This window comes from Thermonema lapsum, from assembly GCF_011761635.1.
Lineage (GTDB): Bacteria > Bacteroidota > Bacteroidia > Cytophagales > Thermonemataceae > Thermonema > Thermonema lapsum.
Genome location: NZ_JAASRN010000003.1, coordinates 1 through 57,050, shown reverse-complemented (window position 1 = coordinate 57,050; position 57,050 = coordinate 1). Strand labels below are relative to the sequence as shown.

Below are 57,050 nucleotides of genomic sequence, written 5' to 3'. Positions count from 1 at the left end.
CATCGGTCCATATGTGTGGGCACAAGGTCAAGAACAAAAAGCCAGCTACCCTACAGACATACCTTTGCCACAAGCGGTTGATACGGCGGATGCTCGCTTTCGTGATTATGTGCCCCAACTGCATGAAGCGCTCATCAAAGAGCGCTTGGCATGTGCACAACAAACCATACCGCTTACCTACCACCCGGTAGTACTTCGTTTCATCAAAAAATACCTCATTGACGACCGCCAGCAAACCATTCGTTTTCTACAGCGTGCGCCCCGCTATTTTCCCATTTTCGAAGAAGCCCTGCGCCGTCATAAGCTGCCCGAAGAACTGAAATATTTAGCCATCATAGAATCAGCACTGCTGCCTAAGGCACGCTCTTGGGCATCGGCAGTAGGCTTATGGCAGTTTATGTCCTTTACTGGACGAGAATATGGACTGCGCATCGACCGCTACATAGATGAGCGCATGGACCCCTACAAGTCCACCGAAGCTGCTTGTCTGTTTTTGAAAGACCTTTACAATATGTTTGAAGACTGGCATTTGGCACTGGCAGCTTACAACTGCGGTGCTGGCAATGTGCGCAGAGCCATACGGCGTTCCGGCGATAAAACCTCTTTTTGGGAAATATACCCTTATTTGCCGAGCGAAACCCGTGCCTATGTCCCTTTTTACATAGCCATGGTTTATGTAATGCGCTATCATGAGGCGCACAATATACCCTACCCCCAAGAAGTAGAGCCATTTTTAAAAAGCGACACCATTCATGTACCCCCCAAAGTAAGCCTGCAACAGCTGGCACAAGGCTTGGAGGTACCGCTCGATACCTTGAAAGCACTCAACCCTCAACTGAAATACTACGCTACCCCCCCCTATGGTTCTCAATTTGTCTTGCGTATTCCGGCACATAAGAAAGAATGGTACGCCTTACACCAAGAAGAAATTTTAGACATCAAGGAAGAAGATATTGTACTGAGTAGTAATACACAAGTGCCAGTACAAAAGGTGGCATATACTCCGGGTGCGCATCAAAAAGCTATCTACCACCGGGTGCAAAAGGGAGAAAGCTTAAACATAATAGCGCAGAAATACGGAGTAAGCACTGCCGCTTTGAAACAATGGAACCACTTGCGAAGCAATAATATCTATCCCAACCAGCGCCTCATTGTTTGGGTTTACCAGCCGCAGGCAAGCGACACCTCTTACTACATCGTGCGCCCCGGCGATACGCTTTGGTCCATAGCTCAGCGCCATAATCTCAGCATAGAGCAACTACGTGAGCTGAATCCCTCGCTCAAAGGGAACAATATAGTAAAAGGGCAACGCCTGCGCATACGCTAAGAAACTTCTTTTTTTATGTCTTCTGCCTTCTTTGCCTTATGAAGAAGCAAAAGCAGAAGACATACATTTTTTGCAAAAGTTTTGTTTTTTTGAAAAAACAGTTCCATACGTCATGAAGAAGACTCAATACCGCTTTTTGTTGGGGGGCATACTTTTGTTGGTTGCCCTCTCTGTTGCTTTTATCTTTTGGCAAGGCAGAAAAAAAGAGACAGCAGGCACACGTCCCACCTACCAACCGGCAGCCAGCGGCACTGTAGGTAAAATACTTGTAAGTATGGACCCCACCGCATGGAAAGCAGGCATTGGCGAACAAGTACGCCATTGCCTACAACTGCCTGTGCCAGGACTACCGCAACCAGAGCCTTTTTTTACATACATGTTCATATCGCCGCCCGATTTCGATGGTTTTAAGATATTCCGTCAGGTGTTGTTTGTAGCCGACCTAAGTGATTCTTCGGCTGCCACTCGCCGCATTTTGCGCCTACTCAATCCCGAAGAGTTGCAGCAGTTCAGCGCCAGCAAGCAAACTGCCACCCTGTTTTTGCAATACGACCGCTACGCCAAAGGACAGTTACTCGTTTTTCTTGTAGGCAAAAACTCCCAAGCCCTACAACGCTATTTACAAGACGAAGCCAGCCAAGAGCAGCTGCTCTTTGTCTTTGAAGACCACTTGACTACTTACATGTCAGAAAGCATTCAAAGAGCCAAAGTGCATGCCGTCAGCCTCATGAATACCCTCAAACGAAAGTTCGGACTTAGCTTCTCACTTCCCCCCAACTACAAAGAAGTGCTGAGCGACAAGGACTTTATATGGATAGGCACAGTTTCTGACAATGCCTATCAAAACATATGGATAAGCCGTCTGCCTCTTCGAGCCAAAGAAATGTATGATACTACTTTTATCATTCAGCACCGCGACCGTATAGGCAAGCACTTTTTGCGCTACAATCCCAAGCGCGAAGGCTCTTTTGTGCAAACCGAAACGCGCGTGCCCCTGCATGTCAGAGATACCCACCTCAACGACATCCCCGTGCGGGAGTATGCAGGCTTATGGGTGCTCGAAAGCCGACGACGTGGCGGCGGATTTGTAGGCTATGCCTTTGAGCATAAAGGCTACTTCTACTACATAGAAGCCTACATTTATGCCCCGAGCAGAGAAAAACTACCCATACTTCGCCGCTTAAAGGGTATTTTAAACACCGTGCAACTGTTTGATAACAGAGAAGAAAGCCCCGTAGCGCTCAGATAAACCTTAATTTAGCAGAACTTTATTCGTTAGTCTCTGCCGCTTGCCGTTGCGGTTTTTGCTTGCTTTCGTCCCTAATAGAGCAAAACTAAACTTTTGGTTCAATTTTTTAGCAAAAAAATTGGACTATAAGTTTAGTTTTTATATTATTGTGTAAGCAAAACTACGAGCAAAACCATGAAAGTGAGCAAAATACTCATAAGAAAAATAGGCTTTTTAAGCGCCTTCATTCTACCGGTGCTTTTAATTGCTGGCTACTATCAAGGGGGCATTGGCTACTTCTACCCTCTCATCTTCGCCTTTGTGTGCATTCCGCTCATGGATTACTATGTGGGTGAAGACCGCTACAACGTTCCCCAATCGCTTGAACGTATCCTAAGCACGGAGCGATATTACCGTTTCATCACGCACAGCTGGGCTTACTTGCAAGTACTATTGGTTATGTGGGCTTGCTGGGCAGCGGCTCAGAACCCGTCCCGTCCTTGGTACGAATGGTTGGGTTTCACACTGAGCACTGGCGTAGTAACTGGCGGCATTGGCATCACCGTAGCGCATGAGTTGGGACACAAAAATAACCGGTACGACCAATGGATGGCACAACTCATCTTGATGACGGTTTGTTATATGCATTTCTTCATTGAGCACAACTATGGACATCATGTGCATGTAGCCACTCCACAAGACCCGGCTACTGCCCGACGCGGTGAATCTTTTTACCGCTTCTGGTGGCGCACGGTGGCGGGCAGCTTCCGCAGTGCATGGAATATAGAAAAAAACAGATTGAATAAAGAAAGAAAAGCCTTTTGGAGCATACACAATCGTATGCTTTGGTATGTAGTGCTGCCCTTGCTTTACGTGGGGTTTGTCTTTGTGTTGGTAAGTGCTTCGGTCAATCGTCTTGCCTGGGAGGTCATTCCTTTCTTCTTTGCACAAAGCATAGTGGCTTTCAGCTTACTGGAAGTGGTCAACTATATAGAACATTACGGCTTGGAACGTCGTCAGCTGCCCAATGGGCGCTACGAACGCGTGCGCCCTATCCACTCGTGGAATGCCAGCCACATGATAAGCAACTTCTTCCTTTTCCAATTGCAGCGCCACTCCGACCACCACGCCTATGCCAGCCGCCCCTATCAAATACTGCGACACTTCGACGAAAGCCCCCAACTGCCGGCTGGCTATCCTAGTATGATTCTACTGGCACTGGTGCCGCCTCTCTGGTTTCGCATCATGGACAAAAAACTCGACGAATGGCAAAGCACCTACGGAGCACCCCCAGCTGCCGCTTAACCCATGCCCTTGTTTGTATTTTTGCCCTGCAATACTTACCTTAGGCAAGAGAAAAAAGAAGCAGTAGCGTAAGAAAAGTGAAGCATGTTGCAATGCTATGCCTTGGGCTGCTTTTAAGTACCAGCAGTCAAGCACAACACAAACAAGTGCACCAGTTCTGGAACGATTTTTATACGGCGGCGCTGGCACAAGATACAGCCCACCTGCAGCGCCTGTGTGCCACCGCCCCCCATGCCGAAGACCTCATTCGTAGCATATTGACCCAACGCTACGAAGGCAAGGAGCATACTCACACCGGGCGCTATGCATATTCGTGCAGCACTACTTGTCTGTATTGCACTCCCCTGCCCCAAACGAACAAGGGCGACTGCAACGCTATTGTGCCCTTTATAATGCAGACAACAAACGACACGAGCATCTGGTCGCCGACTGGGCAGGATGCTTTATCCTGCTGTCGCGCAGTGGCAAACAGTAGACACTTACCCACTGGGAAAATCTCAATGAATGGTTATTCTATGACCCGTAAATACTCAAGCATCTACAAATCCAATTTGTCGTGCAATATTTTGAGCGGAACAAGAAACTTATAGAAGAGCGCTTCCAGCTGCAACAAGACACGCTCTATTACGTAAAATCCATCACCATCGACCAGAAAACACATGTGCAAACCTTCAGTAAGGCATTGAGCATACATCAAAAAGCCCACATCTACAAAACGCTTTATACCCCGAAAGCCTTAGAAAACATAAAAATAAAAAAGCAACTCGGCTCCCGTGCATCATACACCTTGGCACAGGCTTCCATACAAACCAATCGCCGCTTTGAGTATGATATACAGATGGCACAAGCGCCTGAGAATATCCAAAGTATTCGCCCCTTACGCGAAAGCCTGCTTCACATTGTGCAGCAGTAATTTCTATGCTTGCTGTTGCCCCCTTCAATATATCTCAATATCTCAAATCTTGTATATTTGCAGCTGTTTTTCAACAAAAAACAATCATGATACCAAAGGAAATTCAGGTGAAAAACAAAGCCGTAGAAAAGTTATTCACTACCGGCTACGATGTCAGTCCGAAGATGATTGAGGACTTGCTGAACATGGAAGGCATTGAAGAGGACTTGCTGCGTATCTTGCAAGATGCGGCTTCACGCCCTCGTTTTTACGCCGACCTCCCTTTAGATGGTGGGCGACTGGCACCCGTGCATGCCATATTACTGCTGCGCCAGATGCATAGCGACCATGCCACTCAATTGATCATGGAGCTACTACGCGGTGATGCATACACCATGGAGCTTCTCTTTGGCGACACCTTTATGCTCGAAGAGATGTGGCCCTTTATCACTTTCTCTGCCAAAAAGCATTTTCAGACTTATGTAGATATGCTGTATCAGGGCGATATAGACCCCTTCTCTAAATTAGCAGTCAGCAGTGGTTTGGCACAAGCGGTTTTCTATGAGCCAAGTGTAGCAAAACAGGTGGAAAATGCCTTTCGTGAGCTGCTCGAACTGTTTATTGAAAATGCAGATGCACTCAAAAACGAAGAAGCTGTATTTGAAGGCTCAGATGCCGACAGCGACATTGAATTTATATCCAATTTCGCATTGGACGTATCGGATACTGGTTTCGAATCGTTGCGCCCTTTGGTCGAGGAGCTTTTAGACCTGCAAATCATCGATACCGACATTGTGGACGAAGTGGACTTGGACTTCAAAGCACGTAAAAAAGAAATACACCCAATACTGAAAGTGTATGAGACCTTCCGCCTTGAAAACGAGAGCGAGATAGAAAAAGCAACTGACAGCAACGAAAAAATTAAGAAAGGTAAACCAACAGACGAAGCATAAAAGCCCAACAAACAAGAGGGGGACGGCAAATGCCTCCCCCTTTTGCTATTCTTTTTTGTCTCCGGAATGAGGAAGCGGAGAGTTGGCAAGCACACTAATCGGTCGGCGCTCTTTATCGATAGCAACAAAGGTAAATGTGCCCGAAATAGCTTTTTCTCTTTCTTCAGCATACATGCTTTCCACGTAAATATCCACACGCACATCCAGGCTGGTATTGCCTATTTTGACCACTTTGCCCACCAATTCCACGATAGTTCCCGCCGGTATGGGCTTCTTGAATTCAATGCGGTCGCTGGCTATGGTTACCACCGGCAGGCGAGTAAAGCGGGTAGCGGTGATGAATGCCACTTCATCCATCATCTGCATGGCGGTTCCTCCAAAAAGTGTGTCATAGTGGTTAGTAAGGTCCGGAAATACAGCTTTAAAAATACGGGTCTCCGAACGCCTTACCTTTTCTTCGATGTAGTTGCTAAAAACGTGTTGCGGCTGCTGAGATTGTGGTAATTTTTCCATGTCGTGTTTTTTTGAATGTACAAAGATATGAGGAGACGCCTTATATCATTGTTCTACCGACGAAAATGTTTGCAATTCCGGATACAATTTGCAAACAAAGCCCTCATTGCACATCTTTTCTTTATTGTAAACCAGCATGTTACCATCTAAGTCCAACACCACGCCTCCGACCTCTTCCACGATAACCTGCCCAGCTGCCGTATCCCACTCCATCGTGGGTCCGGTGCGCACGTAAATATGGGCTTTCCCTTCGGCTACCCTCGCAAACTTCAAGGCACTGCTCATGGGCACAAAGTGCTTTACTGGCAAGCCGAGTAGCAGCTCTTTGTCTTTGGTGCCCTGGTGCGATTTGCTAATGAGCGCTGTCAAATAAGCCGGCATGGGTGGGCGCTTCAATGCTTGCGGGCGCCCATGGTGTTCGATATAGAAAGCTCCTTGCCCCCGGATGGCATAATAAAGTGTGTCGTAAGCCGGCGCATATAGAATACCAACTACCGGTAATTGCCCTTCGACAAGTGCCACATTGACGGTAAAGGTTTCTTCGCCACGAATGAATGATTTGGTGCCGTCGAGGGGGTCTATAAGCCAGAACTTACCCCAACGCCGGCGCTCTTCATAAGGAAGCATGGGGTTTTCTTCCGACACTACCGGATGCCCACTGTAGCGTTGCAACATATGCGTCAAGACAGTATTCGACTCACGGTCGGCTACGGTCAAGGGCGAATCATCTTTTTTTTGTTCTACTTGTAAATGTGCCGAACGAAAATAGTGCATAATCACCGCACCGGCTTCATATACCGTTTCTATGATTTGTTGTAGTTCTATGTCCATAGGTTAAAACTTGGGGGCTTTACTTTCCGTAAAGTTAAAAATACATAAATGGTTCGAGGTATGAAGTGTCAACGTTTTTTAGTAGCCCTCTTGTTCAGCGGTATTTCTCTTTCGCTCTTTGCTCAAAAAGACCAGCCGTTCCCTGCTTTGGAAGGACGCACAGCAGCAGGTGAAGTCGTGCGTATTCCAGAAGATACACGCGGCAAGGTGAGCCTGCTTTGTCTTGCCTATTCACAAGCGTCAGAAGCTGAACTAGAAACATGGCTTTTGCCTGCTTACAAGTTTTTCTTGGAAGAAAACCACACCGTGTTTGAATCATTATATGACGAAACGCCTCTGAACCTCTATTTCATACCGATGGTACGTGCCATCGTACCCGATAACCAGTTTGAAAAGTTTGAACAGCAGTTCAGGAATATAGACCAAAGCCTGCGGGCGCACGTGCTGCTTTATCATGGCAATATTACGCCCTACAAGCGCTTTTTGAATATGACAGACAAATCAAAACCTTATTTTTTTGTACTGGACAAAAACGGGCGTATAGTACACATCACTTCGGGCGCATATAGCCAAAGTAAAATGGACGAACTGCGTCAAATCATTGAACGATACAGCAACTAAACTCCTACTTGCTTTGCTTTGTCAGTTGCTGTGGGTGGCAGACAGCGCTACCACCCACAGCGACAAAAAAGCTTTGACTACTCTTCATGCACTTCATATTCTATGATTCGATGCCTTTCGAAGTCGTAGAGCGTGAGCATACGCAAAACGAAATAGGCACTCCACAGATTCTGCAAACTGCTCAAGTATTGACGCTGCGCCTCGTTTTGTTCCTGCTTGGCAATATTCAGGTCCGTAAGTTGTATTTGCCCACTGCGAAAACGCTGCCATGCTATCTCGTAGCGCTTGCGTGCCACCTCCCATGCCCGTTGGGCATAGCGTATTTGCTCGCTGTAGATGTTCCATCGCTGCACTTGCAAAATCACTTCCTGCTCAAACTCATTCTGCTCTATTTCAGCTTCGGTCTTGGTGAGGTGATAGTTGGCAAGAGCCGTTTTGATGCGGGCACGCCCCCGCCCCCAGTCAAGGATAGGAATTTCCAAACTTAAACGGAAGCGTTCTTGGTCTTGCACTTTGCGGTAGCTCTCATACAAGGTGGGGGCACTCTTCGACAAACCAAACGAAAGGTAGAGGTCTGCCCGGAAGCCTCTTTCGGCACGTGCTCTGGCTATTTCCCGCTCGGCTTCCAGCAAACGGCGCTGTATATTCAAGGCTTTGGCTCTGTTTTGGCGTGCCTGTTCCAAAGCCATTTGAGCATCGACACGCAACGAAGGCAGCCAGTCGGGCACTTCTAATTGCAGGTCGGTGTCCTCTTCCAAGCGCAAATAGTTTTTCAACTGCAGCAAATGGTAGTTGTACTCATACTGTGCCAAGTCTCGTGCATTGCGGCTGTTCAGATAATACAATTCTATTTCGAGCAACTCCACTTCCGATATTTTACCTAAATCAAAACGTGCGCGCGCAATGCTGTAGAGCGTGTCGGCATTTTTGTAATTGAGCGTGGCTATTTCGAGGCTTTTTTGTGCCAACAGCGTATTGAAAAAAAGTTCGGTGGTCTTGACAGCTATCATCTCCATTGATTCATCGAAACGGCGCCTACTTTCTTCGTAGCGTAGGGGCTCAATGCGCTGCTGCCACAACAGGTGGTTATACCCCCAAAGAGGCTGGCGAATACCCACCACCACCGGATAAGCAAGGTAAGAAGTGGTATTGATGGGCGAGAGCACGTCGATACGGCTCAGCTGTGAACTGACGAAGAAGGTACCCCCCGTAGGCACTAACGGCTGCTCGAGTGCCATCTCGGCAAAAGAACTTGCCAAGCTGCGGGCGCGGAAAGTCTCAGTACCGTCGTTTTGAATCACTGGCACGATGGTGCGACTCAAGTCGGGCAAGTCGCCCCGAAAAGTCAGACGAGGGCGCAAGCTTGCCTGATGCATACGGAATGCCCAATAGTTGTTAATCCATTCGTTGCGATTCTTTTCGTAGTCGAGCGAGGTTTTTTGAGCCCGCTCAATGGCATCCGGCAGACTCATCACCCATGGTTGAGCTTGCACTGTACACAATGGTAGCAGCAGCGAAGAAATGATAGCGAGTAGTCTCATAAGCTTGAATCAGAAATCCAAGATAGTAAATTCTACACGCCGGTTCAGGGCACGCCCTTCTTCGGTATCGTTCGGGGCAATGGGGCGCTCCATACCCCAACCTTTCACCTCTATGCGCCGTGGGGCGATTCCTTTCGACAGCAGGTAGCTGCGTACTGCCTCTGCACGTGCCAGCGACAGGCGCTGGTTGTAGTCGCTCCTCCCCACATTGTCGGTATGCCCGCTGATGAGAATACGCATGGAAGGATTTCGGCGCATGATGTCTGCCAGCAGGTCCAGCTCCTCATAGGAAGCTTTCTTCAAAGTAGCCTTGTCGAAGTCAAAGTAGATATGGCGCAACACGATGGTTTCGCCCTTCTTCAAAGGTTGTGGTTGCGCTTTGATAGTCAATGCTGTGCTGTCGGGCACAATGTCTTCTATAACCGGATAGTTGCCAGGCGTGTGTATTTCCACACGATAGCGTCGTTTGGGCAAATGGAGGAGGGTGTCGCCGGTGAATGTACCTTGTTGTTCTTGCTCCCCTTCGGCTTTCAGGTGCAGTTCTGCCTCGATGGTTGCAGGCACTTCTATGCTTACTACTATTTCGTTGCTGTCGGGTAGCTCTTCCACAAAAACATCATCAATGTAGTAATAAGCCGAAGAAGCCGCTGCAAAAGGGCGTTCTTTCAGCTTAGAACGCTCTTTGGTGTAGAAATTCCCAATCAAAAGATATTGATAATCTTGGTCAGCACGAAAGACCCCTTCGAAGAGCGTCCAACCTCCTGTATAGTCTAAGATGTTTTCCATGCGCAAGTGCGCTTCGGTAGCCAGTGTGTCGGCATAGGGGGCATTGCTAAAACGCAAGCCCATATTGTTGGAGGCATAGCCCGAATAACTATAAGCCAGCGAAAGCCAATAGCCTGCCCGGTAGCGCTTGCCTTTGCGCAGGGGACGGCTCAACTTCACAGCTATCATCTCATTGGGCACCGTAGGATGATAAGAAGCCAAGCCGGCGTAATTACCCCCACTATGTGCCACCATACTGCCGAAATAGTTGCCCGGTGTCTTAATGGCAGAATTGGAAGTGCAAGCAGCCAGAAAGTCGGGAGTACCACGTACACCAAACCAAGGCACTGCCCGTGCAATCTCGCCATACTTTGTGGGGCAGCGGTCATACTGCTCAAAGCCGGGGTTGGGCACCAGATTTTGCGCCCCAGCAACACATACGCACAAATACGAATACAAAAAGCAAAAAAGTGTCCTCATAGCTCAATCACAAGGTAGCATTTATAAAGAGTTAACGCAAAAAAGAATACGAGCGTTGCCGGCATGGATTCAACGCACTCCAACGATGGTGCCTTTTTATTATATTTGCCTTGAATTTAAAGAAGAAGCAGGGAATGTTGTACGTATCCAGAAGAGAACACTTCAACGCAGCGCACAAGCTTTACAACCCCAAGTGGAGCAAAGAAGAAAACGAAGCGGTTTTTGGTCCTTGCGCCAACGAAAATTGGCACGGTCATAACTTCGAGCTCATCGTAACGGTCAAAGGATATCCCAATCCCGATACTGGCTTTGTGGTAGACCTCAAGAAGCTCAGCCGTCTCATTCGTGAAGAAGTCATCGAAAAGCTCGACCACAAAAACCTCAATCTCGACGTGGACTTTCTGCGCGACAAGTTGCCCAGCTGCGAAAACATTATCAAAGAGATTTGGCATATCCTCGAACCCAAAATACCCACATTGGCACCGAACAATTACGCCCGCCTTCATGCCTTGCGCCTCTATGAAACCCCTAACAATTATGTAGAATATTTTGGCGAGAAATAAAAAATATCAGCCTGCCATGCGCATATTAAAAGAAATACCCCACGAACACTGCAAAATCACCTTGCTTACATGGAATCAGAAGTACATTGTAAAAATAGAACAAGGACTTTTGGAACAAATCTATAAAATCAGCGAGGTGGAAGTGATGAGCCCCGAAGAAGTAGAGCAAGCCGTCTTGCGCGAAGACTTCATGGCGAAGGTATTACACCGATTTGAAGAAATGCATCAGGACTGGTATCAAACCTTGGACATATAAACAAACGAACTACAGCTATGACTTCAAAAAAACAACTGAGCAAAGAAGAATTTCTTGACCTCTACAAAGCCACTTTTCGCCTACCTACCCAATGGGGCGAACTCGACCTTGGCGGTCATATAAACAATGTGGTGTATATGCGCTACTTTGAGTCGGGGCGCGTGGCTTATCTGCAAAAAATAGTTGAAAACAAACGCTTTGACTTCACCCCGGTAGGTCCCGTGCTGGCAAGCATCGAAGTGCACTACAAAGTGCCTTTGTTCTTCCCCGACACCATTACCATAGGTACCCGCGTCATCAACATGGACGAATACAGCCTCATCATGGAAGCCGCCATTTGGAGCGAACAGCACCGCCGCATCACCACCGAAGCCAAGGCTCGCTTGGTGTTTTATGACTTTCGCACACAACAAAAAGCACCCATCCCACAAGAAGTGGTCGAAGGGATTACCGCCCTGGATGGCATAGAACAGCAGCTGCAAGGCTAAACCTTCTGCCTCATCGGCTTGTTTCTCTTAAAACGAAAGCAATGAAAAGTATTTCCTCGATTCAAGCCCTCATAGAAGCACAAGAATACATACAGGCAGAACAGGCGCTCTCGAAGCTGATAGCTCAAAACCCCAACACCCAGCTTTTTTATTTACGTGCCAAGTGCTACTACCGCCTCGAACGCTTCGAAGACGCCATCGCCGACTACGACCGCCTTTTATCGCAACAGCCCTCTGCCGACGGCTTTTATGAACGGGGCTTAGCAAAATACATGGCAGGGCGCTCTATCGAAAGCCTCGAAGACTTCGACCGAGCAGTAGAGCTTGACCCTGACTATGCTTTCCGTTATGCCAGCCGTGGCTTTATCAAGGCAGCCTTGGGCATGGTAGAAGCTGCCATCGAAGACTATCAGAAAGCTATAGAGCTGGACCCCGACGACGCCATCAACCACAACAACTTGGGTTTGCTCTACGAGCAGTTGGGCATGCCAGAAGCCGCCATCAAACATTTCCGTAAAGCCGACGCCATCGCCGGGCTGCCCGAAGGAAAGTACATCTCTCAACAACGCCCCCATACTCCCCAATTTATCAACATACCCAACGAGGCAACGCCCACCGCTACCAATCGCTGGCAAATCATCAAAGAAGTATTCTGCTCTGCTGCGCGCCGCAAGGAGTTCTTCCGCTTTGTGGCGCAGAAGTTGGGTTTAGGCAAAAAAGAAACAAAGGCATGAAGCTTTCGGCTCAAAAAGTATTTATCACAGGTGCCACCGGTTTAGTAGGGCAGTATTTCGTACGTCGCCTGCTACACGAAGGCAGCGAGGTGTGGGCACTGCATCGCCCACAAAGCAAGCTACCCTTTTCAGAAAGCGAGCAGAAGCAAATACGCTGGATAGAAGGCGACCTGAACGACCCCATCGCGTTGGCAGAGCAATTGCCCGAAGGGGCAGTGGTGATTCATGCAGCAGCAAAAGTATCATTCAATCCCAAAGACAAAAAAGAACTCTACCGCACCAACATACAAGGGACTGCCACCCTGATAAATGCCTGTCTGGAAAAAAAATGCCTTTACTTTCTGCATATTAGCTCGGTGGCTGCCTTGGGGCGTACCCCCGGACAAGAGCACATCGACGAGCAAAACCAATGGGAAGAAAACAAGCTAACCACCCATTATGCCCGTTCGAAGTTTCATGCCGAGATGGAAGTGTGGCGTGGCTACGCCGAAGGGCTGCCCGTGGGCGTGCTCAATCCCTCGCTTATCTTAGGATGCGGCGACTTGCATCGCAGCAGCACCCAACTGTTTCGTTATGTAATGGAAGGAAGAAAGTTTTACCCACTCGGTAGCCTCAATTATGTGGATGTGCGCGATGTGTTGGAAGCAGGTATACGCCTCATTGAAAACGAGATTACAGGCGAGCGCTTCATACTCAATGCGGGCACTATTGCCTATCGCGACTTTTTCGGTATGGTAGCCCAAGCCCTTGGTAAAGAAGCTCCCCGCTACGCTGTACGCCCATGGATGAGCGAAATAGCGTGGCGTCTGTCTGCTCTCTACAGCTTCATTAGCGGGCGTGCGCCGCTCATTACCCGCGAAACAGCTCGCATCTCACAAGAGCATTTCAGTTACGACGGCAGCAAAATACAAAGTTTCTTGCCAAACTTTCGTTATACTCCCCTTGCAGACACCATCCGTTGGGTAGTCTGCCATCTGACAGCCACGCCCTTTGCCCCTCACAATACCTCTATGGTTTTGAGCAAATGACGCTTATTGATTTTGTATTTTTTCTTCCGAAAAACGCGGCATAAAATGCCTGCTCCTACCAGCGAAGAAGAAATGGTGATGTTTTCCGCCGTGATTCGGTCGTTTCCGTTTTCATAGTTGCGAGGATTGAGCGTGTCCATCAGGAAGTAACCTACCCCTGCCACAGGAAAAACAAAAGCCCCCTGATGCAAAAACCATGAACGCGAAGGCACCACCACCGCCTCTATTTGTTTAATGGGTACCTTACCCGCCTCCGTTACAATAATGGTATCGTTCTTGATACCCAAAATCTCTGCATTCCAGCGGTCGCCGCCCATGTAAAAAGCGATTTCATCACCTACATAGTAGCGTATCCGTTTCACCATGCCGGGCTTGTCGAGCGCCAAAAAGAATTTTTCCTTTTCCAGCCTCTCCACCGGCGTTTGGGCATGCACAATTTCCCCCACAAAAAACAACAGTAGCCAACAGGTAAGCAATCGCATAAAAGACATAGTGCTTAGCGTTTGATTTCATATAAGATAACAATTTTTTCTTCGGGCAAGGTCAGCAGCTCTATAAATTCCTCGCTTAAAATCAACTGGTTTGCCTGTGCCCATTCTTGCGCCGCCCGGTGCAGCTCATAAGGACGGGGTGCCCAAAGCGGATGGGCAAGCACGCGTAACTCTATTCGGTCGCCTTCGATAGCTTCAACATCATAACCAACAGGCAACTTAGGGGGTAGGCTGTCGGTCAATATCCCTATACGCACAGGCAAAGGCTTGCCCGGCTCGGGTTCGTAGGGATATGCCGCTGCCCATGCCGATATATGGTACCCCTGCCAGTCGGCTTGCACCTGCCGGCGAAGCGCTTTCAGACTGTCGGAAGGCACTCTTCCTTCATACAGACGATACAAAAAGTAATGTTTCGGCAGGGATACCCGGCGGATTTCCGGCGGCAAATGTCCGCCCATGCCCAAGTAAGCGGCAGTTACCACTCCGGCTATAAGCAACACCACTATCAGTAGTTTTCGTAACATATTCATAAAAAATAAATTGGCTTCAAAGATAGCAATATTCAAAATTTGTTTATATTTGCAGTCCGTTAAAGGAGAAAGCAATCATCAATCACCTTAGAACATAAGTGAGTCATGGAAGATTTGATAAAATTCGTAGAATCGGAATACGCTCAGCGCCGTGCCGAAATGCCCGACTTCAAAGCCGGTGACACCGTACGCGTACATGTGAAAATTGTAGAAGGTAACAAAGAGCGCATTCAGGTATATGAGGGCGTAGTCATTCAGCGCCGCCACCCCAACACCAACGGTGAAACCTTTACTGTAAGAAAAATATCTGGGGGCATTGCCGTAGAGCGTATTTTTCCCCTTTTGTCGCCTTCTATTGAAAAGATAGAGCTGGTACGCCGCGGACGCGTACGCCGTGCTCGCATCTACTACATGCGCAACAGAAAAGGCAAAGCTGCCCGTATCAAAGAATTGCGCGACTAACATTGGCGTTGCCTTCAATAACAAGAGGTGCTTTCTGGTAAAGAGAGCACCTCTTGTTCTCTTTTTAGCAACGACAGCCGTTTCTTAATGCTTTGTCTTCTCACTTTCATTTACTCTTCTTCAACACCGCCCCTCTGCCCTTTCTCTTTATCAGCATTTCCCTTTTGAGCCTATTTGTGCCCCTTCAAGGCTTTCTACGATTTCTACAGGCTTGTCATTTTTTATTTCTTAAAAATACTACGCATCAAACAATAAATAGAAATAAAGCAAAAAACATTGGTAGCTGCTTAAAAGGCGAGGCTTCGTATTTCAAAGATGGTTTTGCGGTAGCAGAAAGTGCGGTTCTTTGAATCAAGTTTTGTAGTAAAAGTTCCGCTCTTCTTGGGAGCTAAATTTAATTTTTTTAATTTTTGCCTATGCTGAAGCACATCCGGAATATGCCACACTTTTTATGTAGCACCCCACCGAGCCTTTTTTGTCATGGCATACTCGCAGGCTAAATTGGTAAAGATTATTCTGTATTTTTAGTTAATTTCTGCGTATTTTATATGGGGCAAAAAATTTTTTTGGTTTCACTCAAAAAATCCAATGCAATGAAAACGTTTATTTTAAGTCTTTTTCTGCTTGTGCTTGTACACGCTGTGAATGCTCAATTTGGACGTCCCCCATTTTACTCCCCAGGTGCTAGTTACATGCTTATTGCCAATAAAAACAAAAAAATAAACAAAGTATATGATGGTGTAGTTTTTTTAGAAGATGGTGGTGAAATTAAAGGTGCCGTAAAATTTAGTCAAAATGGCAAAGTTACGGTCAAGACGGAAAACGACTGCACTTTTACAGCTGTTGAAAACGCAATCAAAGTTCGCCTATTTGAAGCCGATACAAATTTAATTCCTCAAAATTATACAGATTATTTTTACTTGAAAATTGAGAAAACACCCAAGTGGTATAGACAACTTGTTGATGGAAAAGTGAGCTTATATGACCAGACTACTTATTGCAATGAGGTACCCAATTATTTTAACATAAAGCAGGCAAGGAGATGCTTATGAAAGCACTTTTAATTTTTGGTCAACGAGCTACGAGGCAGACTTAGTGAAAGCTATGAACCGAGTTTTCAACACAAACTAAAGAGCTCATTGATACGTTTAGAGCGTTGGCTTCCAATTGACGGCAATTCACTTGTTTGAGAAACTGCTGTGCAAAAAACGTCGAATGCACACTAAAGAAGACAACACAAGCTTTTTCAAAAAAAAAGCGACACTTGGTCAAGTGTCGCTTCACGATGGTGGGTTCTGCAGGATTCGAACCTGCGACCCCCTGCTTGTAAGGCAGGTGCTCTGAACCAACTGAGCTAAGAACCCGCTTTCCTTAACGTGGAAGCAAAACTAAGGCAAGCTTTTGTTTTGTGCAAATTATTGCCAAATTTTTTCTTCATAAGAAACACAATCGGCTCAAAAGCAAAGTTTTGAGCCGGTGCTTACACAAAGCATTGCAAGCATTTATTACAGCTTCGACAAGATAGAACGCAACGAGACCGCCTCGCCTATGATGCGGGGCAGCTCAGCAATAGGCACGCGCTCTTGTTCTGTAGTGTCGCGATGGCGCAGTGTTACGGTGTTGTCTTCCATGGTTTGGTAATCTATGGTAATGCAGAAGGGCGTACCTATCATGTCTTGACGGGTGTAGTTTTTGCCTATAGCCCCCCGCTCTTCATAGATGGTATTGAAATCGTAGCGCAGCAGGTTGAACACCTCGCGTGCTTTTTCGGGCAAGCCGTCTTTGCGCACCAAGGGAAATACGGCTGCCTTGATTGGGGCAATGGCAGGGTGGAACTTCAGGTACACACGTTTCTTCTCGTTGCCTTTGGCGTCTATCCCCACATCTTCGGTATAGGCATTGCATAAAACAGCCAAGAAAAAGCGGTCTGCACCAATAGAGGTCTCAATCACATAGGGGATATAGCTTTCCTTTATTTCATCATCAAAATAGCGCAGTTTTTTCTTTGAGTATTGTTCGTGGTTGCGCAAGTCGAAATCCGTGCGCGAATGGATGCCCTCCAGTTCTTTAAAGCCAAAGGGAAACTCGTATTCAATATCGAGAGCGGCATTGGCATAGTGTGCCAGCTTTTCGTGTTCGTGAAAACGCAGCTTGTTTTCTGGCAAGCCAACGGCACGCAAAAAGTCATAGCGTTTTTGTTTCCAGTATTCGTACCACTGCATTTCTTCACCGGGACGCACAAAAAACTGCATTTCCATCTGCTCGAACTCGCGCATGCGGAAAATAAACTGACGTGCCACGATTTCGTTGCGGAAAGCTTTGCCTATTTGCGCAATGCCGAAAGGTATTTTCATGCTGGTGCCTCGCCCTGTTTTTTGCACATTCAAAAAGTTGACGAAGATACCCTGGGCGGTTTCGGGGCGCAAGTAGATGGTCATGCTGTCGTCGGCTACGGCGCCGGCTTTGGTAGAAAACATAAGGTTGAACTGCCGCACTTCGGTCCAGTTGGCAGTGCCCGACACAGGACAGACGATGTTTTCATCAATGATGAGCTGCCGCAGCCCCTCGAAATCTTCGCGGTTAAGCAGTTCGTTCATCTTGTCGAGCAGGGCTTGTGCCCGGGCGTCATCGCCTGCTTGGCGATATTCTTCAGCTTTGGCTTCTATGAGGTGGTCCACACGGTAGCGCTTCTTGGAGTCTTTGTTATCTATGAGGGGGTCGTTGAAGCTGTCCACGTGCCCGGAAGCTTTCCAAGTGGTAGGGTGCATGAAAATAGCAGCATCCAAGCCCACTACGTTTTCGTGCAGTTGGGTCATGGCTTTCCACCACAGCAGCTTGAGATTGTTTTTGAGTTCTACGCCGTTGGGTCCGTAGTCATAAACTGCCTGCAAGCCGTCGTAAATTTCGCTGGAAGGAAAAACGAAACCGTACTCCTTGGCATGCGATACAATTTTCTGCAAGTTGGCTTCTTCCAAAGTCAATGGTTGCTGCTTCTTCGACATATGGTTTTGCTTTTTGTATTCTGCATCTTTTTAAAAAACAAAAATAAGCGAATTTTAAGAAAGCAACGCTGCCTATCCCTAAAAAAGGCAACACCGCTTGGCTGTTTCAACGTATTACCTTGTACAATACGAAGCGGATATACAAGCGATGGAATTCAATATGCAGTCTTTTGTTTCTTTATTTCGTTTAAGGCATTGCCTTCTTTTTTGTGCTATAGGGCTATGGACAAGCGTATGGGAAAGCAAGTCGGCACAAGCCCAAAGCCCTTGTTTTTATGCCAAAGACTACCCGGCAGGTGCTACACGCATACGGGCATGCGCGCCTTTCAGCATTGAGTTGATTGACTGCACCGGCGGTGGGCAAAACATAGCCTATCGATTTCAGGAAGGGGGTGTACGCACGCCATCCAATACGTTTACCTACACCACGCCGGGCATCTATAGCATCACGCAGTATGGTAATTTCCCCGACAGCAATGGAGGTTTTATCGGCGACAGCCTCACCAAAAGCAATTACGTGGAAGTACTGGCAGTACCCGTGCCGCCAATACGCATGGAGCGTTGCAACGGCAGGCGCCTGCGCATAACGGCAGCCGCTACCCCCTATGAGCAGTATGTGGTGAATTGGGGCGACGGCAGCCCCCTGCAAATGCTGCTGCCCGGTAGTAGCCTTACTCATGTCTATGCCACAGCCGGCAACTACACGCCCATTGTGCGTGGCGAGTACATCCTCAATCGCACCGACGGGCAGAACTGCGGCAAAGACACTACTTTTACGCTTAGCATCTACGAAGACATCAGCAATCTGAATTTCAACTTTCAGATGCAAGTACAAAGCCCCTTGTCCGTTTGTAAGGGGCAAGTGCTGCTTTCTTGGCAAGGTCTGCATGCCGATTGGCAATACGATTTGGAAGTATCGCGCAACAACGGCGCTTATGAGCCTGTCTTGCATATCGAAAACAGCACCGCCACTTCGGTAGAATACGTGTGGCAAGGCAATACGCTCACGCAAAGCCTGCGCTTCCGGCTTACAGTACGCAATGCCTGTGGAGAGTCGGTCTCTTTTGTCTCTGCCACTTACAGCCCGCCTCTTACCCAGCTACCTGTGAAAGTGCGCAATTTGCAGCTTTCGTTCACAAACGACAACCGCCTGCAGGCAAATTGGCGCAACGACGAAAGCGTTTACGCTGAACTGCAAGAATTGGAGTTGTGGCAAAATGGTCAAGCCACAAACAACCTGCCCAACAGTGGCACGTTCACGAGCCAAGCCCCCTTGACAGCAGCCGTATGTTGGCAACTAAGAAAAAACAGCGACTGCGGCACCATTGCGCTCAGCGATTACATCTGCCCCTTATGGCTTGAGGTGAACCCACAGGGGCAAAACGCCTACCGTTTGTCGTGGCGCCCCTACCGCCGCAACGACACGGTCATAAGTCAGACTTACGAAATAGTAGTCAGCGATGAAGCGGGCAATGTATTGGAACGCTTCGCGGCAGGTAGTGTCTTACAAAGCGACTTCTCGCCCGCCGACACCCAACAGCAGTTGTTGTATGTGCATATAGAAAGCGTTCTGCCGAGCGGCTTTGTCAGCCGTTCAAACCGCCAGCGCATTGAACGCCCCCTGCAGCTGCATTTCCCTACTGCCTTCACGCCGAATGGAGACGGTTTAAACGACACATTCCATCCCAAAGGAGCATTTGTGCGCCGCTACCGCCTGCAAATCTACGACAGCAAGGGCAGCCTGCTTTTTGAAAGTAGCAACATAGAACAAGGATGGGACGGCGCCCAAGCCCCTCCGGGCAGTTATCTGTACCATGCCACAGCCGAAGACTATTTGGGCAGAACCTACCATTTTCAAGGAGTGCTTACACTCATACGGTAGCAGATTGGGGTTTTCTTATCCCAAAACTCAAACGAAAACAGATACATCAAAGGTAGCTTGTCATCTACAAGCGAAGCGAGTGGGAGCGCTCAATCAAACCATATTACAAGAAGCAAAGAAGTCTTCCATTGACGCTTGCAATCACTCGAAATGATACAGAGAAACGCTTTACAGAATAGCAACAGGCGCTTTTTGTGAAGAAAGCGCCTGTTGAAGCTTTCCCAAAGAAACAGAAAAAGCGTTTGGCAAGCTGTTTTAGGGCTTCGCTGCCGGGGCATCGTCTTCATAGCGACGCAACTTTACGCCGAAACTAAGCACTTCAGGCAAAGGGTCTTCGCGCATGTATTGCTGTATGAGATAGACATACTTGCCGGGCGCAGGGAATTCGTATGCTGGCAAGGCAATGAGCTCATGCTCGAAGATGTCGCCCAGATTGGTACCATAAGGCTCGCCCGTTTTGGGGTCCATCAATACAATATGCTGCAAGTTTTTGGCAAGTACCTTACCGGCACTGTCCACAATGCTGTATTGCACATACATGTTGTAATAGGGGTAGTCCAGAGTATTGCGTATGTGGTAGTACAAGTCGTATTTGCCGGCTTGTGCTACGGGCAATTCAAAGCGCAGCACGGAATCGGCATACCACTTACCGCCGGGCAGAGAGTAGATTTTTTCATAAACGAGGCGGTCGTCGCTGCAAGCAGAGAACAGAAAAAAGCCCAACAAGCAAAAGAGCAAAGATTTAGCAATCTTCATAGGCAAAGATTTATGATTTATCATGCCGACGGTTGTTGTTCCGTCGTTGGTGGTTACGTTTTTTTCTGCCGGATGAAGCGTTTTCATCATTGCTTGCTTCGCTTTTTTGAGCTTGGTCATGAGCAGTATTTTTGCCATTTCCTTCTTGTTGTTTCTTGCGGTTCTTGCTCTTTTTGCGGCGTTTCTTTTTAGGCTTGGCATCTTCGCTCTCTTTCATGTGCTCTTCTATGCGCTCAAGGTCTGTGCTGATGTCGTTTTCTATAGCCTCGTCGTCGTCGAGCAAAGTTGTTTCCTGCAGGAGTTCAGGCATCTGCCCTACCTCGTTCATTTTCATGATTTCACGCACACGCTCTACGCTCAGAGGATACCAAGTGCTCTCGTTCTCGTAGGAAAACCAAAGTATTTTCTTGAAGATATCGGTTTTACGCAGGTAAGCATCGCCTTTGGCTGTTTTGAGCACTTCCACCTCAGGGATGTCTTTGAGGGCTTCTACGTAGGTGTCTAACTCATAGTTGAGACAGCACTTCAGGCGCCCGCATTGCCCCGACAACTTGGCGGGATTGAGCGACAGGTTCTGATAGCGCGCCGCCGAAGTGGCTACGCTCTTGAAGTCGGAGAGCCAAGTAGAGCAACAGAGCTCGCGCCCACAGACTCCAATCCCCCCCAAACGGGCAGCTTCCTGACGCAAGCTTATTTGCCGCATCTCTACACGTATTTTGAACTCCGAAGCCAAGATTTTAATCAGCTCGCGAAAGTCCACACGCCCGTCAGCGGTATAGTAGAAAGTAGCTTTGGTTTGGTCTGCCTGATACTCTACGTCGTTGAGTTTCATTTGCATGCCCAATTCGCGTATAATCTCACGAGTGCGAAAGAGCGTGGGCATTTCCCTGTTTTTGGCTTCTTGGAATTTCTGCATATCTGCCTCAGTAGGCAGGCGCAGGATGCGGGGCAGTTCGGCATCTTCTGCCAGTCGTTGTTTGCGCATCTGCAGACGCACCAATTCGCCCCGCAACGATACGTAACCGATATGGTAGCCAGTGGGCATCTCTACGACCACCGGGTCGCCGGTTTCCAAAGCAAAGCCTTCGGAATTACGGAAAAACTCTTTTTTTCCGTTTTTGAAGCGTACTTCCACGACGTCGAATGGTTCGTCGGGGGGAATATCCAGATGGCTGAGCCAATCAAATACATTCATTTTATTGCATCCGCCGGTGGCGCAGCCGCCATTGCTCCGGCAGCCTGCGGGTTTGGCGGTACCACAGTTCGTACAAGCCATAGTCATTCTACGGTTTTTAAAGGGTTAAGTACTTACCTCCAACAAGGTAAATACGGTTTTAGTTTTGCCGCGAAGCCTCTGCTTCTTGCTCGTAGCGCTCCAAGTCCAAGCCTATGTCGCGACGATAATACTTGTTACTGAAGCGGATGGTTGCGGCTGCTTTCATCGCCAACTGACGTGCCTGCGGCAGGGTCTCTGCCAGAGAGGTTACTGCCAACACACGCCCGCCTGCAGTCAGTATTTGTCCTTTGCCGTCTTGGCGGGTGCCTGCATGAAAAATGATAGCTTCTTCCACTTCGTCGAAGCCTTCGATGACTTTGTCTTTTTCATAGGTTTGAGGATAGCCCTGCGATGCAAGCACCACAGTTACCGCGGTGTAAGGGCTGATTTGCAGGCTTTGATGCTTGAGGGTGCCAGCAGCCGTGGCGTCAAGCAGCTCCAGTAGGTCCGACTCGATGCGCGCAAAAACGGCTTGCGTTTCGGGGTCGCCCATGCGCACATTGTACTCAATCACATAAGGGTCGCCATTGACGTTCATTAAACCAAGAAAAATGAAGCCGCAGTAAGGGGCTTGCTCTTGTTGTAAACCTTGCAGGGTAGGGCGTATGATACGCTCTTCTACCTTGCCGATGAAGTCTTTATTAACAAAAGGTACCGGCGACACTGCCCCCATCCCTCCGGTATTCAAGCCGGTATCGCCCTCGCCTATGCGCTTATAGTCTTTAGCTTCGGGCAACACGAGATAGTCTTTGCCGTCGGTAAGCACAAACACCGACACTTCTATGCCTTGCAAAAACTCTTCTACGACTACCTTGCGACTTGCTTCGCCAAATTTGCCCGAAAGCATGGCTTTCATCTCTTCAACTGCCTGTTCGTGGCTTTCGCATATAAGCACCCCTTTGCCTGCTGCCAGCCCGTCGGCTTTCAAGACCACAGGCAAAGGATGTTGCTGCAAATAGTCGAGCGCTTGCTGCAGCTGCCCTGCTTCGAAGGTGCGATAGCGGGCGGTGGGAATGCCATAGCGCTGCATAAACTGCTTGGCGAAGTCTTTGCTACCTTCCAAACGGGCAGCTTTCTGTGAAGGTCCCACTATTTTCAGTCCTTTGAGTTGCGGTTGGGCTTCCAGCACATCGCGGATGCCTGCCACCAAAGGAGCTTCTGGACCGGGCACCAGCAAATCAATGCTTTTTTCTTGGCAAAAGCGGGCAACCGCCTCAAAGTCCATGGGGTCTATGTTCACATTTTGAGCATGCCGGGCAGTGCCAGCATTGCCCGGCGCAACAAACAAAGCCTCGCAAAGCGGGCTTTGTGCTATTTTATATACGAAGGCGTGCTCTCTGCCGCCACTTCCTAAAACAAGAACTCGTGCCATAGAAGTTATAGTTAGTGAAGGTTATTTGGATGGTTAAGAATCAGATGCGTTCAGATTTTGACTTTTTTTCAAATAGCCCTCGGTCGAAAGGCTCTCTTCGAGCAACATGAAAAAGGTATTCATGATGCGCTCACGCTCAATGCTGAGGTATTTCTGCAACAAAGAGCTTTTGTGATAGACCAGCTGCATGATGCCATTTGCCATAGCCCACAGACACTTCGACACTACCTGCGGGTCTATTCCTTTTTTGATGCTGCTGTCTTGTATGCCCCACTCAATACACTCAGCCAAGATGTCGTCCATGTGCAGCATTTCGCGCTCCAGAGCTTCGTCCAGTTCGAAGTTGTCGCCAGAGGTAAAGTAGGCAATGACCTTGTAATAATCGGGGTAGCGCGTAGCAAAATCAAAGTAAGCATAACCAATGGCACGCACTTTATCTACTCCCTTTTCATGCCCTTCGATGGCTTCACGCAGTTGTTTCTGCAATATTTCGTTGCCTTTTTGGGCTATGGCAAAGAACAATTCGTCTTTAGTTTTGAAATAGCTGTAAAGGGTGGCTTTGCTTAGCCGTGCCCGCTTGGCTACGTCATCCATAGTAGCTTGGCGAAAGCCTTTAGTAAAGAAAACCAATTCTGCCGCTTTAAGAATCGCTTCCCTTCGATTTTGCTTCGCCTGTTCACGTCTCGATAGAGTCTTTGACATTTTCCCTAACTTTGAAGGACAAATCTACAAAATTTATAGAGGAAGGGCATGCCTTCGGCTTAACTATAAAAGTAAAACGCTTAGCAATCTGCACCAAAAAAACAGGACGTTATGCAACAGTGGGAAAAGTTATTGAACGAAAAAAAGTTAAGCATAGAGGAACAACAACGCCTGTGGGACTTTCTGAGCCACTACATCACACCACGACGAAAAACACTTTTTCAAGAAAAAATAGCCCATAGAACTTATCACATCACTGTAGTCGTAGAAGACATTTACCAAGAACGCAACGCCAGTGCGGTGGTGCGCTCTGCCGAATGCTTCGGGGTGCAGTCAGTGCATATCATCGAAAACCATAACGAGTACAAAATAGCCAAAGGCATAGCCAAAGGAGCAGACAAATGGGTGGACCTGCACATCTATGACCAGAAAGAGCAAAACAATACCGAAGTGTGTTTACAATCACTCAAAGCCCAAGGCTATCGCTTGGTGGCTACTACCCCTCACCAAGACGACTGCTATATTCACGAATTAGACCTGCGCTACCCTACGGCGTTTATCATGGGCGGCGAAAAAGACGGACTCACCCCCACCGCCATGGAGATGGCTGATGCCTACGTGAAAATACCCATTTATGGCTTTACCGAGAGCTTCAACCTATCGGTAGCCACTGCCATCATTTTGTATGAAAGCACACGCCGTCTGCACCAATCGGATATAAAATGGCAACTGAGCGAGGAGTTGCGCTTGCGCAAGCTGATTGAATGGACTCTCAAGAGCGTATCGGACGCCAACAAATTGCTGGCACGCTTCTTCGAAGAACAAGCAAGCAATGCCAATTAAAACCCAAGCAATGGACATATCCAAGAAAAAACCAGTTTATCCCATTCAGGGTTTTTTGCGCAAATATTTGTGGCACTACGACCGTGTCAGCCGCTTGCCTCTGCTCTACGACGACCTGCTGCACTATCAAGAGAGTTTTCCGGTCATTGACCAATCGGGCAATGATACCCTCTGGGAGAGTGTCATTTATCCATCGTATATGTACGAAGAACTGAACCGGAAACTCACGACCATCTACGCCATTTTGCGCACCGACGGCGACATGGCTTTCAGCGAACACCTGTCGGTAGACCGCATCGACTACTGCACCTTTGGCAATTCCAATCCCTTCCGCATTCGTATCATCAACCGCTACAACGACAACTACGATTATTTCTATGTGAAGCGTGCCGATGCCTCGCGCATTTATGGTCTGGAGCTGGAGCACCTGCTCTCGCCCAATCGAATCAACTTTTTGGTGTTTCGCGACACGCTCATCGAAGAACACATTGCCGGCATCCCCGGCGATGCCTTCATCAAACGCTACCTTGAACGCCCCGAAACCAACTTGGTGCGGGTTGCCAAGGAGTTCGTCAAATTCAACGAGCGCTGTTTTGTACGCCTTCTGGGCGATATGCGTGCCTACAACTACGTGGTGGACATCACCCCCGACTTCGACAACGAGCAGTACCGCATCCGTGCTATAGACTTCGACCAACAGTCTTACGAAGGGCGCTACCGCCTCTACATGCCGCAGTTTTTCAAAGAAAACTATCGTTTGGTACAGCTCAGCCTGCAATTACTCAACGAGCGCAGCATCAAACAGTACCAACAGGAAGAGCGCACTTTGATTGTGCGCCGTCTGAAAGCAGCACGCTACCGCCTCAAAGACTTGATAGACTGCATGCGTGCCGATACCCTTGCCCCACCCCAAAAAGTAGAACAGCTCAAACAAGAACTGGCACAGTATCACGGGGATGCCGCCTTTTTACGCTGCCGCAACATGGGCGACATCGTGCGGCAACAGCTACGCCATGCACTTACTCGCCTGTACTGAACGCCTGTCTCTGTGTAAGAGAGAAAGCAAGCATCCTTTTAAAGCCATGCTTTATTCACTTGACTACGGCAGTAAATCGGGGTGCCTCTGCTCTTCTTGCTGAGAGACAGGCGACAAGCGTTTTTCATTCTCGTTACGGGTGGTATAGATAAGCAGAAAAGGCAAAACAAAAAACAACAACAGTACTGCCACAAAACCCAACATGCGGTGCTGCACATGCAAACGCCCCAGACGGCTTACCATATGCACGATGCCCTCACGTATGGGCGTCCAAGGAGCCAGCAGACATATGCCGCAGAGGTTAAACAACACATGCGTAAGGGCAATGGTAAGGGCTGCCTCGCCATGCCCCAAGGATGCCAGCAGGGCAGTGAGCGTCGTGCCTATGTTGGCGCCCATGATAAGCCAGAATGCACGCCCCAGCGGAAGACGATTCGAAGCCACCGCCGTCACGATAAGCGAGGTAGTCAAAGAGCTTGACTGTACCAGAATGGTCAAAAACAAACCCGAAAACAAAGCACGCCAAGGGGTGCCTGTCAACAGGCGGCTTACACGATGAAACATCTGCTGCTCCAAAAAGCCCCTAAACATCAAAGAAAGCAAACGGATAAAGGCAATAATCAACAAAAAAGCCAGCCCCAAGGTCAGAAGCAGCGACCCGCCAACCCAGCGCATCAGTTGTTCGGCAAGGGGGTGAATCACCCAGTGGTTGAGCCCCTGAAACGACCATCCTTCGGTAATGCCGCTCATCTGCTGTGCCAGCCAGTGCGCTGCACCCGACAGAACATGTCCAAAGAACTCCAACGGAAAAAGAAGCAAAGCCGTCAACAGGTTGAAAAGCATGTGCAAAGCACTGCCACTGACTGCCCGCCGGAATTCTTTTTTCCGCATCACGTGCCCCAAAGTAACCAGAAAACAAGTGAGCGTAGTACCTATATTGGCACCTATTATCACCGGTACCGCCTGCGCATAGGTCAAAGCACCGGCTGCAGTCAATGCTACCGTGATGGAAGTGGTCATAGAGCTGCTCTGCACCAGTGCTGTGGTCAAAATACCGACAAAGAGCGCCACAAAAGGATTATGTATCATTTGAAAAATAGCACGCACCTGTGCTTCAGCATTCTGCTGCACCGCCACTACCATCAGCTCAATTGCCACCAAAAACAAACAAACCACAGCCACCAAAGCAGCTGCACGCCCTATGAATCTAAGCCAAGGCAAATTTCTCATTGTAATCATCTATCGCATTCAAGCAGGACAAAATTAGCTAATCTATTGATAGCAAAGATAGTATGCAAAAAATTTAACATGCTACTAACAGTCCCTTAACACAAAACGCTGCTGCTTGCTTCAAAGGGCTGCCGAAAGTTCTTTGACCGCAGCCACGAAATGACGCACACGGGCAGGGTCGGTGTCTGGATACAAACCATGCCCCAAATTGGCAATATAACGCTGCTTGCCTGCTGCCTGCAGCATCTGCTCTACATAGCGGCTAATTTCTGCTTCGGAAGCATACAAAGCACAGGGGTCTAAATTGCCCTGCAGTGTCTTCTGTTGCCCCACTTGTGCACGCACCTGTGCCAAGTCCATGGTCCAATCCAAGCCAATCACTTGGCAGTCAATCTGCAACAGGTCAGCTGTCAGGTAGTGTGCTCCTTTGGCAAAAACAGTTACCGGCACTTCCTGTATTGCCTCGCAAATGCGACGAACGTAAGGCAAAGCAAACGCACGGTATTGCTGCGGCGACAAAATGCCTGCCCATGAATCGAAGAGCTGCACCAAATCGGCACCTGCTTTTATCTGTGCTTTCAAATAAGCAGTAGTTACCCGAGTGATGGCATCCAACAGGCGATGAGCCAAAGGTGGATTTTCATAGAGCATACGCTTGGCTACGGCAAAAGTCTTTGAGCCTTGCCCTTCCACCATATAACAAAAGATGGTAAAGGGGGCACCAGCAAAGCCAATCAAAGGCACACGCCCGTTCAGTTCCCGCTTGGTCAGGCGTATAGCCTCCAATACATAGCTCAAGGCATCTTCTACCTCGGGTTCGTGCAGGCGTTGCAAGTCGGCTTCTGAGCGTATGGTATTGGGAAAGAAAGGACCCCGCTTCTCTACCATTTCATAGGGGCATCCCATGGCTTCAGGCACCACCAATATGTCGGAAAAGATGATGGCTGCATCTACGCCCAGCAGGTCTACCGGCTGAATGGTTACTTCTGCTGCCAGCTCGGGAGTCTTCACCAGCTCAACAAAGCCACTCAGACGCTCGCGCACGGCACGGTATTCGGGCAAAACGCGCCCTGCCTGTCGCATCAGCCATACAGGCACACGTTCTACCACCTCTCCGCGGGCTGAACGCAGCAACAAATCATTTTTTAAACTCATATTCCTCAATGCATTTTACGCACAATGTTACGCAATCTTTCTCTATCTTTGCAGGAAAGAAGCGTTTTTTATCATTTACTGCCATTTTGGCATATTCTGACAGTTCGGCAAAGAAGTTGTAGTTCTTACGCTAAGAAACTTTGAAAAAGGAGGAAACAAAACATGGCAAAAGATAAAAAGAAACAACAAGACAATTTCGAAGAACAACTCAACCAACAAGCACATCAACAACAAGAAAAACACGAAGAGCATAATGCGCCAGTAGAAGTTCAAGAAATAGAAGAGCCTGTACCTTCGCCCGAAGAGGTGGTACAGGAAGCAGAAGACCATGCCCAAGCGCAAGCCGACAAAATAACAGCACTGCAAGCCGAAGTGGCAGAGTTGAAAGATAAGTATGTGCGCTTATATGCCGACTTCGACAACTTCCGCAAGCGCACCAACAAAGAAAAGACCGAATTTCTGCAGCAAGCCAACGCACAGCTCATCAAAGACTTGCTGCCCATCGTCGATGACTTCGAGCGGGCGCTGCAAGTGATTGAGCAAACCGAAAGCAGCGACAAAATCAAAGAAGGCATCGAGCTCATTTACAAAAAGTTCATGCGCACACTTGAAAAATATGGGGTAAAACCATTAGAAACCCCTGCCGGCACCGAATTCAATGCCGACCTCCACGAAGCCATCACACAAGCACCTGCACCCCACGAGGAGCTGAAAGGCAAGATTATTGATACCATAGAAAAAGGCTACTATCTGCACGACAAGGTGCTGCGCTTTGCCAAAGTAGTCGTAGGTAGTTGATGAAGAAAGCGTTTATAAAGTAGAGCATAAATCATGGCAAAAAGAGATTATTATGAGGTGTTGGGAGTAAGCCGCACGGCTACTCAAGAGGAAATCAAGAAGGCTTATCGCAAGCTGGCTATCAAATATCACCCCGACAAAAACCCCAATGACCCCGAGGCAGAGGAGAAATTCAAAGAAGCTGCCGAAGCCTATGAAGTACTGGGCAACCCCGAAAAGCGCCGTCGTTACGACCAATTCGGACATGCCGGCGTGAACGGAGGTGCCAGTAGTTTCAGTAGCATGGAAGATATATTTGAGCGCTTCAGCAGCATCTTCAACGAGGGTGGGAGCCCCTTCGAAACTTTCTTTGGCGGGGGCAGCGGGCGCAGTCATCACCGTAAAGGAAGCAACCTGAGGGTGCGCTTGAAGCTGAACTTGCAAGAAATAGCTAAGGGGGTTGAAAAGAAAATAAAAATCAAACGGGAGGTAAGCTGCGATGCCTGCCATGGCACCGGTGCCAAAGGAGGCACTGCCCTACGCACCTGCTCTACTTGTGGTGGCACTGGGCAAGTGCAGCGCATCACCAACACCATCTTAGGGCAGATGATTACTACCTCTACCTGCCCCACTTGCCAAGGTGCCGGCAAAATTATAGAAGAACGTTGTGAGGTATGCTATGGGCAAGGCGTTACCCAAAAAGAAGAAACCATCAGCGTACGCATTCCGGCAGGGGCGGTCGGGGGCATGCAGCTATCGATGCGAGGCAAGGGCAACTACCCGCCCGGAGGTGGCACGCCCGGTGACCTCATCATCGTAATAGATGAAGTCGAAGACGAGCAGCTCAAGCGCGATGGCAACAACATAGTCTATGACCTCTATATCAGCTTTATAGATGCAGCACTCGGCACTACCGTAGAAGTACCCACCATAGACGGTGCAGTAAAAATAAAAATAGAACCGGGCACACAAAGTGGAAAAATCTTGCGCCTGCGAGGCAAAGGCATCCGCGACATCGACGGCTACCAAGGCGACCAGCTCATCCATGTGAATGTGTGGGTGCCTAAGCAACTAAGCAGCGAAGAACAAAAATTGCTTGAAAAGTTGCGTCATTCGCCCAATTTCCAACCTAACCCCGACAAACGCGAAAAAGGATTTTTTGAAAAAATTCGTGAATTCTTCAAGTAATCTCTTTCAGTACATAAAAACAAAGAAAAGGCAGCCTCACAGCAGTAGAGGCTGCCTTTTCTTTTCTGCCTTCCCAATACCATAAAGCCGGCTTTTAAGAAACCATACACAGGGCTACTTTTTCCTGCCCTTCCATGCGAGGTATAGTAAAACAGCTACAGCTTTGCCCCTCACTTTTTCATGCTATACTACTACACCAACAAGTGTTTGTTGTAGAGCAAAGAGAAGAGCTTGGGAGCGCCATCTATCCTGAAGTTCATCCCCTTTATAAGGAAGGTAGCATTTGTGCGCAAGCCACCGGGCAGCTCGCATTTCCGTTGAAAGCAGCAGCCAGCTCCCCTCGTTTTTGAGCCTACCAAGGTAAAAATACATTCACGCTTACCAGAAAAAAGTCTATTTTACGCCAAGATAGGCGCCCGTGCGTCTTCCTGAAAAAAAATGAGCATTCGAAGGAACGCCGCACATAATCAAACATTCTTAGTATTTCCTTGTTAGAAACGAGAAAAAAGTACAAAGCATTCATGAACACACAACCCAAAGCCGTAGTTATTGGTGCCGGATTTGCCGGTTTGGCTGCTGCCACTTGTCTGGCACAGCACGGATGGAAAGTTACCATCTTGGAAAAGAATGAACAAGCTGGCGGAAGAGCACGCCGCCTCTCACGCCAAGGTTTTCATTTCGATATGGGTCCCAGCTGGTACTGGATGCCCGACGTATTTGAACGCTATTTTCAACGCTTCGGCAAGCGGGTGGAAGACTACTATACCCTACAACGCCTCGACCCTTCTTACCGTGTAGTCTTCAGCAAAGAAGAACAAGTGGACATACCTGCCCGCATGGATGAGTTCAAAGCGCTGTGCGAATCCTATGAGCCGGGCAGCAGCCAGCGTCTCGAGCAGTTTCTTCAAGAAGCTGCCTATAAGTATGAAGTGGGCGTAGGCAAGCTGGTCTATAAGCCCTCTCTTTCGGCATGGGAGTTTGCAGACCCTAAATTGCTCATAGATATACTGCGCATGCAAGCACTGCAGTCTTTCCATAAACACGTGCGCAAATTCTTCAAGCACCCCAAGCTCATCGAGCTGATGGAGTTTCCTATTTTGTTTTTGGGGGCTACGCCCAAAAATACCCCTGCCCTTTACAGCCTGATGAACTATGCCGATGTGGCACTGGGCACTTGGTATCCCATAGGCGGCATGTACAGCGTAGTGGAAGGCATGCTGCGGCTGGCGCAAGAACAAGGCGTGGAGCTTGTTTGCGGTGCAGAAGTAGAGCGGATAGAGGTAAACCAAGGCAAAGCGCAGGCAGTGCACACCAATAACAGAAGTTATGAAGCCGACGTGGTAGTAGCTGGTGCCGATTATCACCACGTAGAAAGCCAGCTGCTGGAACCTGCCTACCGCCAATACAGTGAAACATACTGGCAAAAACGCACGATGGCACCTTCTGCCCTGCTTTATTACTTGGGCATAAGCAAGAAAATAAAGAACCTGCGCCATCATGTGCTTTTCTTCGATGAAGATTTCGAACAACATGCCCACGACATCTATACCCGCCCCCAATGGCCTCGGAACCCTTTGTTTTACCTTTCGGCATCATCGATTACCGACCCCCAAGTAGCCCCTGAAGGCAAAGAAAACTTGGTGTTGCTCATTCCCATTGCCGCCGGCTTGCAAGACACAGCCGCAGTGCGTGCCCGCTATTTCGAACAAATCATGAAGCGGCTGGAGTACTACACAGGCGAAAGCATCCGCCCCTTTATAGAAGTGCAAGAGTCGTATGCCGGCAGCGATTTTGTGCGTGATTATCATGCCTTCAAGGGCAATGCCTACGGCTTGGCAAATACATTGATGCAAACAGCCCTCTTCCGCCCACGCATCAAAAGCAAGAAAGTCAGCAACTTGTACTTCACAGGACAGTTGACCGTGCCCGGTCCGGGAGTACCTCCTGCACTCATCTCCGGTCAGGTGGTTGCCGATTACATACAAAAGCACTTCTCAAAAAATTGATTTATCAAAAATTACACACTCCGACTAAACAGAGAAAAAATACTTATTTCCTAATAGCAAAAGGCATACAGTCTTTACAGGCTGTATGTCTTGGTTTTATTTGCTTTCTATTCCTTAAAAAAGCATATTCAAGAATTGTTTTCATTCAAAAACAAAAACAAAATTACATACACCAAAAATAAGACAATTCGCTCTTCTTTGATTTTGCATTTTGTTTTTTTAATCTTTGTGTTTGCCCAAAAAGATACTCTTAAAACATAAAACACTAAAAAACAAGCACTTACAACAAAATCATCTTATTAAAAAACTATTATCCCTCAGTAAGCGTTTAATGAACCAAGACATAAATTTCATTGTGTATAACCTAAAAAATTACATATCAAAGTGTTAGTTACGAAGAGAGACGGGCGCCTCGAATCGGTGAAGTTCGACAAGATTACGGCGCGCATAGAAAAACTGTGTGATGGACTCGATACCAACTATATCGAGCCAGTCGAGATTGCCAAGCGGGTGATTGCCGGTATTTACGACCGCATCCCTACCACAGAGCTGGACGAGCTGGCGGCAAAAACGGCGGCTTCTATGGCTACCATCCACCCAGACTACGCCATCCTTGCGGCGCGCATTGCCATTTCCAATCTACACAAAGTCACGAGCCAGTCGTTTTCCAATACCATGAAGCGGCTCTACGAGTATGTAGACCCCAAAACCGGGCAAAACGCTTCACTGATTGCCAAAGATGTGTATGAAGTGGTGCGCAAACACGCCGCCCGCCTCGATGCCGCTATCAACTATGAACGGGACTATTACTTCGATTACTTCGGCTACAAAACGCTTGAACGCTCTTACTTGCTCAAGCTCAACGGCAAAATCGTGGAGCGCCCGCAGCACCTGTTCATGCGCGTAGCCGTAGGCATCCATAAAGACGACATCGATGCGGCTATTGAAACCTACCATCTGATGTCGGAGAAGTGGTTCATTCATGCCACCCCTACGCTCTTCAATGCCGGCACCCCCAAGCCCCAATTGTCTTCGTGCTTCTTGGTGCAAATGAAAGAAGACAGCATCGAAGGGATTTACGAAACCCTCAAGCAATGTGCTTTAATTTCGCAAGCGGCAGGGGGCATAGGCTTGTCTATTCATAAAATACGGGCAACGGGCTCTTACATACGCGGCACCAACGGCACCTCAAACGGCATAGTGCCCATGCTGCGCGTATTCAACGACACCGCACGCTACGTGGACCAAGGGGGCGGCAAACGCAAAGGTGCCTTTGCCATTTACTTAGAGCCTTGGCATGCCGACATCTTCGAGTTTTTGCAGTTGAAAAAGAACCATGGCAAGGAAGAGCTGCGTGCCCGCGACCTTTTCTATGCTCTATGGATTCCCGACCTGTTCATGAAACGGGTGAAAGAAGACGGCGAATGGTCGCTCTTTTGCCCCAACGAAGCCCCCGGCTTGCATGAAACCTACGGCGAAGAGTTTGAGCGTCTGTATGAAAAATATGAACGTGAAGGACGTGCCCGCAAGGTAGTACGCGCCCAAGACCTGTGGTTCGAAATATTGGAATCGCAGGTGGAGACCGGCACCCCCTACATGCTTTATAAAGACCATGCCAACCGCAAATCGAATCAAAAGAACCTTGGCACCATTCAGTCAAGCAACCTGTGTACCGAAATTATAGAGTACACCGCCCCCGATGAAATTGCCGTCTGCAACCTGGCTTCTATCTCTTTGCCTCGCTTTGTGAAAGATGGCAAATTTGACCATCAAAAGCTTTACGAAATCACCAAAGTAGTTACCCGCAACCTAAACAAAATCATTGATATCAACTACTACCCTGTTCCCGAAGCGCGCAAATCGAACCTTCGGCATCGACCCATCGGCATTGGCGTGCAAGGCTTAGCCGATACCTTCGTGATGCTGCGCATGCCTTACGATTCAGAAGAAGCGCGCGGTTTGAACAAAGACATCTTCGAGACTATCTACTATGCCGCACTGGAAGCCTCTATGGAGCTGGCTCAAAAAGAAGGTCCTTATGAGACCTACGAGGGCTCGCCTATTTCACAAGGTATCTTCCAATTCGATATGTGGGGCGTAAAACCCACCTCAGGACGCTGGGATTGGGAAGCCCTCCGTCAGAAAATACTCCAATACGGCGTACGCAATTCGCTATTGCTTGCGCCTATGCCTACGGCTTCCACCTCGCAGATATTAGGCAATAACGAATGCTTCGAGCCCTTTACTTCCAACATGTACGTGCGCCGCGTGCTTTCGGGCGAATTCATCGTGGTGAACAAATACCTGCTGCACGACCTCATCAAGCTGGGCTTGTGGGATGAAACCATGCGCAACAAACTGATGGCTGCCAACGGCTCGGTGCAAAACATCAAAGAAATTCCGCAGCACATCAAAGATTTGTATAAAACAGCTTGGGAAATCAAGCAAAAAACCATTATCGACATGGCAGCGGACCGCGGCGCCTTCATCTGCCAAAGTCAGAGCTTGAACATATTCATGGCAGAGCCCAACTTCGGCAAACTCACCTCTATGCACTTCTACGCATGGGAAAAAGGCTTGAAGACGGGCATGTACTATCTGCGCACGCAGCCGGCTGCCCAAGCCATCAAGTTTACGGTTGACCAAAAAATACAACAAGAACTGAGCCGTGAACAGCAGCAAAATGCCATCAGCTGCTCGCTCGACGACCCCGACGGATGCGAATCCTGCAGCGCCTGATGCAGCGTAAAACATTGAAAAACAGCAGCACCTGCCCAACGGGTGCTGTTTTTATTACGTGAAATACCTATCTTTCAGTATCTTTGCACAAAGCAACTGAGCATCATGCAAAAGCATTATTTACAGTGCCTTATCTTCTTTTTCATGGCTGTATTTATGACAGCCTGCTACACCGACTCGCAAAAAGAAAAGCAAACTGCCACAAACGATAGCCTGAAGACACAAACGCAAAACCAAAACAGCCACTCTTTGTCGATACCACAAGCATGGGCAGAAACGGTAAAAAAAAACATACACCTCGAGCAGCCCATCGCCTTGAAAGAGCAAGCAGCTGAAGTGCAGCTAATCATTGGCAGCGACACAGGCGTGGTGCGCGGGTTTTATTTAGGCGATAGCATACAAAAAGTCCTACAGCACGAGCAAGCATGGCTAATAGAAGACGACAGCTGTTTCAAAACTTTTAGCATAGACCTCAACCGGCGACGCGCCGAAATGATTGACATACAATACTTCACCGACAGCCTGACGCATCAACTGGTCGAATCCATCGTCATCGACATATACCAAGCCGATGCCAACGCATGGTATGACAAAATGTATGATTACTACACGGCACGTTACGGAAAGCCCACCAAAGAAGAAAAGGGCAAGCAGGCAGCATGGGAAAGCCCTGCCGCCTACCGAGTAGTTTTAGAGAAAAAAACCATCAAACAAGCCCCCGGCATACGCATTCGCTATATGCCTCTTCAGCTTTAAAATAAAAGCAACTACACTATGATGCGCATCGATATTATCACGGTTCTTCCGGAGCTGATAGAAGGTTTTTTGTTTCACTCCATCCCCAAAAGAGCCCAAGATAAAGGCTTGGTGGAAATACAGCTGCACAACCTGCGCGACTATGCCACCAACAAATACCGCCAAGTGGATGACTACCCTTTTGGTGGTGGCGCCGGCATGGTGCTTATGATTGAGCCAATAGCACGTTGCATTGAAAAACTGCAAAGCGAACGCTCCTACGATGAAATCATCTACTTGACTCCAGACGGCAAACCGTTCAAACAAGCCGATGCCAACGAGCTTTCTGGCAAGCAAAATTTGATACTGTTGTGCGGACACTACAAAGGAATAGATGAGCGCGTGCGTGAACATTTCGTTACTCGCGAAATAAGCATCGGCGACTATGTGCTTTCGGGCGGAGAGCTGGCTGCCGCTGTAGTTGCCGATGCTGTCATCCGTTTGATTCCGGGGGTGCTCTCCGACGAAACCTCTGCCCTGACGGACTCTTTTCAAGACAATCTGCTGGCACCGCCCGTCTATACTCGCCCCGCCGACTTTCGTGGCTGGAAGGTGCCTGATGTCTTGCTGTCAGGCAATCATAAAGCCATAGAGGAATGGCGCTACGAGATGTCGTTGAAACGCACCCAAGAGCGACGCCCAGACCTTCTCTCCAGTAACGACTCAAAATAAACCAAGCAATAGGGCATTGTCTCTAACAATCTTTTGCTTCTTCTGTTTTTTAGAAAAATCTACCTTCACAATGAAAAAAATACTGTTCTTATGGCTCTGCGTGGGCATGGTGGCTTGCATCCCCTTCTACCATACGCAAGCACAGCAAGCCCCCACCCCCCGCCATACCATCAGCGGCTATGTAAAAGACGCCGAAACAGGCGAAGATTTGATAGGAGTTACCGTGTCGGTGCCTTCACTAAAAATAGGAGCCGTTACCAATGAGTATGGTTTTTATTCTTTGAGCCTGCCTGCCGGTGATACGCTCACCATAGAGTTTTATTTCATAGGCTATGAAAAGGTAGTACAGCAAGTGTACTTGAGCCGCGATCGTCGGCTTGACATACGCCTCCGCCCCGAAGCCTTGTCCATACAACAGGTGGTTATCAGTACAGACCCCTTCCAAGAGAAGCTCGATGCCCCACAGATGAGCGTAGAGCGCTTGACTATGGAAGAAGTAAAAAGCATTCCGATAATTTTTGGCGAAGCCGATTTGGTCAAAGCACTACAACTGAAGCCGGGCGTGCAGTCGGGCAGTGAAGGCAGCAGCGGGCTGTATGTGCGCGGTGGCGGTGCCGACCAAAACCTCATCCTTTTAGATGAAGCCTTGGTATATAACCCTTCCCATCTCTTCGGTTTCTTCAGCATCTTCAACCCCGATGCGGTAAAAGATGTTACCTTGTACAAAGGTGATTTTCCTGCCAAATTTGGCGGTCGTTTGTCTTCGGTGCTGGATGTACGGCTCAAAGAAGGCAACAAACAGCAGTTCAGCGGCGAAGGAGGCGTGGGGCTTATTTCTTCCCGCTTGACACTGGAAGCCCCCCTTGTGAAAGACAAAGCTTCGTTTATTGTGTCGGGGCGCCGCACTTATTTCGACCTCATCACAAGGCAAATCAATAAAGCCAACAAAGACAACCCAGACTATAACCCCATCCCCGACTATTACTTCTATGACTTGAATACAAAGGTAAACGTGGAGTTGGATGAAAAAAACCGCTTGTTCCTGAGTGGTTATTTTGGTAGAGATGTATTTCAATTCAACAACAACAATTTCAACTTCAATTTCGATTGGGGCAATGCTACCAGCACTTTGCGATGGAACCACATCATCCATCCGCGCTTGTTCATGAATGCCTCTTTTATCTTTTCTGACTACAAATATCAAATTAACAACCAATTCAATGCCTTCAACTTCAACATAGGCTCGAGCATACGTGACTATAACGGCAAGTTGGATTTCGAGTATAGCCCCAACAGAAAACATTTCATACGCTTTGGTTATCAACACACCTACCATCAGTTTGAAGTGAGCCGCCTGCGTTTTAAAAGCGAAGACAGACGTGTGGATTTCGAGTCGGGGCAGAACTTCGAGGGGCATGAGATGGGCGCCTACATACAGGACGACATAGACTGGAGCGAACGCTGGCGCAGTGAAATAGGCTTGCGTGTGTCAGCCTTCAGCAATCAAGGCAAATGGTACTATGGCATAGAACCACGGGCTTCGGTGCGTTGGCGTGCCTCAGACAAAACTTCTTTCAAAGCTGGCTATGCGCTCATGAACCAGTATGTGCATTTGGTGTCGAACTCGGGCACCAGCCTTCCTACTGACATTTGGTATCCTTCGAACCGTGTGGTAGCCCCCCAACAGTCGCAACAAGTAGCTATAGGCATGAGCCGCACGCTTGCAAAAGGTAACTTCTTTTTCAACACAGAGGTATATTACAAATGGATGGCAAACCAAATAGATTACAAAGACGGCGCACAGCTTTTCTTCAACGACAATCTGGACAAAGAGTTCGTCTTTGGCAAAGGGTGGGGCTATGGCTGGGAAGTGTATTTAGAAAAGAAAAAAGGACGCACCACCGGCTGGGTAGGCTATACCCTATCGTGGACTTTCCGTCAGTTTGCCGACAGCAGCAACGGCAATGCTCCCATCAACAACGGAAAGCCTTTCTTTCCACGCTATGACCGACGCCACGATGTGTCGGTAGTCTTGATGCACCGATTCACCGAAAGGTGGTCAGCAGGTTTCAACTTTGTCTTTGGCACTGGCAATGCTTTTTCGCTGCCTACGGGGCGCTTTATATACCAAGACTTGCCGGGCAAAAACCCGGTGGTAGTGCCTATTTATCCGGAGCGCAACAATTATCGCTTACCGGACTACCACCGCGCCGACGTCAGCCTCACCTATAAACTGCGTCCACGCTGGGGCGAAGGAAGCATCATGTTCAGTGTGTACAATGTCTATAACCGGCGCAATGCTTTCTTCGTTTATTTTGAAGAAGTAAAAGACCCCAATACCGACCAAACCTTGTATTTCCAAGCGAAGCAGGTAACCCTATTCCCTATCATTCCTACCTTCACCCTGAATTTTAAATTTTAATGCTATGTATCGTCTGCTTGTGTATGTATTATTTGCCGGCTTGTGTCTATTTGCCTGCAACCTCGAAAAAACCATAGAGGTGAAATTGCCGGCACATGAATCGAAATTGGTGGTAGAGTGCTACTTAGAGCACGGCAAGCCCTATCGTCTGTTGCTTACCGAGAGCGTGAATTATTTCAGCAGTCCTGCCCTGCCCAACGTTGACGACGCCACGGTGGTGATTACCCACCGAGGGCAAAGCGTTTTACTTGAATATAAACCACAATTAGACACGCTCACTGGCAAAATATACAACTATGTGTCTGATAAGTTGGTGGATTCTACGGGCGGTGGTACCTATCGGCTTGAAATCAGAGACACACGCGGGCGGCGCATCACCGCCGAAACAGCTTTTTTGCCCAAAGTGCCTATCACCGAAATTACATGGGAATTTGAAGACAAAAACAAAGAAGAAAAAAGCAGCACAGCCAAAGCCCTGTTGCTCATACGCCACCCCGAAGACCCGAACCAAGAGAATTATTACCGCATGCGTATTTTAAAAGACAGTGCACAAAAACTTATCAACAAATTGGATTTTGTGTATCGTGGTCTCTTTGCTACCAACGGGGAGGTAACACTGGGCACTTCCTATCGTTTCAAAGACAAAGACACTTTGCAGGTCATACTCTATCACATCGACCGGCGCTTTTATGACTACTTCCGAACGGTAGACGACGCTATCGGTGCCAACGGCAACCCTTTTGCCCCGCCCGCCAATATTATTTCGGGAGTAGAAGGCGGCTGGGGGGTATTTGCAGCCCTAAGCTATGACCAAAAAACGGTGGTAATTCGAAAAGACACTACTCAACGCCAATCCCAACAACCGTTGAGAAGGCGATAGGCGTCCACCACATCAAGAAGCAATTGGAAAGAACTGTACGAACGCCTTCGTCTCGTACAAAAAACAATGTTTTACACAGCCGTTGGTTCTTAAAGCAAGGATGGTATCGAAGCGTACTCACGACCTGAGTTGCCGCAACACGAAGTTGAACGCTCTTGTTCTTGACTTAGGAATGAACCCGTAATTCAAATTTGAGAAATAATGCAAAAAATTCTTTCTTGTTTGTTCTTGTTACTGCTCTTAACAATCGCTCGCTTTGTATAGATTTTTGAACATTCATGGTAGCAAATAAGAGAAAGAACTTTTATTATCTCATGTAAACTTAAAGAGAAAACACCTAACTAAAAAGTTGTTTTAACCTTCCAAGCATCGCTTCTTTTCCTACATTTCCGTATATTTATAAGGCAAACAAAGGCATGCTCATTTTAAAATTCTACCTGCATTATGAAAGATATAATAATATTTTTCGAAACGATTCCAAGCAGTTGGCGTGCTGCCTTTCTTATTGGTGGTCTGGCATTGTTCTGGAGCTTGGAAAGCATTGTTCCGCTCATAAAGTTTTCTTACCACAAATGGAAACATGCGGGCATTAACATTTTCTTTACACTTACAACCGTACTTATCAATTTAGCTTTTGCCAGCTTGCTTTACCTGTCCAGCCAGTGGGCAGTCAATCACTCCTTTGGCATTGTGCAGTGGTTACAGTTACCGCTATGGGCAGAAGCCATCTTAGGTTTGCTGCTGCTTGATTTAATAGGCGCCTACTTGATTCATTATTTAGAACACCGTGTGCGCTGGATGTGGCGCTTTCATATCATCCACCACAGCGACCCATATGTAGATACCACCACAGCCAACCGGCATCACCCTATCGAGAGCGTATTCCGGGCTACATTCACCATTTTGGCAGTGCTCATTGCCGGAACACCCATGTGGTTGGTCATGCTTTACCAAAGCTTGTCGGTGCTTTTCTCTCAATTCAATCATGCCAACATCCGGCTTCCGAAAAAAGTTGACAAATGGCTCAGCTATCTTATCGTTTCACCGAATATGCATAAAGTACACCACCACTACCGACTGCCTCTTACCGACACCAACTATGGCAACATATTTTCTATTTGGGACCGTCTATTCGGTACTTACGCCTTTTGCCCGCCACAAAAACTACATTATGGCATAGACACCCACCCAAAAGAAGAAGAACATAGCCGCATTTTGCGGCTCCTGAGCATTCCCTTTGAAGCTTATCGTTCGGCATCACCGCCCGAAACACCCGAAAAGAGGGAAGAAAAAGCAAAGGCATAGCAATTGCTGTTCCTTTTGGGTTAAAAAAGTAAAGCCCACTCTTTCGAGTGGGCTTTGTTGCGTTGGCCGACCAGGGCTCGAACCTGGACTCTTCTCAGCCAAAGTGAGACGTGTTGCCAATTACACCATCGGCCAATTCCCTTGCGATGACGATGCAAATATAGAAAGGCTTTTTTTATCTACCAAACTTTCCCTGCAATTTTTTTTCATCCAAAACAGGCTCTGTGCTACGTTCACCCAGTATTTCCTTGATTTTCATGCGAATAGAATCCACATCATAACCACACTCTCTGTACTGTTCTTCTTGCGTTCCGTGCTCTACTACTTTATCGGGTACACCCAGGCGATAGACCCGCGCATGATAGCCGTGGTCTGCCATAAACTCGAGTACTGCACTGCCGAAACCTCCCATTAGACAGCCGTCTTCAATGGTCAATATGTTATCGAACTTTTGGAATATCTCATGCAACAGCTCTTCGTCCAGCGGCTTCACAAAACGCATGTCATAGTGCGCCGGATTGTAGCCTTCAGATAGCAAATCCGTGTAGGCTTTCACTGCAAGATTGCCCACATGCCCGATGGTCAGAATAGCCAGCTCTTCACCTGCACGAATCATCCGTCCTTTGCCTATGGGAATACGCTCAAGAGGTGTGCGCCATTCGGGCATGACTCCCTGCCCCCTTGGATAGCGTATGCTGAATGCTCGTTTTCCATATTCTTCGGCATCGAGCATAGCCGTGTACATCAGGTTGCGCAGCTCCTGCTCGTTCATGGGTGCCGAAACTACCAGATTCGGTAGGCAACGGAAGTAAGCCAAGTCATAAGTACCTTGGTGCGTAGCCCCATCGGCGCCTACCATGCCCGCACGGTCAAGGCAGAATATCACGGGCAGCTCCTGAATGCATACATCATGAATCACTTGGTCGTAGGCGCGCTGCATGAAGGTGGAATAAATATTGCAGAAAGGTATGAAGCCTTGTGTTGCCAAGCCTGCAGAAAAAGTAACGGCATGTTGTTCACAGATACCTACGTCAAAAGCACGTTCAGGTATTTCGCGCATCATGATATTGAGCGAAGAGCCGGAAGGCATTGCCGGCGTGATGCCCACCACTTTGGGATTCATGCGTGCCAGTTCTACAATCGTATGCCCAAATACTTCTTGATAGTTGGGCGGCTGCGGCTTCTCCGCAGGCTTCTTGTGTATTTTCCCCGTCAGCTTATCGAAGGTACCAGGGGCATGCCAGATGGTCTGCTCTTTTTCGGCGGGGGCATACCCCTTGCCTTTCACCGTTACGCAGTGCAGCAATTTCGGACCCGGTATTTTCTTTAGGTCTTCTAGAACATGCACCAGATGTTCCACGTCGTGCCCATCCACCGGACCGAAGTAACGCAAGTTCAGCGATTCAAAGAAGTTGCTGTGTTTGAGCAAGAAACTCTTAAACGTATGCTCTATCTTCGATGCCAATTCTTGGGCATGAATGCCCAACTTATTGAGCACCCCTAACATCTTCCACACTTCATCCTTCAGTTTATTGTAGGTCGAAGAAGTGGCGATGTCGGTCAAGTATTCTTTGAGAGCCCCCACATTGGGGTCAATAGACATGCAGTTGTCATTAAGCACAATCAACAGATTCGCATCAGAAGCCCCCGCATTGTTCATGCCTTCGAAAGCCAAGCCGCCGGTCAAGGCACCATCTCCAATGACAGCTATGTGGTGGCGGTGCTCTTCGCCTTTCAACTTCGAAGCTATTGCCATGCCCAAAGCCGCCGATATAGAAGTAGATGAATGCCCTACACCAAAATGGTCATAGGGGCTTTCTTTGATTTTAGGAAATCCAGAAATACCCCCGTAGCGGCGGTTGGTATGAAACAAGTCGCGCCGCCCGGTGATGATTTTATGCCCATAAGCTTGATGCCCTACATCCCACACCAGTTTATCGTCCGGCGTATTGAACACATAATGCAAAGCCACGGTCAGTTCCACCACGCCCAAGCTTGCACCAAAGTGCCCACCATATACCGACACCACGTCTATGATGTAGTCGCGCAGCTCAAAGCAAAGCTGCTGCAGCTCGCCAAGCGGCAACTTGCGCAAGTCTTCGGGATAGTTTACTTTTTCCAACAAAGGACCGGGTTTGATTATATTAGATACGCTCATGTTTATGTGCTTTAATTTATTCATACTCATGAAATGATAAAACTAATTTTTCAAAAAATGGTTGTCTGCAAGTCTAACAAACATACACATTTTTCTAAATTTACCAAGCTATTTCGCTAATTTTGAGAGCATAGGAAATGACCAGTTGGGACATTGCTTAAAAAAGTTCAATTTTAACTCTTAATAAGCCAAACAAAACTGTGAGCTTTGAAATCAAACTACCTTTATTTGAAGGTCCTTTTGACTTGCTTCTCTTTTTCATAGAAAGAGACGAGCTCGACATTTACGATATACCCATTGCCAAGATTACCCACGATTTTCTGGATTATATCCACCAGCTCGAAAAACTGAACATAGAAGTAGCCGGCGAGTTCATGGTGGTGGCTGCCACGCTCATGCGCATCAAGTCGAAGATGCTGCTGCCCCGCCCCGAATTGGACGAAAAAGGCAACGAGATAGACCCGCGGGAAGAGCTTGTCAAACACCTTTTGGAGTATAAAAAGTACAAGTCTGTCATTGATGAGTTTGCCCGCTTAGAAGACGAGCGTCTGAAGAAAGAAGCCCGCGGCAACTTGCAACAGGAACTGCAAAAGCTGGCTGCCTCCAACAACGTGGAAGCCGAATTGCAAGGCTTGGACCTATACAAGCTGCTGCGTGTATACGAGCAGGTGATGGAACGCTTCCGTCTTGAAAACAAACGGATTTCACACACCATAGAGCAGTACCCCTTCACCATTGAAGGGCAAAAGCAGATGATTCAGCAGCTGTTGCAAAAACAGCGACGGGTTTCTTTCGTAGAAATCATAAAAACCAACCCCCGGCGCATAGCCGTTATTTTCAACTTTCTGGCTATTTTGGAAATGGCTCACTATGGCGAAGTACGTCTGATTATAGGCGAAGGAGCCAATAACTTCTGGTTAGAAACCGCAGCTGCCAAAGAAACAGAAGAGGTAAGCACCTAAAAAAGGTTGCCCCTTTATGGCAACCTTTTTCGAGTCGAAAAAAACAAATATAGATGGCTTATTCCTTATTCTTCAATGACATCGTCGGGGATGGGAAGTGCTCGCTTCTGCTTAAATACCGACAGCACCACCATCGACTGCATATGTTCTATCTCTTCAATCTCGCTGACCTGTTCTAACATCAGTTTTTGATAGGAAGCGATGTCTTCGGCTACGATTTTCAACAAGAAATCAGCCGCCCCTGTCATATAATAACACTCGACGATGTTGTCTATCTTATTGATTTTATCTACAAATTTCTCTATTACGCTTTTCTTATGGCTAATGAGCGATACCTGCACGAAGGTCATCACGCCCAAGCCTACTTTCTCTTTGTCCACCACTGCGTGGTAGCTTTGAATGATACCGGCTTGTTCCAGCTTTTTCACCCGCTCCAAAGTAGGTGCCGGCGACAAACCGATGTCTTTTGACAGTTGCGCATTGGTAATGCGTCCGTCTTCTTGCAAGATTTGCAGTATCTTACGGTCTATTTCATCGAGTTTCAGTCTTCTACGTTGTCCCATAGATGATTATGTTTTTTACATGCAAATTTATTTTGGCAAAAATACAATTTATCATAACATGTTTTTGAAAACATAAATTTTTTTCTTGATTTTAAAAAACTTAAGTTGCAGCAAGCATGGAAAAAATACAACAATACCTCGAACATACCCTGCTGTCGCCCACTGCTGCTTATGAAGACTACGACCGTCTGGTGGCAGAAGCTAAAACATACCACTTTTTTGGGGTTTGTGTGCCCCCCTATTGGGTAAAGAAAGTAAAGCGTGACTTACGCGATACGGCTGTTCAAGTGGTTACGGTCATCGGTTTTCCCTTAGGCTATCAACGTACCGAAACAAAGCTCGATGAGGTGAAATACGCCCTACGCGACGGCGCCGACGAGTTGGACGTGGTGCTAAACCTCTCGGCAGTAAAAAGCCGTGCTTGGGACTGGGTAAAAATAGAGCTCGCACGCCTTGCCGAAAGTATACATCAAGCCGAAAAAATATTTAAGTTGATTTTAGAAACCGCCTACCTCGACGACGATGAATTGCATAAGTTATGTAGCATGTGTGCTGCCTGTGGTGTGGATTACGCCAAAACATCTACCGGCTTTGCCCCCAAGGGCGCCGAAATAGAAACTGTGCGCAAAATGCGGCAATGGCTGCCTGCGCATGTGGGCATCAAAGCATCGGGAGGTATTCGTAACTTTGCGCAAGCCCAAGCTTTTATAGAAGCCGGTGCCGACCGTATCGGCACTTCCTCGGGGGTGCGTATTGTGGAAGAAAGCCTCCGGCAATCAAATTCATAGTTTTCCCCTGCTGTTGCACTAAACTAAAAACAAATACAGATTATGCCCAACTATGCAGCTTTGGTACACCAAGTAGCAGACCTGTGTCGCGAAACAGGCGAATGGATTGACGAGCAGGCACAAATATTCAATCGCGAAAAAGTAGAGTACAAAGGGCGCAACGACTTGGTCTCTTATGTAGATAAAGAAGCCGAAAAGCGCTTGTTGCAAGGACTGAGGCACCTGATGCCCAAAGCCTTGTTCCTGAGCGAAGAAACCAATGCACAAACTCAAGTAGCGCAGGGCGCTTACTGGATAGTGGATCCGCTCGACGGCACCACCAACTTCGTGCACGCCGTGCCGATATACGCTATCAGCGTAGCGCTGATGGTCAATGGCGAGCTGAAAATAGGCGTTGTATATGAAATCAATCGCCGTGAGTGTTTTTATGCATGGGAAAAAGGCGGTGCTTATCTCAACCATACCCCTTTGCGCTGCAACAACTCCACCCCCTTAGAAGCTTCTTTAATAGCTACGGGCTACCCGTATTATGATTTCGGGCTTACTGCCTACTACCTGCAGATACTTGAACGCTTCATGAAAAAAACGCATGGGGTACGGCGTTTAGGTGCCGCCTCCGTCGATTTAGCCTATGTTGCAGCAGGGCGCTTCGAGGGTTTTTTCGAATACAACCTTCAGCCATGGGACGTAGCCGCCGGTGCTCTTATCGTCAAAGAAGCAGGCGGTAGCCTCTGTGAGTTTACGGGCGGCACCGACTACATTTTTGGGCGCTCTATCGTGGCGGCAAGGCATAGCGGCTTGCTCCATGAAATGCTCGAACAAATAAGCCCCATTTGGGAAGAAGCGCTTAACAGCCAAAGTAAGGTTTAGTCTTGCGCATTCACTATCCTCAACAGACACTCCTGTAGAGTAAAGAAAGCCGGTGGGGGCGGCTCCGCCAAAGGACTACTTCGGTAAACTGCCTTTTTGCTACGGAAGCGAACGCCGCCCTCATCCTTACCCTTTTCTTCCCATTGTACCTGTATGATAAAAACGCTGAGACGCCTCCACCCCATACGCATCTTCTGGCAACTCTAAGAATCCGAACGTAAGCAAACCATCCTAATGACTTTGCTTGTCCTCCTTTGCAAGGCATCTTGTGCTTCGTTGCAGTTTCACACTGACAGGGGTAGCAGTGGGCTCTGCACCATATTCATAAACATACTTGCTTATGTACAAGCTGTCGCCTTGGAAGTGAGCTTCCAACCAAGCCGACTTATAAAAAAATCATAATCTTGGGCTTGCCCGCTCCATGCTAAAAGTACAAGCGCCAAGCAGCAAACCGCTTTCTTCAATTGAAAGGCAGGACACAGCATAAAGTTAAATTCTTAGGTGCTATATTACATCAAGCAATCAAACCCAATGCCATCCCCTCGTGTCCTTTAAAAGGCTTGATTTCCTTTTCTTTTATTATCTTTTTACATTGAGGTTTTCAAGCGTCTCACACCCTATGCGTTTTCATGGTATAGCATACATCACCATCGCTTTCCTGTTTGCCCTTCAAGCAGTTGCCATTGCACAGAATCTGGTGCCTGACGGCTCTTTCGAGCAATACTTGGATTGCCCGCACGACTATGGTACTGTACGTTTGGGTATCTTGCGCCACTGGTGGGCAACTCCCAACAACTGTACCCCCGACTATTTCCACCAATGCGGAAAAAATGACTTTTCTACAGAAAAAAACACGTGTGGTGGGCTGCCTCCGCAAGAAGGAAAAGGCTACGTAGGCTTGATTATACGTACTGGCGAAGGCAAAAATCAAGCAGACCTTTATTACCGGGAAGCCATTCAAACAGAGCTATTAGAACCCTTGCGTCCCAACGCTCGTTACGTCGTCCGTTTTTACGTGGCGCGCTCTGAGTATTCTAACTATGCTGCCGGCAACATAGGCGCCCTTTTAACCCCCCATCCTATCGAAATTTCTGTGCTGAAAGATTATCCGGCGCAAGTAAGGCATCCGGAAATTATCACTTCCACCCAGTGGGTAAAAATAGAAGACACCATCGTGGCACGCGGGGGTGAACGTTACCTTACCATCGGCGAATTTGAACGCTATGAGCAGCGCAAGATTTTACCGCTACAGGTGGCGCCCAAATACAGCAAACGATTCAGCTATTCGCGTGCCTACTATTTCATAGATAAGGTATCGGTCGAGTTTCTCGATGAGCCGAATGCCTCGAGCGAAATGCTACTCACTCGCAAAGCACCGAGCAGCTACATCATCAGCCCCGATTTTGGAGAGATTCAGGTAGGCAAGCCGGTGGTACTTACTGGCGTGAAGTTTGCATACAACCAAGCAGAGCTTTTGCCTCAATCGGAAGTTACACTCAATAAGCTGTACCGTCTCTTGGTACTTCATCCGCAAATAAAAATACTTATCGTAGGACATACCGATGAAAAAGGTACAGCCGAATACAATCAACTGCTTTCGGAAGAACGTGCCCGGCGAGTAGCCATATATCTTCACAACAAAGGCATCAGCCCCGAACGCATCCGATTCAAAGGGAAAGGCGCAAGCGAGCCACTCAATACCGCAAAAACCCCAGAGGCGCACGAAGAAAATCGGCGCGTGGAGTTTATCATTGAGCCTTGATAAAAAACGCTTACTTTTACCGATTAAACTTCTTGTAATGCTTCCCTGCCCAAGCGAAACAAACCTAAGTCATGCCTTCCTTTTTTCAAAGCTAAAAGAAGCATCAAAAAGTTTTATAGAACCCACAGCTTGCCCCTACTATTCAAAGAAAAAATAAAGTGAGACCCTTTGATTGTAAAGCGCTTTCAGCTGCCCCGAATACGCATTGCCATCTTGCTCAAGCACATTCATTATGCCCTGCGAGAAACGCAGCTCGGGAGCAAACTTGAACATGGGAAAGAACTTCTCCATTCCAAAACCAAACTCTATTGCCACATCAAAAGGCTTTACCCGCACCAAATCCTGCTCTTCTACCTTTCTTGATAAGGCAAAAGAAGCACTGGCACCAATCAACATAAACATACGCGCATTGCCCCTGCGCGACGACTTGAAGCGAAACAGCAAAGGCAAATCTATGTAAGTGGCTTCTACTAACTTGTTTACTTTGTTGCCGCTACTCAAGCTGGTATATTCCAAGACGCGCTCATTGAAGCTGGCAGTGGGCGCCAAGCGCATCTCCCACCAAGGGTTGAGATGCAGCGCACCCAACAAACCCAAAGCAAAGCCCGGCGATATTTTAGCCTGCACTATTGTATCGGAAGTGGCATATCGCCCCTGGGGTTGAAAGTGAAAACGCGAAAAATTCAAGCCTAAAACAAAACCATAGTGCAATTTTTGCTCATCGTAGTTGCGCAGATTGATGTCATTTCCGCGCAGATGCTGGGCAAAGCTCATTGAGCAAGCCAGCAGAAGCATCAAGAGGGCTTGACACCCAAATAAATAGAGCTGATTCCGAAAGTTAAAGGATACCATTTTGTTTCTTTAAATCCAGTTTGCTTCAATATGTCCACAAATTGCATACCATCGGGGAAAGCATCTACCGATTCAGGTAAATAGGCATAAGCTGCGCGGTCTTTAGAAATAAGCTTTCCAATGAAAGGAACCCAACGTGTAAAATAAAAACGATACAACTGCTTGATGGGGAAACGCTTGGGTTTGGAAAACTCAAGCACCAGCAACACGCCCCCCGGTTTCAACACACGAAAGATTTCCTGAAGCCCCTTCTCCAAATTTGCAAAATTACGCACCCCAAAAGCTACAGTTACCGCATCAAAGGTATTGTTTTCGTATTGAAGGTTTTCCGAATCGCCATATTCGAGCAAAATCTTTTCGCTCAGTTTTTTTTGACGTACCTTTTCTCTTCCGTGTTCCAGCATTTTTTCGGAAATATCGACCCCTACTACTTGCTCTACAGAAGGTATTTTGCTCAGTTCAATGGCAAAGTCGGCGGTGCCGGTAGCCACATCCAGCAGATGCTTGGGCTGCCATCGTGCCAGCATTTTGGTCGCTTTCTTGCGCCATGTCACATCAATCCCTAAGCTCAAAACATGATTCAAGAGGTCGTAGGTGGTAGCTATGTTGTTGAACATGCGCGCCACCTGCGCTTTTTTGTCTGCTGGCTCTTCTTTGTAAGGCAATACTGTCATAGATTTTCTTTCAAAAAGTGTGATTACATATATCTAAACAACCACGCTATACCCGTTTTGTTTTTCCTCTTCGTTTTGATTGTACAGATAAGTCAGCACCTGCATTTCTTCCCGGCTAAGCTGCTTGCCCCGCCTTTGCATCATACGACTGGCTGTTTTAAAAAGTTCTTCAAGGTGATAACGTTGCCAACCGTAATGCACACCTCCCCAACTGAATGAAGGAATATGCTTGGGCGGGAAATCACCGCCAAAGATGTTGGCAGCCACTCCTACTACCGTGCCTGTATTAAACATGGTGTTGATGCCCGCTTTGGAATGGTCGCCCATGGTTAAGCCACAAAACTGCAAGCCAGTGTCCACGTAGTCGTTGTGCAGATAACTCCATACCCGCACAGTGCTGTAATTATTTTTCAAATTAGAGGTGTTGGTGTCTGCACCCAAATTGCACCAAGCCCCTATCACACTGTTGCCCACAAAACCATCGTGCGCTTTATTGCTGTAGCCCCAAAAAACACTGTTGCTTATTTCTCCCCCTACCTTGCAATAAGGTCCGATGGTGGTATCGGCTCGCATTTTGCCCCCTATGTTCACCACTGCCCCTTCACAAAGGGCAAAAGCACCATGAATTACGCTCATCTCTTGCACTTGAGCACCTTTGCCAATATAAACCGGACCATTTTCAGCATTGATAACACAAGCCCGCAACTGCGCCCCTTCTTCTACAAGTACATTGTCTTTGCCGTAAATGACTGTGTGGGAATCCAATATCTTGGCAGGTTGAGCTGTGTGCACCAACAAATCAAAATCGAAGCGTATCTGTTCTCCATTAAAGCGGAAAATGTCGGAAGGCATTTGCAACAGCTTACAATCGCCTTTCCACTCTATGCTTTTACTTGGCTCAAGAGGTTGAGCAGGCAAAGGCTTGCTTGCCCGCATCGCTAACAGTTTGTTGTCCAGCATCAAGCCTTCACCGGGTGCCAGTGTATTGATGGCTTGCAGCAAATCGGCATTGGGTAGCAAATTACCGGCAATATATAGCGTCTCTTCCAGTTGGCTTGGCACTTCATAAAGAGACTGCAAGTAAGGCAGCGTTTGTATGTAGAGCTTTTCCGCTGCCAACAAGCGGCGCCACTTCTCTGCCACAGTCAAGGCGCCCACTCTCAACAGAGCAGCCGCCCGGGTAAAAGTTAAGGGTAAAAGCGCACGATGCGCCTCCGGTGTGTCAAACAATACAATGTGCACGATTCAAGCGGTTTAAAGCGTTTGCACAAATCTAATAAAAAAAAAACGGTGCGCATGCCCTCGGGTATGCACACCGCCGGTGTATCTTTACCTGTAAAAGCTTTAGTTCTGATTGCGCATTTCTTTGCTTTTGGCTACACGACGATTGAATTTCTCCACACGACCTGTAGTATCCAATACCAATTTCTTACCGGTAAAGAAAGGATGCGACTTGGCACTTACGTCAACCTTGATTACAGGATAGGTGTTGCCGTCTTCCCATTCTATAGTTTCGTTCGAAGTCATAGTGGACTTGCTCAGAAACTTATAGTCGCTAGTAATGTCCCAAAATACAACCAGTTGATAGTTCGGATGAATATCTTTTTTCATGAGTTTAAATATTTAAGTTCCCTGCTATCCAAATCAAAGGACTGCAAATTTAAAAACATTTATTTATTCCTACAAACTCCAGCACATTGATTTTCAAAAAGCTTTTCCGAATATCATACCTTATGTTATGCTGCCTGTGCTTTATCCAAAATTGCTAACCATATTACCCACTCCTATACTAATACGAAAAAAAAACGCTTTTTAATTTCATTTCTTTTGAAAAGAAAGAACTACTTTTTAAGTTAGAGGAAAACAAAACGTACAACTATGGGTATTTTCAAACGTATCGCTGACATCTTCAAAGCCAATGTAAATGATGCCTTGGATAAGGCCGAGGACCCAGCAAAAATGATTAAGCTGATGGTCATCGAAATGCAGGAGTCGCTAACCAAAGCTACTGCCAGCTTAGCAAAAGCCATGGCGCAAGAGCGCAAGCTAAAAAACGAATATGAGAAGTATCTGAGCCTCTCGGAACAGTGGAAGCAGAAAGCAGCTGCCGCCTTGCAGCAAGGACGCGAAGACCTGGCACGCCAAGCCTTGCAAAAAAAGGCACTCTGCGACCAAAATGTAGGACAGTACAAACAAATGTACGAAGCAGCTGTACAACAAACCGCACAACTCAAAGAAACTGTAGACAAGCTGAAAATCAAGCTGGACGAAGCACGTGCCAAAGAATCTATGCTTCTTGCACGCAGCGAAACTGCCAAAGCACAAAAAGAAATTGTCAAACAAATTGGTGGTTTAGACACTTCCAGCATCTTTGCCAAGTTCGATAAGTTCGAAGAGAAGATACTCGAACAAGAAGCCGAAGCACAAGCCTACGCCGAGCTTGCCAGTGACAATATGAACAACCTTGAAGATGAGTTCAAAAAGCTGAATGCCAGCTCACAAGTAGATGACGAACTGGCTAAGCTCAAAGCAGAGTTGAATTCCGGTAACGATGCCAACAGCAACTCATAAGATTATCCATCATCTTTTTCTACTCCAAACAATTAACCAACACAAAGCCATGCCTAAATTCAAAGTTTTAAAAGAAGGTGTCAACCAAGAGCTTATCAAGCAGACCCATCAAAAGATAAAATCATTCATACAAGAGCTGTTTCACGAGAATGAAGTCATTGAAGTGGATGGCACCTACTCTTTCACCTTTGGCACTGTCAGTGTAAACGTGCGTGTGCTTCCTTGGCACAGCGAAGATGTATTGGTAGAAGTATTTTCTTATGTGGCAGAAGAAATAGAATTATCACCCTCTGTGATGGAAGAGCTGCTGCGCCTCAATGCCACCACACATTTTGGTGCCTTCGGCATTACCTTCGACAACTCGGTGGTGTTTAGTTATTCAATAGCGGGTGCCAATCTGGATTTCAACGAGTTTGCTGCGGCAGTACAAACCGTAGCTACCGTAGCCGATAGCTACGACGAACTGCTCAAAGAGTTTAATGTATGATATACGTCCTGATTGGGGTGATATTGCTTGCTGCCGGCGGTTTTTTGGAGTACAATCGTCGGCAGCAATTGCGCCGCGTGCTAAACATCAAATACCACCAAACAACCGCTATCGGTGAGGTTATAGATGCCTACAAAGACATAAGCAGGCAACTGGGTGTAGGCAATTATTCCCAAATAGTAGAGTTAAAAGGCAAAGCCAAGGCGTTATCGCCTTTGCAAAGCGAGTTTAGCAAGAAATCAGTAGTATATTATACTGCCACCGTCACCCGAGAATACGAAACCAAAGTAAGGCAGCAAGACCAAGAAGGAAACATCTACTGGACTACTGAGCGACGCACCGAAGTAATAAGCCACCAAGAGCATAAAATCCCCTTTCTAATCGAAGACCACACCGGCGAAATAGAAGTAAATCCGGAAGGAGCTGAAATTCATCCTATAAAAAGCTTTGACCGCTTCGAGCGAGAAGGAGAAGGACAGTTGTTCAGTTATATAGCCCAAAAAACAGCTTACAATCAGGACAATAAAACCTTGGGGTTCCGTTATCAGGAGTCGATTATACACGTGGGGGCTCAGCTTTATGTTCTTGGAGAAGCCCATGACCGCGACGGTCATCTGCGAGTGGGCAAACCCAAAGACGATAAAGAAAGCTTTATTATCTCTACCAAAACGGAAGAACAATTGCTAAAGGAATCAGAAAAGAACGCCAAAATATCTCTTGTAGGAGCATTCATTTTAGGCATCATTGGCGTGGTGCTTATTGTCTATGGCATCACTGCTTAAAATTTTAACTCTGCTTATCAAACGCTCAACTATCTATAAAAGAATATAGAGGACATCTTATCTTGGATGCCCCCTATATTTTTATTTTTTCTTCCGTTTAACGCAGCGGAAGGTTCTTCAACCAAGCCTCACGCAAACGTAGTTGTGCTTCGGTAGGATGCTCCATCGGCACAAATGCGGGTGCCGGGGAGGCGCTATCTCCCGCTTTGAAGTCTATGCCTATTTTGTTAAAATACTCTTTTAAAGGCAAAGGCTCGGCATTTTTCACATAGCGGTCAAAGAAATCGCCTATTTCTGGATAGGTCATCTCTACAAAGATATCGAAAAACTTGTCCTCGGGGAAAGGCTTCGATGCTCCGTATTTGTTAATCAATTCAAGGATTACTTCTCTGAGCCCCCGTTTGCCGTTCGACAGCTCCAGCAAGCGGATGTCGAGCAAAGAAGCTACCAATGCTCCGCGATAATAGATGTTGCTATATTGTTTTTGTCCTTCCGCAGTGTAAGAGTTCAGACTCAGCGCCACCAGGCTATAGTTAGAGTCGAAATAACGGCTATCCACATATGCTTTTCTTCCCCAGCGCTGCAGGAATTCATCGAGGGAGATGAGCCCGCCCCGTAGCTGCATCATATGGGCAGCCCATTCGGTAGTGCCTTCATACAACCACAAGTGCTGCGAAGGCGTGGGCTTCACAAAGTTGAAATGTTCTATAATTTCGCTATGGATATTCAGCGGGGTTACTATATGAAAGAACTCATGAGCCGCAATGCTTAGTACAGAGTTTTTCATTTGCTCGTTCCACTCGCCCTCTTTCAATATGTACTCCGAGCTGTAGGAGTGTTCCCACGCACCGGCGCTCTTGTCGGAGAAGTGAAAGAGGAAAGTATAACGCTCTACAGGCAAGCCATTGAGAAAGTCGCTGGCTGCATTCAACATATCTTTCATGGCAGAAAGCAAGGTAGTGGAATTTATTTTCCCAGTAGCCGAATAGGTATATACGTCAATTTGTGCCCCGCCTACTTCATCTTTGGCGTAGGTGAGGTTGCCCAATAAAATAGGCGAATCTACTGCATGGTCATAGTTGTTGGCAAGCCAATAGCCTTGCTCATTGCGGTTCAAGGCAGTACCTACCTTCCAGCCTTCGGGATATAACAGCTCAATAGTAAAAGGAGCCTGCTGCTTGCCGTGGAAGTAACCGAATACCGTTTGCCCGTTGATGAGCACATGGTCATCTTCTATGGAAGAACCGCACATCAAATAAATGGGGTTTTCCTGCACAGGGGTATCCCATGTTTCGGCTATTTCATAACGGATGGTGCGTACCTTCTCCGGTTTTTTAATTTCCCATTGGTTCACCGAAACCTGCTCTACTTCTACCGGACGACCTTTGTTATCGAGAACCTCAAACTTACGCACAAAACGCCCCATGTCCATGACTTGGTAGGTGCCCGGCGCTGTAGAAGCAAACTGGTAGATAATGGGTTGTTTGCCCAACTTGCCTTGTATTTGGATGGTTACCTTAAAGGAATCGCCAGAACGGTCATTCAAGTTCACCACATAATGCAATTGTTGTGCCCATGCCGCTACACTCAGGCTCAGAGTCAAGCAAACAGTTAAAAGGATGTTTGTGCTTTTCATACTGCTGTTTTTTTTTTAAAAAAACTACATTGATAAATTGTGCAAATAAAACGCCCCGGAAGGGGCATATATTTTGGCAGAGCAATATAAGATTTTTTCTTGGCGCTTTGCTGCCTATTCTTGCATCAGCAGGTCAAAAATCATCTACCTGCCAGTATTACCCGTTGTCCGTTCAAGCCCCCGATTGGTTGCACCCTAATAAAGCCTTTTTCTATTGGGCATTTACAAAGCTATGATGCAGTGTTGACGAGCAGCACTACTATTCTTATGGCATCATTGCCATTGATAGCAGCCACCGCCGCAGCTGAAAGCTTTTCTAAGGCAACACGACCGGCGGGCTACTCTTCGAAAACCGTACGGGCGGCATACGCTCCCATAGGATTGCTCACAGATTTGCCATCATCGCCCGTTGTTTGCTGGCAGGCATCCGGTGAGAAAAAAACAGGCTTCCGGCTGGTATAGATGCTGGCGAGGAGGAGGTACACCCGTTTTTTTCGATGGGGGGCAAGTGGCGATTTTCACGGCAGGCAAGGCTTCACCGGTAGAAAAACTGTAAAAGCTCCCTACCCCCCCTGCTCACTCAATATAATATTTCGTGCAAGGGGTTTGAATTCGGGCAATACTGAGTATAAGCCTCTTATATTGAGCTGGCAGACCTCCTGCACAAGCCACACGAACGGTAAACACAAAGGTCTCAGTGATAGCTAAACACGTGTCCCCGCGATTTGGCATTTTTTTAAAAGGAAGGAAAAAAACACCACAAGTTTATGAAACTGGTGCATGCTGCTTCAACACTTGCAGGAGCTGCCCCGCCGAAAGCATGCCCGAATGACGCCACAACAATTGACCATTCTTGAAGAGCATAAAAGTAGGTACGCCGCGTACCTGATACTTCGCTGCCAGATGAGGGTTTTTATCCACATCTATTTTGATAATCTTGGCTTGATTGCCTATTTGCCCCGCTACTTCTTTGAGTACGGGCTTCATTGCTTGACAAGGACCACACCACTCTGCCGAGAAGTCGATGAGTACAGGTACGTCTTGGTTGATTAATTGCTCAAATTTTCCTTTCATATTAGTTTAGGTTCTTTTTTCATATGAACATAACTTTGTTTAAAAAAATTCAAGCCAGTAGATTTGCTACGAAACAGTTTTTGGTTTGACAAAAAATCCCTTTGGTCTTCTTATTATTCGGCTATGGCGTCTTCTACTTTTACTCTACATCCTCTATTTTTATGGTATGCTCTCTCTTCTTTTGTTCTTGGCTTATGAGTTAGAGTGGTTCAAATTTGAGAACCTCCCACTACAGCTCTTAACATATTTTTCTAATTTGAAGCCTTTGAAATTTTTACTAACTTCAATTTGTTGGTTTCGCAACAACTCTATACATTAGCAAAGCATTTTCTTTAGCATCTAAACTAAAATTGAGAATTTACTCGAATGGATGCTATTAGCATTTCAGAGATTGAAGGTAGTTATTTTAAGTAATGGGGCTTCCTGTTTATTGAATTTATCAACACCTAAAATTCTTTGAAAATGCATAAAATCAGGGTGTACGAAAATATACACATTCTGTTTTGGTTATTAAAAGATTTAAGCTGGATAACACTTTGGAAGCCACTTGGATTATTAATGATTATCCCCACCGTTGGATTTGCCATATGGTTTTGCATTAAAACCTTTTCAATAAGCGAGTTTTATGTTTACCTTGCCACATTGTTCTGGATAGTGGCAAATGCAATATGGATGGTATTAGAATTTTATTCACTTGAACAATACAAATACATATCTGCACTTATTTTCATGGAATTAGTAACCAAATATAGATAAATTTCCATTCCTTTTTGCGATAAATAAGGCAATGGTTATTCTCAACATCTCTTCACTTTTTGAATAACA

Annotated in this window: 57 protein-coding genes and 2 tRNA genes (1 of these 59 running past the window's edge); 34 read left to right on the top strand and 25 right to left on the bottom strand. The window is 47.3% G+C overall.

Annotated features, from left to right (window positions below):
• The 3 genes from FHS56_RS09895 to FHS56_RS09885 all read left to right on the top strand — a co-directional run.
• Positions 1-1,327 carry the 3' portion of a lytic transglycosylase domain-containing protein gene (locus tag FHS56_RS09895; RefSeq protein WP_166920345.1) on the top strand. It extends 38 nt beyond the left edge of the window, so 1,327 of the gene's 1,365 nt are visible here — the last part of the coding sequence; its start codon lies off the left edge, out of view; it ends in the stop codon at positions 1,325-1,327.
• Between the two features lie 112 nt (positions 1,328-1,439).
• A complete protein-coding gene (locus tag FHS56_RS09890; RefSeq protein WP_166920343.1) occupies positions 1,440-2,576 on the top strand; it encodes a DUF4837 family protein in 1,137 nt (378 codons plus the stop codon).
• Between the two features lie 174 nt (positions 2,577-2,750).
• Positions 2,751-3,860: an alkane 1-monooxygenase gene (locus FHS56_RS09885; protein ID WP_166920341.1), complete on the top strand. Its 1,110-nt coding sequence runs from the start codon at positions 2,751-2,753 to the stop codon at positions 3,858-3,860.
• Positions 3,861-3,973: 113 nt separating this feature from the next.
• Here the strand turns inward: FHS56_RS09885 and FHS56_RS09880 are convergent, their stop codons facing one another.
• Positions 3,974-4,147, bottom strand: coding sequence for a hypothetical protein (locus FHS56_RS09880; protein ID WP_208409673.1), 174 nt, complete (start codon positions 4,145-4,147; stop codon positions 3,974-3,976).
• A gap of 26 nt (positions 4,148-4,173) precedes the next feature.
• On the opposite strand from FHS56_RS09880, the gene FHS56_RS09875 reads away from it, so the two are divergent.
• From FHS56_RS09875 to FHS56_RS09865, 3 genes are all read left to right on the top strand, one after another.
• On the top strand, positions 4,174-4,335 hold the full coding sequence (locus FHS56_RS09875; protein ID WP_166920337.1) for a hypothetical protein: 162 nt from the start codon (positions 4,174-4,176) through the stop codon (positions 4,333-4,335).
• A gap of 81 nt (positions 4,336-4,416) precedes the next feature.
• A complete protein-coding gene (locus tag FHS56_RS09870; RefSeq protein ID WP_166920335.1) occupies positions 4,417-4,773 on the top strand; it encodes a hypothetical protein in 357 nt (118 codons plus the stop codon).
• A gap of 86 nt (positions 4,774-4,859) precedes the next feature.
• Positions 4,860-5,705 (top strand): hypothetical protein, encoded by an 846-nt coding sequence (locus tag FHS56_RS09865; RefSeq protein WP_166920333.1) that lies wholly within the window; start codon positions 4,860-4,862, stop codon positions 5,703-5,705.
• Between the two features lie 45 nt (positions 5,706-5,750).
• On the opposite strand, the gene FHS56_RS09860 is transcribed toward FHS56_RS09865, so the two are convergent.
• Positions 5,751-6,218 carry an acyl-CoA thioesterase gene (locus tag FHS56_RS09860; RefSeq protein WP_166920331.1) on the bottom strand — a complete coding sequence of 156 codons (468 nt, stop codon included), beginning with the start codon at positions 6,216-6,218 and terminating at the stop codon, positions 5,751-5,753.
• 45 nt (positions 6,219-6,263) lie between these two features.
• On the bottom strand, positions 6,264-7,049 hold the full coding sequence (cysQ, locus tag FHS56_RS09855) for a 3'(2'),5'-bisphosphate nucleotidase CysQ (protein ID WP_166920329.1): 786 nt from the start codon (positions 7,047-7,049) through the stop codon (positions 6,264-6,266).
• Positions 7,050-7,109: 60 nt separating this feature from the next.
• Here cysQ and FHS56_RS09850 point away from each other — a divergent pair, with 60 nt between their 5' ends.
• On the top strand, positions 7,110-7,670 hold the full coding sequence (locus FHS56_RS09850; protein WP_166920327.1) for a hypothetical protein: 561 nt from the start codon (positions 7,110-7,112) through the stop codon (positions 7,668-7,670).
• 77 nt (positions 7,671-7,747) lie between these two features.
• On the opposite strand, the gene FHS56_RS09845 is transcribed toward FHS56_RS09850, so the two are convergent.
• Positions 7,748-9,211, bottom strand: a complete 1,464-nt coding sequence (locus FHS56_RS09845) for a TolC family protein (RefSeq protein ID WP_166920325.1) — start codon at positions 9,209-9,211, stop codon at positions 7,748-7,750.
• A 9-nt stretch (positions 9,212-9,220) separates the two neighbouring features.
• Positions 9,221-10,456 (bottom strand): OmpA family protein, encoded by a 1,236-nt coding sequence (locus FHS56_RS09840; protein ID WP_166920323.1) that lies wholly within the window; start codon positions 10,454-10,456, stop codon positions 9,221-9,223.
• A 134-nt stretch (positions 10,457-10,590) separates the two neighbouring features.
• On the opposite strand from FHS56_RS09840, the gene FHS56_RS09835 reads away from it, so the two are divergent.
• The 5 genes from FHS56_RS09835 to FHS56_RS09815 are packed head-to-tail and all read left to right on the top strand — an operon-like array spanning position 10,591 to position 13,525.
• Positions 10,591-11,019 (top strand): 6-pyruvoyl trahydropterin synthase family protein, encoded by a 429-nt coding sequence (locus FHS56_RS09835; RefSeq protein WP_166920321.1) that lies wholly within the window; start codon positions 10,591-10,593, stop codon positions 11,017-11,019.
• A 16-nt stretch (positions 11,020-11,035) separates the two neighbouring features.
• Positions 11,036-11,275, top strand: a complete 240-nt coding sequence (locus FHS56_RS09830) for a hypothetical protein (protein ID WP_166920319.1) — start codon at positions 11,036-11,038, stop codon at positions 11,273-11,275.
• A gap of 17 nt (positions 11,276-11,292) precedes the next feature.
• On the top strand, positions 11,293-11,763 hold the full coding sequence (locus FHS56_RS09825; RefSeq protein WP_166920317.1) for an acyl-CoA thioesterase: 471 nt from the start codon (positions 11,293-11,295) through the stop codon (positions 11,761-11,763).
• Between the two features lie 41 nt (positions 11,764-11,804).
• Complete coding sequence (locus FHS56_RS09820) at positions 11,805-12,497, top strand: tetratricopeptide repeat protein (protein WP_166920315.1); 693 nt, start codon at positions 11,805-11,807, stop codon at positions 12,495-12,497.
• The gene (locus FHS56_RS09815; protein WP_166920313.1) at positions 12,494-13,525 is read left to right on the top strand and encodes an NAD-dependent epimerase/dehydratase family protein; all 1,032 of its coding nucleotides are present in this window, start codon (positions 12,494-12,496) and stop codon (positions 13,523-13,525) included. Before FHS56_RS09820 ends, FHS56_RS09815 begins: the two co-directional genes overlap by 4 nt.
• On the opposite strand, the gene FHS56_RS09810 is transcribed toward FHS56_RS09815, so the two are convergent.
• Both FHS56_RS09810 and FHS56_RS09805 read right to left on the bottom strand, forming a co-directional pair.
• Positions 13,495-14,016: a hypothetical protein gene (locus FHS56_RS09810; RefSeq protein WP_166920311.1), complete on the bottom strand. Its 522-nt coding sequence runs from the start codon at positions 14,014-14,016 to the stop codon at positions 13,495-13,497. The genes FHS56_RS09815 and FHS56_RS09810 overlap by 31 nt on opposite strands.
• Before the next feature lie 5 nt (positions 14,017-14,021).
• Entirely contained in the window at positions 14,022-14,546 is a 525-nt protein-coding gene (locus FHS56_RS09805) for a hypothetical protein (protein ID WP_166920309.1), read from the bottom strand.
• 105 nt (positions 14,547-14,651) lie between these two features.
• On the opposite strand from FHS56_RS09805, the gene rplS reads away from it, so the two are divergent.
• Together rplS and FHS56_RS09795 are read left to right on the top strand one after the other, a co-directional pair.
• A complete protein-coding gene (gene rplS, locus FHS56_RS09800) occupies positions 14,652-15,008 on the top strand; it encodes a 50S ribosomal protein L19 (protein ID WP_166920307.1) in 357 nt (118 codons plus the stop codon).
• A 593-nt stretch (positions 15,009-15,601) separates the two neighbouring features.
• A complete protein-coding gene (locus tag FHS56_RS09795) occupies positions 15,602-16,060 on the top strand; it encodes a hypothetical protein (protein WP_166920305.1) in 459 nt (152 codons plus the stop codon).
• A gap of 234 nt (positions 16,061-16,294) precedes the next feature.
• Here the strand turns inward: FHS56_RS09795 and FHS56_RS09790 are convergent.
• Positions 16,295-16,372 (bottom strand) — tRNA-Val (locus tag FHS56_RS09790).
• Between the two features lie 141 nt (positions 16,373-16,513).
• Positions 16,514-18,010, bottom strand: a complete 1,497-nt coding sequence (locus FHS56_RS09785; protein ID WP_166920303.1) for a glycine--tRNA ligase — start codon at positions 18,008-18,010, stop codon at positions 16,514-16,516.
• Between the two features lie 97 nt (positions 18,011-18,107).
• On the opposite strand from FHS56_RS09785, the gene FHS56_RS09780 reads away from it, so the two are divergent.
• Positions 18,108-19,892 carry a T9SS type B sorting domain-containing protein gene (locus FHS56_RS09780; protein WP_166920301.1) on the top strand — a complete coding sequence of 595 codons (1,785 nt, stop codon included), beginning with the start codon at positions 18,108-18,110 and terminating at the stop codon, positions 19,890-19,892.
• Positions 19,893-20,147: 255 nt separating this feature from the next.
• On the opposite strand, the gene FHS56_RS09775 is transcribed toward FHS56_RS09780, so the two are convergent.
• Genes FHS56_RS09775 through FHS56_RS09760 form a run of 4 tightly spaced genes read right to left on the bottom strand, consistent with a single transcriptional unit; the run spans position 20,148 to position 23,998 of the window.
• Positions 20,148-20,738 carry a gliding motility lipoprotein GldH gene (locus FHS56_RS09775; protein ID WP_208409672.1) on the bottom strand — a complete coding sequence of 197 codons (591 nt, stop codon included), beginning with the start codon at positions 20,736-20,738 and terminating at the stop codon, positions 20,148-20,150.
• Complete coding sequence (locus FHS56_RS09770; protein WP_243844206.1) at positions 20,659-21,924, bottom strand: PSP1 domain-containing protein; 1,266 nt, start codon at positions 21,922-21,924, stop codon at positions 20,659-20,661. Before FHS56_RS09770 ends, FHS56_RS09775 begins: the two co-directional genes overlap by 80 nt.
• 58 nt (positions 21,925-21,982) lie before the next feature.
• Entirely contained in the window at positions 21,983-23,296 is a 1,314-nt protein-coding gene (purD, locus tag FHS56_RS09765; protein ID WP_166920297.1) for a phosphoribosylamine--glycine ligase, read from the bottom strand.
• A gap of 33 nt (positions 23,297-23,329) precedes the next feature.
• The gene (locus FHS56_RS09760; protein ID WP_166920295.1) at positions 23,330-23,998 is read right to left on the bottom strand and encodes a TetR/AcrR family transcriptional regulator; all 669 of its coding nucleotides are present in this window, start codon (positions 23,996-23,998) and stop codon (positions 23,330-23,332) included.
• Positions 23,999-24,109: 111 nt separating this feature from the next.
• On the opposite strand from FHS56_RS09760, the gene FHS56_RS09755 reads away from it, so the two are divergent.
• Both FHS56_RS09755 and FHS56_RS09750 read left to right on the top strand, forming a co-directional pair.
• Entirely contained in the window at positions 24,110-24,841 is a 732-nt protein-coding gene (locus tag FHS56_RS09755; protein WP_166920293.1) for a TrmH family RNA methyltransferase, read from the top strand.
• Complete coding sequence (locus FHS56_RS09750; protein WP_166920291.1) at positions 24,831-25,877, top strand: hypothetical protein; 1,047 nt, start codon at positions 24,831-24,833, stop codon at positions 25,875-25,877. Before FHS56_RS09755 ends, FHS56_RS09750 begins: the two co-directional genes overlap by 11 nt.
• 63 nt (positions 25,878-25,940) lie before the next feature.
• On the opposite strand, the gene FHS56_RS09745 is transcribed toward FHS56_RS09750, so the two are convergent.
• Both FHS56_RS09745 and hemE read right to left on the bottom strand, forming a co-directional pair.
• A complete protein-coding gene (locus FHS56_RS09745) occupies positions 25,941-27,107 on the bottom strand; it encodes a Na/Pi symporter (RefSeq protein WP_166920289.1) in 1,167 nt (388 codons plus the stop codon).
• A gap of 120 nt (positions 27,108-27,227) precedes the next feature.
• Positions 27,228-28,262 carry a uroporphyrinogen decarboxylase gene (hemE, locus tag FHS56_RS09740; RefSeq protein WP_166920287.1) on the bottom strand — a complete coding sequence of 345 codons (1,035 nt, stop codon included), beginning with the start codon at positions 28,260-28,262 and terminating at the stop codon, positions 27,228-27,230.
• A gap of 162 nt (positions 28,263-28,424) precedes the next feature.
• On the opposite strand from hemE, the gene FHS56_RS09735 reads away from it, so the two are divergent.
• From FHS56_RS09735 to FHS56_RS09695, 9 genes are all read left to right on the top strand, one after another.
• Positions 28,425-29,060 (top strand): nucleotide exchange factor GrpE, encoded by a 636-nt coding sequence (locus FHS56_RS09735; protein WP_166920285.1) that lies wholly within the window; start codon positions 28,425-28,427, stop codon positions 29,058-29,060.
• Positions 29,061-29,093: 33 nt separating this feature from the next.
• Positions 29,094-30,227 carry a molecular chaperone DnaJ gene (gene dnaJ / locus FHS56_RS09730; RefSeq protein WP_208409671.1) on the top strand — a complete coding sequence of 378 codons (1,134 nt, stop codon included), beginning with the start codon at positions 29,094-29,096 and terminating at the stop codon, positions 30,225-30,227.
• A gap of 521 nt (positions 30,228-30,748) precedes the next feature.
• On the top strand, positions 30,749-32,233 hold the full coding sequence (locus FHS56_RS09725) for a phytoene desaturase family protein (protein WP_166920283.1): 1,485 nt from the start codon (positions 30,749-30,751) through the stop codon (positions 32,231-32,233).
• Positions 32,234-32,617: 384 nt separating this feature from the next.
• Entirely contained in the window at positions 32,618-34,972 is a 2,355-nt protein-coding gene (locus tag FHS56_RS09720; RefSeq protein ID WP_166920281.1) for a ribonucleoside-diphosphate reductase subunit alpha, read from the top strand.
• Between the two features lie 105 nt (positions 34,973-35,077).
• A complete protein-coding gene (locus FHS56_RS09715; protein WP_166920279.1) occupies positions 35,078-35,728 on the top strand; it encodes a hypothetical protein in 651 nt (216 codons plus the stop codon).
• 21 nt (positions 35,729-35,749) lie between these two features.
• Positions 35,750-36,439: a tRNA (guanosine(37)-N1)-methyltransferase TrmD gene (gene trmD / locus FHS56_RS09710; protein WP_166920552.1), complete on the top strand. Its 690-nt coding sequence runs from the start codon at positions 35,750-35,752 to the stop codon at positions 36,437-36,439.
• Positions 36,440-36,509: 70 nt separating this feature from the next.
• Positions 36,510-38,861 (top strand): TonB-dependent receptor, encoded by a 2,352-nt coding sequence (locus FHS56_RS09705; RefSeq protein ID WP_243844205.1) that lies wholly within the window; start codon positions 36,510-36,512, stop codon positions 38,859-38,861.
• Between the two features lie 4 nt (positions 38,862-38,865).
• On the top strand, positions 38,866-39,741 hold the full coding sequence (locus tag FHS56_RS09700) for a DUF4249 domain-containing protein (protein ID WP_166920277.1): 876 nt from the start codon (positions 38,866-38,868) through the stop codon (positions 39,739-39,741).
• Positions 39,742-40,185: 444 nt separating this feature from the next.
• Positions 40,186-41,046, top strand: a complete 861-nt coding sequence (locus tag FHS56_RS09695) for a sterol desaturase family protein (RefSeq protein ID WP_166920275.1) — start codon at positions 40,186-40,188, stop codon at positions 41,044-41,046.
• Positions 41,047-41,108: 62 nt separating this feature from the next.
• Here the strand turns inward: FHS56_RS09695 and FHS56_RS09690 are convergent.
• Together FHS56_RS09690 and dxs are read right to left on the bottom strand one after the other, a co-directional pair.
• A tRNA-Gln gene (locus tag FHS56_RS09690) sits at positions 41,109-41,181 on the bottom strand.
• 40 nt (positions 41,182-41,221) lie between these two features.
• Positions 41,222-43,204 carry a 1-deoxy-D-xylulose-5-phosphate synthase gene (gene dxs, locus FHS56_RS09685; protein WP_166920273.1) on the bottom strand — a complete coding sequence of 661 codons (1,983 nt, stop codon included), beginning with the start codon at positions 43,202-43,204 and terminating at the stop codon, positions 41,222-41,224.
• Positions 43,205-43,404: 200 nt separating this feature from the next.
• Here dxs and FHS56_RS09680 point away from each other — a divergent pair, with 200 nt between their 5' ends.
• On the top strand, positions 43,405-44,166 hold the full coding sequence (locus FHS56_RS09680) for a segregation and condensation protein A (protein ID WP_166920271.1): 762 nt from the start codon (positions 43,405-43,407) through the stop codon (positions 44,164-44,166).
• Positions 44,167-44,231: 65 nt separating this feature from the next.
• Here FHS56_RS09680 and FHS56_RS09675 read toward each other — a convergent pair whose 3' ends face one another.
• Positions 44,232-44,729: an Lrp/AsnC family transcriptional regulator gene (locus FHS56_RS09675; protein WP_166920269.1), complete on the bottom strand. Its 498-nt coding sequence runs from the start codon at positions 44,727-44,729 to the stop codon at positions 44,232-44,234.
• Positions 44,730-44,845: 116 nt separating this feature from the next.
• On the opposite strand from FHS56_RS09675, the gene deoC reads away from it, so the two are divergent.
• Positions 44,846-45,517, top strand: coding sequence for a deoxyribose-phosphate aldolase (gene deoC / locus FHS56_RS09670; protein WP_166920267.1), 672 nt, complete (start codon positions 44,846-44,848; stop codon positions 45,515-45,517).
• A gap of 42 nt (positions 45,518-45,559) precedes the next feature.
• Positions 45,560-46,387, top strand: coding sequence for an inositol monophosphatase family protein (locus FHS56_RS09665; protein ID WP_166920265.1), 828 nt, complete (start codon positions 45,560-45,562; stop codon positions 46,385-46,387).
• On the opposite strand, the gene FHS56_RS09660 is transcribed toward FHS56_RS09665, so the two are convergent.
• Positions 46,384-46,572, bottom strand: a complete 189-nt coding sequence (locus FHS56_RS09660) for a hypothetical protein (RefSeq protein ID WP_166920263.1) — start codon at positions 46,570-46,572, stop codon at positions 46,384-46,386. The two genes, FHS56_RS09665 and FHS56_RS09660, sit on opposite strands and share 4 nt — an antisense overlap.
• Before the next feature lie 434 nt (positions 46,573-47,006).
• Between FHS56_RS09660 and FHS56_RS09655 the strand changes: the two genes are divergently transcribed.
• Entirely contained in the window at positions 47,007-48,149 is a 1,143-nt protein-coding gene (locus FHS56_RS09655) for an OmpA family protein (protein WP_166920261.1), read from the top strand.
• Between the two features lie 138 nt (positions 48,150-48,287).
• On the opposite strand, the gene porT is transcribed toward FHS56_RS09655, so the two are convergent.
• The 4 genes from porT to FHS56_RS09635 form a co-directional block, all read right to left on the bottom strand.
• Positions 48,288-48,923 (bottom strand): type IX secretion/gliding motility protein PorT/SprT, encoded by a 636-nt coding sequence (gene porT / locus FHS56_RS09650; RefSeq protein WP_166920259.1) that lies wholly within the window; start codon positions 48,921-48,923, stop codon positions 48,288-48,290.
• A 20-nt stretch (positions 48,924-48,943) separates the two neighbouring features.
• Positions 48,944-49,675 (bottom strand): bifunctional demethylmenaquinone methyltransferase/2-methoxy-6-polyprenyl-1,4-benzoquinol methylase UbiE, encoded by a 732-nt coding sequence (ubiE, locus tag FHS56_RS09645; protein ID WP_166920256.1) that lies wholly within the window; start codon positions 49,673-49,675, stop codon positions 48,944-48,946.
• A 33-nt stretch (positions 49,676-49,708) separates the two neighbouring features.
• Positions 49,709-50,917 (bottom strand): GlmU family protein, encoded by a 1,209-nt coding sequence (locus FHS56_RS09640; RefSeq protein ID WP_166920254.1) that lies wholly within the window; start codon positions 50,915-50,917, stop codon positions 49,709-49,711.
• Between the two features lie 102 nt (positions 50,918-51,019).
• Positions 51,020-51,286 (bottom strand): type B 50S ribosomal protein L31, encoded by a 267-nt coding sequence (locus FHS56_RS09635; protein ID WP_166920252.1) that lies wholly within the window; start codon positions 51,284-51,286, stop codon positions 51,020-51,022.
• 267 nt (positions 51,287-51,553) lie between these two features.
• On the opposite strand from FHS56_RS09635, the gene FHS56_RS09630 reads away from it, so the two are divergent.
• The 3 genes from FHS56_RS09630 to FHS56_RS09620 are packed head-to-tail and all read left to right on the top strand — an operon-like array spanning position 51,554 to position 53,515.
• A complete protein-coding gene (locus FHS56_RS09630) occupies positions 51,554-52,246 on the top strand; it encodes a PspA/IM30 family protein (protein ID WP_166920250.1) in 693 nt (230 codons plus the stop codon).
• 49 nt (positions 52,247-52,295) lie between these two features.
• The gene (locus FHS56_RS09625) at positions 52,296-52,733 is read left to right on the top strand and encodes a YbjN domain-containing protein (protein ID WP_166920248.1); all 438 of its coding nucleotides are present in this window, start codon (positions 52,296-52,298) and stop codon (positions 52,731-52,733) included.
• Positions 52,730-53,515: an E3 ubiquitin ligase family protein gene (locus FHS56_RS09620; RefSeq protein WP_166920246.1), complete on the top strand. Its 786-nt coding sequence runs from the start codon at positions 52,730-52,732 to the stop codon at positions 53,513-53,515. Before FHS56_RS09625 ends, FHS56_RS09620 begins: the two co-directional genes overlap by 4 nt.
• Before the next feature lie 97 nt (positions 53,516-53,612).
• On the opposite strand, the gene FHS56_RS09615 is transcribed toward FHS56_RS09620, so the two are convergent.
• Positions 53,613-55,151 (bottom strand): M61 family metallopeptidase, encoded by a 1,539-nt coding sequence (locus tag FHS56_RS09615; RefSeq protein WP_166920244.1) that lies wholly within the window; start codon positions 55,149-55,151, stop codon positions 53,613-53,615.
• A 240-nt stretch (positions 55,152-55,391) separates the two neighbouring features.
• On the opposite strand from FHS56_RS09615, the gene FHS56_RS09610 reads away from it, so the two are divergent.
• Positions 55,392-55,613, top strand: a complete 222-nt coding sequence (locus tag FHS56_RS09610; protein WP_166920242.1) for a hypothetical protein — start codon at positions 55,392-55,394, stop codon at positions 55,611-55,613.
• 303 nt (positions 55,614-55,916) lie between these two features.
• Here the strand turns inward: FHS56_RS09610 and trxA are convergent, their stop codons facing one another.
• Positions 55,917-56,225 (bottom strand): thioredoxin, encoded by a 309-nt coding sequence (gene trxA, locus FHS56_RS09605; RefSeq protein ID WP_166920240.1) that lies wholly within the window; start codon positions 56,223-56,225, stop codon positions 55,917-55,919.
• Positions 56,226-57,050: the final 825 nt, after the last annotated feature.

Excerpts from the sequence above, each read along its gene's own strand:
- FHS56_RS09890 (WP_166920343.1), top strand. The coding sequence starts at position 1,440 with ATGAAGAAGACTCAATACCGCTTTTTGTTGGGGGGCATACTTTTGTTG.
- FHS56_RS09885 (WP_166920341.1), top strand. The coding sequence starts at position 2,751 with ATGAAAGTGAGCAAAATACTCATAAGAAAAATAGGCTTTTTAAGCGCC.
- FHS56_RS09880 (WP_208409673.1), bottom strand. The coding sequence starts at position 4,147 with ATGCTCCTTGCCTTCGTAGCGTTGGGTCAATATGCTACGAATGAGGTC.
- FHS56_RS09865 (WP_166920333.1), top strand. The coding sequence starts at position 4,860 with ATGATACCAAAGGAAATTCAGGTGAAAAACAAAGCCGTAGAAAAGTTA.
- FHS56_RS09860 (WP_166920331.1), bottom strand. The coding sequence starts at position 6,218 with ATGGAAAAATTACCACAATCTCAGCAGCCGCAACACGTTTTTAGCAAC.
- cysQ (WP_166920329.1), bottom strand. The coding sequence starts at position 7,049 with ATGGACATAGAACTACAACAAATCATAGAAACGGTATATGAAGCCGGT.
- FHS56_RS09850 (WP_166920327.1), top strand. The coding sequence starts at position 7,110 with ATGAAGTGTCAACGTTTTTTAGTAGCCCTCTTGTTCAGCGGTATTTCT.
- FHS56_RS09845 (WP_166920325.1), bottom strand. The coding sequence starts at position 9,211 with ATGAGACTACTCGCTATCATTTCTTCGCTGCTGCTACCATTGTGTACA.
- FHS56_RS09840 (WP_166920323.1), bottom strand. The coding sequence starts at position 10,456 with ATGAGGACACTTTTTTGCTTTTTGTATTCGTATTTGTGCGTATGTGTT.
- FHS56_RS09835 (WP_166920321.1), top strand. The coding sequence starts at position 10,591 with ATGTTGTACGTATCCAGAAGAGAACACTTCAACGCAGCGCACAAGCTT.
- FHS56_RS09830 (WP_166920319.1), top strand. The coding sequence starts at position 11,036 with ATGCGCATATTAAAAGAAATACCCCACGAACACTGCAAAATCACCTTG.
- FHS56_RS09825 (WP_166920317.1), top strand. The coding sequence starts at position 11,293 with ATGACTTCAAAAAAACAACTGAGCAAAGAAGAATTTCTTGACCTCTAC.
- FHS56_RS09820 (WP_166920315.1), top strand. The coding sequence starts at position 11,805 with ATGAAAAGTATTTCCTCGATTCAAGCCCTCATAGAAGCACAAGAATAC.
- FHS56_RS09815 (WP_166920313.1), top strand. The coding sequence starts at position 12,494 with ATGAAGCTTTCGGCTCAAAAAGTATTTATCACAGGTGCCACCGGTTTA.
- FHS56_RS09810 (WP_166920311.1), bottom strand. The coding sequence starts at position 14,016 with ATGTCTTTTATGCGATTGCTTACCTGTTGGCTACTGTTGTTTTTTGTG.
- FHS56_RS09805 (WP_166920309.1), bottom strand. The coding sequence starts at position 14,546 with ATGAATATGTTACGAAAACTACTGATAGTGGTGTTGCTTATAGCCGGA.
- rplS (WP_166920307.1), top strand. The coding sequence starts at position 14,652 with ATGGAAGATTTGATAAAATTCGTAGAATCGGAATACGCTCAGCGCCGT.
- FHS56_RS09795 (WP_166920305.1), top strand. The coding sequence starts at position 15,602 with ATGAAAACGTTTATTTTAAGTCTTTTTCTGCTTGTGCTTGTACACGCT.
- FHS56_RS09785 (WP_166920303.1), bottom strand. The coding sequence starts at position 18,010 with ATGTCGAAGAAGCAGCAACCATTGACTTTGGAAGAAGCCAACTTGCAG.
- FHS56_RS09775 (WP_208409672.1), bottom strand. The coding sequence starts at position 20,738 with ATGATGAAAACGCTTCATCCGGCAGAAAAAAACGTAACCACCAACGAC.
- FHS56_RS09770 (WP_243844206.1), bottom strand. The coding sequence starts at position 21,924 with ATGGCTTGTACGAACTGTGGTACCGCCAAACCCGCAGGCTGCCGGAGC.
- purD (WP_166920297.1), bottom strand. The coding sequence starts at position 23,296 with ATGGCACGAGTTCTTGTTTTAGGAAGTGGCGGCAGAGAGCACGCCTTC.
- FHS56_RS09760 (WP_166920295.1), bottom strand. The coding sequence starts at position 23,998 with ATGTCAAAGACTCTATCGAGACGTGAACAGGCGAAGCAAAATCGAAGG.
- FHS56_RS09755 (WP_166920293.1), top strand. The coding sequence starts at position 24,110 with ATGCAACAGTGGGAAAAGTTATTGAACGAAAAAAAGTTAAGCATAGAG.
- FHS56_RS09750 (WP_166920291.1), top strand. The coding sequence starts at position 24,831 with ATGCCAATTAAAACCCAAGCAATGGACATATCCAAGAAAAAACCAGTT.
- FHS56_RS09745 (WP_166920289.1), bottom strand. The coding sequence starts at position 27,107 with ATGAGAAATTTGCCTTGGCTTAGATTCATAGGGCGTGCAGCTGCTTTG.
- hemE (WP_166920287.1), bottom strand. The coding sequence starts at position 28,262 with ATGAGTTTAAAAAATGATTTGTTGCTGCGTTCAGCCCGCGGAGAGGTG.
- FHS56_RS09735 (WP_166920285.1), top strand. The coding sequence starts at position 28,425 with ATGGCAAAAGATAAAAAGAAACAACAAGACAATTTCGAAGAACAACTC.
- dnaJ (WP_208409671.1), top strand. The coding sequence starts at position 29,094 with ATGGCAAAAAGAGATTATTATGAGGTGTTGGGAGTAAGCCGCACGGCT.
- FHS56_RS09725 (WP_166920283.1), top strand. The coding sequence starts at position 30,749 with ATGAACACACAACCCAAAGCCGTAGTTATTGGTGCCGGATTTGCCGGT.
- FHS56_RS09715 (WP_166920279.1), top strand. The coding sequence starts at position 35,078 with ATGCAAAAGCATTATTTACAGTGCCTTATCTTCTTTTTCATGGCTGTA.
- trmD (WP_166920552.1), top strand. The coding sequence starts at position 35,750 with ATGCGCATCGATATTATCACGGTTCTTCCGGAGCTGATAGAAGGTTTT.
- FHS56_RS09705 (WP_243844205.1), top strand. The coding sequence starts at position 36,510 with ATGAAAAAAATACTGTTCTTATGGCTCTGCGTGGGCATGGTGGCTTGC.
- FHS56_RS09700 (WP_166920277.1), top strand. The coding sequence starts at position 38,866 with ATGTATCGTCTGCTTGTGTATGTATTATTTGCCGGCTTGTGTCTATTT.
- FHS56_RS09695 (WP_166920275.1), top strand. The coding sequence starts at position 40,186 with ATGAAAGATATAATAATATTTTTCGAAACGATTCCAAGCAGTTGGCGT.
- dxs (WP_166920273.1), bottom strand. The coding sequence starts at position 43,204 with ATGAGCGTATCTAATATAATCAAACCCGGTCCTTTGTTGGAAAAAGTA.
- FHS56_RS09675 (WP_166920269.1), bottom strand. The coding sequence starts at position 44,729 with ATGGGACAACGTAGAAGACTGAAACTCGATGAAATAGACCGTAAGATA.
- deoC (WP_166920267.1), top strand. The coding sequence starts at position 44,846 with ATGGAAAAAATACAACAATACCTCGAACATACCCTGCTGTCGCCCACT.
- FHS56_RS09665 (WP_166920265.1), top strand. The coding sequence starts at position 45,560 with ATGCCCAACTATGCAGCTTTGGTACACCAAGTAGCAGACCTGTGTCGC.
- FHS56_RS09660 (WP_166920263.1), bottom strand. The coding sequence starts at position 46,572 with ATGGGGTGGAGGCGTCTCAGCGTTTTTATCATACAGGTACAATGGGAA.
- FHS56_RS09655 (WP_166920261.1), top strand. The coding sequence starts at position 47,007 with ATGCGTTTTCATGGTATAGCATACATCACCATCGCTTTCCTGTTTGCC.
- porT (WP_166920259.1), bottom strand. The coding sequence starts at position 48,923 with ATGAGCTTTGCCCAGCATCTGCGCGGAAATGACATCAATCTGCGCAAC.
- ubiE (WP_166920256.1), bottom strand. The coding sequence starts at position 49,675 with ATGACAGTATTGCCTTACAAAGAAGAGCCAGCAGACAAAAAAGCGCAG.
- FHS56_RS09635 (WP_166920252.1), bottom strand. The coding sequence starts at position 51,286 with ATGAAAAAAGATATTCATCCGAACTATCAACTGGTTGTATTTTGGGAC.
- FHS56_RS09630 (WP_166920250.1), top strand. The coding sequence starts at position 51,554 with ATGGGTATTTTCAAACGTATCGCTGACATCTTCAAAGCCAATGTAAAT.
- FHS56_RS09625 (WP_166920248.1), top strand. The coding sequence starts at position 52,296 with ATGCCTAAATTCAAAGTTTTAAAAGAAGGTGTCAACCAAGAGCTTATC.
- FHS56_RS09620 (WP_166920246.1), top strand. The coding sequence starts at position 52,730 with ATGATATACGTCCTGATTGGGGTGATATTGCTTGCTGCCGGCGGTTTT.
- FHS56_RS09615 (WP_166920244.1), bottom strand. The coding sequence starts at position 55,151 with ATGAAAAGCACAAACATCCTTTTAACTGTTTGCTTGACTCTGAGCCTG.
- trxA (WP_166920240.1), bottom strand. The coding sequence starts at position 56,225 with ATGAAAGGAAAATTTGAGCAATTAATCAACCAAGACGTACCTGTACTC.